Below are 56954 nucleotides of genomic sequence, written 5' to 3'. Positions count from 1 at the left end.
GACGCCGCTGATCATGCGCGGTCCGGGCGCGGTCGACAGCTGGTCGCCGCCGTTGCCGAGCGCGGTCAATCCGATCCTGCTGCAGCGGTTGCAACCGCTGTACGCGGCCGATGCGCAGCTGGCAGAGGGTTTCGCGCGCGCGCTGCGCGGGCAGGGCATGCAGGTGGACAGCGTCAAGGGCGGGCAGTTGCCGCAGGCGATGAGCGCCGCCGCCGGTTTCATGGCCAAGGCCGACGGCCCGCGCATCGGCTTCGTCGAGGATTCGGGCTGGGACACGCACGGCAACCAGGCCGCGGTGTTGCAGCGCAAGCTCGGCGAACTCGATGCCGGATTGCGCGCGTTCCATGACGGTGCCGGCGCGAGCTGGGAGCGCAGCGTGGTCGCGGTGGTGACCGAGTTCGGCCGCACCGCGGCGGTCAACGGCACCGGCGGCACCGACCATGGCACCGGCGGCGTCGCCTTCCTGGCCGGCGGCGCGGTCCGCGGCGGGCGCATCGCCGGCGACTGGCCGGGGCTGTCGCCGCGCGCGTTGAACGAAGGCCGCGACCTGCGCGCCACGGCCGACCTGCGCGGCCTGTTCAAGCATGTGCTGGGCGCGCACCTTGGGGTGTCCGAAGCGGCGCTGGAAACGCAGGTATTCCCCGGCAGCGCGGCGGTACGGACGATGGATGGACTGGTGGCGTCGCGCTGAGGCACTGCTTGCCGATGGCGGACGCTGGTGCGTCCGCTCCGCTGCCGCATGTGCGGTGAACATGGCCGATCGGCGCGGCCGCCATTGCACGGCGCCATGCTGAAAAACAACGGTGCCGGCATCGCCTGCCGGCACCGTTCGTACGAGCCTGACCCGAGCTGCCTCGCTCAGTTCTGCGCCGGGGTGTTCTCGGCGAAGTACTCGTGGCTGTCGGCGTTCTTCACCGCACGCGCCGGGTTGCTGGTGGCCAGGTTCTTGGCCGCGCTCTGGCCGTAGGCATAGTCGGAGGTGCCGGCGACCACGGTGAAGTGGCTCATCTCGTGGATCAGCGTGCCGGCCTTGGAATCGGTGCCGGTCAGCGGCGCGCTCCAGAACGCGTTGCACACGTAGATCTGGTACGGCTGGTTGGCGTAGACGTAGGCGTAGGAACTGTCGCTGCAGCCGCAGTTGATGGTGACCTGGCCGTTGTTCTGGTCGATCGCCGCGTCGATGTTGACGAAGTTGGAGGTGGCGGTGCTGTAGCGGCTGGCGTTGTAGGCGCCGAACCAGGTGGTGTAGCGCGCGCCGGTGCTGCCGCCGTTGAGATAGGTCTTGGCGTTCTGCGAGTAGGTGCGCGCCGAGTTCACCGCGCTGCCGATGGTGCTGATCTGGCTGGTGCTGCACGAGGCATAGTTGATGCCGTTGACCACCGCCTGCGGCCCCGCCATCAGCTCGTTGCGCACTGCACGGCCGCGGCCGTCCAGCCACAGCGTCAGCGGCGCGCTGGTCACCGTCTGCGGCTGGCCGTCGGCGCGCTGGATCCTCTCGCCGTCGGCGAAGGCGGCGTACTGCAGCGAGGCGTTGAGGTTGATCGTGTAGTTGCCGCTGCGCGACAGGTCGTAGGCATCGGCCAGGTCGATCTGCGCCTGCCGCGTCTCGCCCGGCTGCAGGGTCACGTAATCCTCCGCGCGCGGCGCGGCGCGCTTGACCAGGCGTCCGACGTAGTCGACCGCGCGGCCGTCGCGCTGGACCTCGAACAGGCTGGCGTCGAGGTCGCCCAGCGGCAGTTCCCACTTGGGCACGCGCGCGACGCGCTCGCCGGTGTTGCGCACGGTGACCGCGAACTGGCCGCGCTGCTGTCCGTCGGCGTCGGCGACCGGCGCCAGTTCGACCTGCAGCGGCGCGGACGAGGGAGCGCGCACCAGCTGCGATTGCGCAGTGGCCGCCGAGATGATGCCGACCAGGCTGAAGCCGATTGCCGCCGAGATCAGGGATGCGTGTTTCATGCAGGCTCTACTCCGTCGAAAGAGGGGCGCCCATGCGTGGGCGTATGCAAACTAGCCCGGCGTGTCGCGGGCAACCGGCGTTTGCGTGTTTGTCTGCGATTTCGTCCATCGAAACGCGCAGCCAATCCCACAAACGCCGTTCGCACGAACGCAGTGCCGGCGTCGTTCCGCTGCGGCGGACGCGTGCACGCGCGTTGTCGCATCGCGCGTTCGCCGCTGCGCTTTCGGTTTGCCGGTGCGCATGCCGATGCTAGAGTCGAGCGTTCACGCCTTGGGAGAGGGGAAGTCATGGGAGTGCTACGCCTGTTGCTGGCGGCCGCATTGGGGTCGCTGGCGGCGGTCGCCGCGGCGCAGCCTGCGCCGCGCGCGATCGCGCTGGACGTGCAGGGGCCGACCGCGCCGCGCGACCGCTTCTACGACCTGTCGGTGGGCTCGGACTATCCGGGCACGCTGCTGCGCGAGGACAGCCTGGCGCAGCTGCGCACCGCCCGGGACGAACTGGGCTTCCGCTACCTGCGCTTCCACGCGATCTTCCACGACGTGCTCGGCACCTACCGCGAGGTCGACGGGCGCCCGGTCTACGACTGGAGCAGGATCGACCAGCTCTACGACCGCATGCTCGGCATGGGCATCCGTCCCTTCGTCGAACTCGGCTTCACCCCGGAGGCGATGAAACGTTCCGACCAGCGGATCTTCTACTGGAAGGGCAACACCTCGCATCCGCAGCTGGACAAATGGACCGCGCTGATCGATGCGTTCGTGCGCCATGCGCGCCAGCGCTACGGCGAAGAGGAGGTGCGGCGCTGGTACTTCGAGGTCTGGAACGAACCGAACCTGGCCGGTTTCTGGGAAGGCGCCGACCAGCCGGCGTACTTCGCGCTGTACGACGCGACGGCGAAGGCGATCAAGCGCATCGACCCGCAGCTCAAGGTCGGCGGGCCGTCGACCGCGGGCGCGGCCTGGGTGCCGGAGTTCATCACCCATGCGCATGCCGCCGGCACGCCGCTGGATTTCATCAGCACCCACACCTATGGCGTGGACGGCGGTTTCCTGGACGAGAAGGGCGAGAGCGACACCAAGCTGTCGCCGTCGCCCGATGCCATCACCGGCGACGTGCGCCGCGTGCGCGAGCAGATCCAGGCCTCGGCGATGCCGGGCTTGCCGCTGTACTTCACCGAGTGGAGCACCAGCTACACGCCGCGCGATCCGGTGCACGACGCCTACCTCAGCGCGGCCTACATCCTGAGCAAGCTCAAGGCGACCGAGGGGCTGGTGCAGGGCATGAGCTACTGGACCTACAGCGACCTGTTCGAGGAGCCGGGCCCGCCGACCGCGCCGTTCCAGGGCGGTTTCGGCCTGCTCAATCCGCAGGGCATCCGCAAGCCGGCGTACTTCGCCTACAAGTACCTCAACGCGCTGGGCGAGCGGCAACTGCGCAACGCCGATGCGCAGAGCTATGCGACCTACGACGGTGGCGTGCTGAAGCTGCTGGCCTGGGACTTCGTCACCCCGCAGCAGGACAAGAGCAACCGCCCGTACTTCACCCAGGTGCTGCCGGCGGCCGCGGTCGCGCCGCTGCGGTTGCAACTGCGCGGGCTGGCGCCGGGCAGCTATGCGCTGGCGATCCGCCGCACCGGCTTCGACGCCAACGACGCGTACAGCGCGTATCTGCGCATGGGCTCGCCGAAGGCGTTGAGCGCGCAGCAGCTGCGGCAGTTGCAGCAGCGGACGACCGACAAGCCGGAACTGCGCCGCGTGCGCGTGGACAAGGACGGCAGCGCGCAGCTGGATGTTCCGATGCGCGCCAACGATGTGGTGCTGCTGGAGTTGAGCCCGCGTTAGCGGGTTTCCCGTCGCGAACGCCTGCAGTCGGCGAAATGTTGTGGGAGCGACTTCAGTCGCGACGGGCCTTACCGGTAAGGCCCGTCGCGGCTGAAGCTGCTCCTACAGGGGTGTACAGGGGCGTCGCCTGGATCGGGTCAGTGCGAGCGGTCCACTGCCAGCCGCGCCAGCGCCGCCAGTGCGTCGGCGCGCGCGCCGTGGCCGTGCAGGCTGTCGCGCATCGCCGCCGCCAGTTCGGCCAGCTTGGCCTTGGCGCCGTCCATGCCGAGCAGCGCCGGGTAGGTGGACTTGGCCTGCGCCACGTCCTTGCCGGCGGTCTTGCCGAGCTGTTCGGAACTGGCCTCGACGTCGAGGATGTCGTCGCGTACCTGGAACGCCAGGCCCAGCGCGGTGGCGAAGGCGTCCAGTTGCGCGAGCGCGGCGGCGTCGGCACCGCCGGCCAGCGCGCCCAGGCGCACGCTGGCGCGGATCAGCGCGCCGGTCTTCAAGGCATGCATGCGCTGCAGGTCGGCCAGCGGCTGCACCGTGCCGGTGGCGTCGATGTCCAGCGCCTGGCCGCCGCACATGCCCGCCGCACCCGCGGCCTCGGCCAGGGTCTGCAGCCAGCGCACGCGCAATGCCGCATCGGTCGCGTCGGCGCCGGCCAACAGCGAGAACGCCAGGCTCTGCAGCGCGTCGCCGGCCAGGATCGCGGTGGCCTCGTCGAAGGCGACGTGCACGGTGGGACGGCCGCGGCGCAGGGCGTCGTCGTCCATCGCCGGCAGGTCGTCGTGGACCAGCGAATAGGCATGGATCAGTTCCACCGCCAGCGCCGGCGCGTCCAGCTGCGCTTCGTCGGCGCCGAACAGCGCGCCGCTGGCGTAGACCAGCAGCGGGCGCATGCGCTTGCCGCCGCCGAGGGTGGCGTGGCGCATCGCCGCGTGCAGGCGCTGCGGCGCGGCCGCGGCGGCGGGCAGCTGCGCGTCCAGGCCGGCTTCCACGCGCTGGCGCCAGCGCGCGAACGCGGCGTCAGCCGCCATGGAGCGGGGCGGGATCGAACGGCTCGGCGGCGTCGGGCTGCTCCGGGTCGCTGAGCAGGCGCACGCGCAGTTCGGCCTGTTCCAGCGCCTGCTGGCACTGCCGGTACAGGCCGACGCCGCGCTCGTAGGCGCTCAGCGACTGTTCCAGGCTCAGGTCGCCGGTTTCCATCTTCTCCACCAGCACTTCCAGCTCCTCGAGCGATTGCTCGAAGCGGGCGACCGGGGAGGCATCGTCTAGGGACTTCTTGGGCATCGCGGAAGTGTGCGCGGCGTCGGCGGCAGGGTCAATGCGAGGCGGGTGACGACGGCGTGGCGGCGGCGTCCAGCGCCAGCCGCGCGTGGTGCGCCTGCAGCCAGGCGTGCAGCGGCGCGGCGAGGATGCGCTCGCCGGCGGCCAGCAACTGCGCGGCGTCGTGCAGCAGCGGCAGGCGTGCGCGTTGCCACGGTGGGATCGCCGCCGCCTGCAGCACCTGCTTGAGCGCCTGCGAGTGCACGCGTCCGGGCAGCAGGATGCGTTCGCCGCCCTGGCGCCATCGCACCAGCAGCGGGGCGTCGAACCCCAGCGACGCGTCGGCGAGCAGCCGCAGGCAGCGGCCGTCGGGCAGCGCCAGCGGCGTGCGGCCGTCCCACTGCGCCTGCCAGTCGGCCGGCAGCGGCGGCGGATCGCGCTCGGCATACAGCGCATCGCGCCAGCAGCGCAGCGTCGCGCCGTGCCAGGCGAACTGCGCGAACGCGTCGGCGCGCGCATGCAACAGGCTGCGTTCGATCGCCGCCAGGCCCGCGGCCGGCAGCGGCGGCAACCCCGCCTGCGCGACCCAGCGCCGCAGCACGCGCGCGCGGCGCGGCGCCGGCAGCGCGCGCAGGCGCGGCAGCGGCAGCGGCGTGTCGCCATCGCCATCGTCGCCGTCGCCGTCGCCGTCGCCGTCGCCGTCGCGCAGCGCCCGCAGCGCGGCCTGGTCGCCGTCGTCCAGCATTGCGCCGGCCTCGCCGCACAGCTGCGCGCTGCGCGCCAGCGCGGCATCGGCCTGCGGCCAGCGCTGGCGCAGCAGCGGCAGCAGTTGCAGGCGCAGGAAGTTGCGGTCGAAGCCGGGATCGGCATTGCTCGGGTCTTCGATCCAGCGCAGCGCGCGCCGTTGTGCATACGCCTGCAGCGCGCTGCGCGGCAGGGCCAGCAGCGGACGCCACAGCCTGCCCCGGGCGAAGTCGCGCAATGGTTGCATCGCCGCCAGCCCGTCCGGGCCGGAGGCGCGCAGCGCGCGCAGCAGGAAGGTCTCGGCCTGGTCGTCGCGGTGCTGCGCCAGCGCCAGCCACTCGCCGGCGGCCAGCACCTGGGCGAAGGCCGCGCGCCGCGCCTGCCGCGCCGCCGCCTCCAGGCCGTGGCCGCTGTCCCTCGGCACCTGCACGCGCCGCACCTGCAACGGGATCGACAGCGCTGCGCAGGCCGCGGCGCAGTGGTCGGCCCAGGCATCGGCGTCGGCATGCAGGCCGTGGTGCACGTGCACGGCGCGCAGCCCGGCGCGGCGGTAGTGCGGCTGTTGCGCCAGCGCATGCAGCAGCACGCTGGAATCCAGCCCGCCGCTGAGGCCGACCAGCACCGCGGCCGGCGCCGCAGCGGGCAGGGCGGCGCTCACGGCGCAAGGCGGGACGGGATCGGAACGGCGGCTCATCGCGTCACTTTAGAGGCTGGCGCCGCGGCAGCGAAGCGTGGCCAGTGGGGCGCGGTCGTGCCGGGTACGCGCCGGCAGCGCAAGCCATGCCCTGTCGCCGCGAGGAAGGGAGGGGTTCTGCCGTGGTGTCGGCAGGTCCGCGCTGTCGCCCGGATCGTGCTGGCGCGCAGCGCTGCGGTTCGGGCACGTCGCCGATGCAGCGGTCGATGGAGTACCAGCGCCCGCCTCGCATCGGTGTGCGCGCGTCGCCAGCCGGCGTGCGCGCGCGGTAGCCGTCGCAGACCTGGGCGGCCGGTTCTCGCCGCCGCAGGGAAAAGAGAGGGCGTTATCGTGTCGTAAGCGGGTAGCCGCTGTGGCCCGCGGCGTGCCCGCGCTCAGCGCTGCGGTTCGGGCACTTCGCGGTTGTGGCGGTCGATGGCGTACCAGCGTCCGCCTTGCATCGGCGTGTGTCCGTCGCCATCGGGGGTGCCGCGGCGGCAGCCGTCGCAGACCCGGGCCACGCCGTGCTCGAACGGCCAGGCGAAATCGTGGACCGGCGCGATCACTTCGCGCAGCTGCTGGTCGTAGAAGCCGATGCGGCCATGGAAGATGCCGCGGGTGAGGCCTTCGGCGAAATAGTCCGGGCCGCTGTCCCATGTGATCACCGGCAGGCTGCTGCCGTCGGCGCGCACGTAGTAGAACTGGTCGTTGACGGTCAGCACGGACAGGCCGTCGGCATCGAACTGCAGCTGCCGCGCAGCCTGCGCCGACAGCCGCAGGCGCCCGTCGGCGCCGACGCCGCAGCCGGGCACGATGTCGCGGTCGGCGTTCGGATCGGCGATCCGGCACGCACCGTGCGCCTGCGCCAAGGCCGCTGGCGCCACCGCGAGCGCGGCCAGCGCGACCAGCGCCGCGGCGTGTCCTGCCACCGTCGCGCGCCGCTGCCGCGCCGGGTTCACTTGGCGGTGGCGGTAGCGGCGTCGGCCACGAACGCGTCCGGCTTCGGCAACTGCACCGGCACGCCGTCGCCATTGCAGGTGCCGGCCTGGCACAGGCGGCCGCGCAGCTTCGGCGTGGCCTGCACGATCACGTGGTAGATCACGTTCTCTTCCAGGCTGCCGCGGAACGCGTCGCTGCCGGGGCCGCGCGCCCAGATGCCGACGTCGTCGCCGCCATGGGTCTCGGCCTTGGTCGGCACCAGCGCTTCCTGCATGAAGTCCGGCTGCTCGGTATCGACATGGGTCAGGTCGGGGCGGCCCTTGACCGGCTCGAAGCTGCTCGGCGCATGCGGGAACGTCTTGATCCCCGCCGGCTGCTGGTTGCTGGCGCCGGTGTAGCCGGGGCCGTTGGCGTAGCTGAGCGTGGCGTAGGGCTGGCCGTTGCCGTCCAGCGCCAGCTCGCCGGTGTTGGCGTCTTCGCCGCTGGTGCCGCGCACCTTGCCCAGGATCGGGTTGCCGCGCTGCGGGTAGCCGACGAAGTTCAGCGTGTGCGAATGGTCGGCGGTGACGATGATCAGCGTGTCCTCGGCCGAGGTCGCCTCCGCCGCGGCCTGCACCGCCTGCGACAGGGCGATGGTCTCGTCCAGCGCGCGATAGGCGTTGCCGGCGTGGTGGGCATGGTCGATGCGGCCGCCCTCGACCATCAGCACGTAGCCGTCCTTGCCGCGCGACAGGGTGCGGATCGCGGCGCGGGTCATCTCGGCCAGGCTCGGGTCGCCGGCCGCGCTCTGCTCGCGGTCGTGGTCGAACTGCATGTGGTCCGGCTCGAACAGGCCGAGCAGCGCCGGCGCGTCCTGCGCCGCTTCCAGCTGCCCACGGTTCCACACGTAGGCGCCTTGCGGATGGCGCTGGCGCCATTCGCCGACCAGGTCGCGGCCGTCCAGGCGCAGGCCGACCTTGTCGTCGTATTCCGGGTCGCGCTGCTCGACGGTGGTGAACTGGCTGCGGCCGCCGGCCAGCATCACCTGCGGGCCGCGGCCGTAGCGCGCGCTCACCATCTGCTGGGCGATGTCGCGGCAGCCTTCGGCCACCGCCTTCTCGGGCAGGTCGGTGTCGCTTTCCCAGTTGCGTTCGGGGGTGTGCGCATAGGTCGCCGCCGGGGTGGCGTGGGTCAGCCGGGTGGTGGTGACGATGCCGGTGTTCAGGCCGGCGCTGTCGGCCAGTTCCAGCCAGGTCAGCAGCCGCTTGCCGAGGCTGTCGGCGCAGGCCTCGCGCTTGCCGGCGGAGACGCCGATCGCGCCCATGTGGGTCTTCACCCCGGTGGTGATCGAGGTCATGGTGCCGGCCGAGTCCGGGGTCTGCGAGTCGGTGTTGTAGGTCTTGCTCAGCGCGGTGGCCGGGAACGCCTCCCACGACAGCTGGTTCTCCTCGCCGGAGGCGCCCTTGCGCTGGCCGTCGAGGATGCGCGCGGCGGCGACCGTGGTCAGGCTCATGCCGTCGCCGAGGAACAGGATCACGTTCTTGGCCTTGCCGCGCATCGCGCCGTTGTTGGCCGCCTTGGCCGCGCCGCTGCGGTACCACCAGTCCGGCGTCTCGCCGCCGGGGTGGGCCACGGCGGGCACCGCGATCGGGGCGATGGCGGCGGTGGAGGGAGCGCGCGGGGCGCTGGCGCAGGCCGCCAGCAGCAGGGTGGAGGCGGCGGCGAAGGCGGGAACGAGGTAGCGCATACGAGGAACGGGCCCTGGGCACGAAATCCTCCGCATTATGCCGGCTGCGACAAGGCACGCCGATGACATCGCGCCTTTCCAGCCATGGCGTCGTCGCCCGCGCCGGCTTGCGCTATGGTGCAGGACCCCGAAAGTTTCTGGACAGCATCGATGACATTGGTGACCGCCTGGTTGCGCATTCCGTTCTGGCAGCGCGTGGTGGCCGGCTTCGTGCTCGGTGCGCTGGCCGGCTGGGCGCTTGGGCCGGCGGCGGACACCTGGTTCGGGCCGCTGGGCGATCTGTACGTGACCCTGATCAAGATGATCGCGGTGCCGCTGGTGTTCTTCGCGGTGATCAACGCGATCTCTTCGCTGCACGGCCAGCAATCGGTGGCCAGGCTGGGCGGGCGCACCTTCCTGTGGTTCGTGCTCACCGCCGCGCTGGCGGTCGGTGTCGGCCTGGGCGTGGGCACGCTGCTGCAGCCGGGTGCCGGCCACTTCGGGCTGAGCGTGGACAGCGCCTGGAAGCCGCGCGACGTGCCCAGCCCGATCCAGGTGCTGCTGGACGTGGTGCCGTCCAACCCGTTCTACGCGCTGACCGGCATCGGCACCCGCACCAACGCCGCCGGCGAGACGGTGCTGGCGGCCGGGCGCGGTTCGATCCTGCCGGTGATCTTCTTCGCCGGCCTGCTCGGCTTTGCGATGGTCAAGCTCGGCGAGCGCGTGGCGCAGGCGCGCCAGCTCACCGCGCAGATGAGCGACATCATGATCCAGGTCACCCGCTTCGCGCTGGAGATGACCCCGCTCGGCACCTTCGGCCTGATCGCCTCGCTGGTCGGCACCTACGGCTTCCAGAAGCTGCTGCCGTTCGGCAACTTCGTGCTGGCGCTGTACCTGGCCTGCGCGATCCACATCCTGGTGGTCTACAGCGGCCTGTTGCTGGCGCACGGGCTGAACCCGTGGAAGTTCTTCCGCGGCGCCGCGCCGGGCATGCAGGTGGCCTTCGTCAGCTCCTCCAGCTTCGCCGCGATGCCGGTGGCGATGCGCTCGATCACCCACAACCTCGGCGTCAACAAGGACTACGCCGCGTTCGCGGTGCCGCTGGGCGCGAGCATCAAGATGGACGGCTGCGGCGCGATCTTCCCGGCGCTGTGCGCGGTGTTCATCGCCCAGTACACCGGGGTGCCGCTGACCGCGAACCAGTACTTCGTGGTGCTGATCGCCTCGGTGCTGGGCAGCTTCGGCACCGCCGGCGTGCCCGGCACCGCGGTGGTGATGGCCACGGTGGTGCTGAGCGCGGCCAACCTGCCGCTGGAGGTGATCGGCTACCTGTACGCGATCGACCGCATCCTGGACATGATGCGCACGATGACCAACGTCACCGGGCAGATGCTGGTGCCGGTGCTGGTGGCCAAGGAGACGGGCTTGCTGGACCGCGCCGTGTACGAGGCCGCGTCGAGCAACGTCGGCCTGGAAGATCCGCCGGCCGACGGATCCGGCCAGCTGCGTTGAGTTCGCGGTGAGCGCGCCCGCGACCCGTCTGCGCGAACAGCTGCAGCGGCTGCCGGGGCTGGCGCCGATCGACGGGGTGCTGGTGCAGCAGGCGCTCGCCGCCGACCCGTTCGAGCGCCAGTACCTGGCGGTCAGGCAGCAGGAAGGCCGCGTCTACAGCGATGCGCAGGTGCGCACGCTGCCGCATCCCGGCGGGACGCTGGGCGCCAGCCACGAGTGGCGCGTGCGCGCCGAGTCGTGCCGGCGCCTGCTGCGCCACCTGCAGGCGCGCGGCGGCAGCGGGCCGCTGCTCGAGCTGGGCTGCGGCAACGGCTGGCTGTCGCAGCGGCTGGCCGAGGGCCTGCAGCGCGAGGTCTGCGGCGTGGACGTCAACCGCACCGAACTGGCGCAGGCCGCGCGCGTGTTCGCGGCCAACCCGCGGCTGAGCTTCGTCGCCGGCGACATCCACACCCTGCCGCTGCCGCCGCAGCGCTTCGACGCGATCGTGCTGCCGGCCTGCATCCAGTATTTCGCCGACCCGCGCGCGCTGATCGCACGCCTGCTCGGCCTGCTGCAGGACGACGGCGAACTGCACGTGATCGACAGTCCGTTCTACGCCGACGCCGCGCAGGCGCAGGCCAGCGCCGCGCGCAGCCTGCGCTACTTCACCGAGCTGGGCTGCGCGGAGCTGGCCGGCCAGTACCACCAGCACACCTGGGCCGCGCTCGACGGCATCGCGCTGCGCAGGGTGTTCGATCCGCGCAGTCTGCGCGCCCGCTGCCTGCGCGCGCTGCGCCGGCCGCAGCCGTTCTTCCCGTGGCTGTGCATCCGCAAGCGCGACAACCCGGGGCTGGCTGCGCGTTAGCGGCGATGCAGGCTGCGCCCGGTCTGCGCGCAAGCCCCGGCCTGCACGCTACAGCGCTTCCAGCTTGCGCCGCTCGCGTTGCAGGTCGTCCTCGCTCAGCGGGACGTATCCTTCTTCGCTGTCGCGCTGTGCCTTCAGGATCGCCTGGCCTTCGCGCGACAGCGCCAGCCGCACGTACTCCTTTGCCAACGGATCCAGCGGCCGCTGCGGCGCGCGGTCGACATACAGCTGCACCGCAGCCGACAGCGGATAGCGGCCCTGGCGCACCGATTCGTGGTCGGGACCATGCAAGGGTTGGCCCGCGGCGGCGGCCAACGGCAGCACGCGCACCTGCGACGACACCGCCGCCGCGTCGATCCAGCCGAGCAAGCCGATGCCGTAGGGATCGGCGGCGACCGCACGGATCACCGCCTCGCGCGAGGGCAGCGCCTCGTACTTGAGCGCGAACGGACGTCCACCCAGGCGCGCGATGCGCAGCCCGGTGGCGAAGCCGCCGTCGTCGCGCAGACCGTAGGCGTGGATGCGGCGGTCCGCCCAGGCGCCGTCCAGCCCCAGCTGCGACCAGCTGTTGAGATCGCCGCCCTCCTGTCCGTCGGTGAAGATCCTGCCGAGCTGCGCCAGGGTCAGTCCCGCCAGCGGATTGTCCGCGTGCACGTAGACCGCCGGCGGGGTCTTGTACGGCGGGCGCGGCCCGTAGCCGTTGTAGCCGATGCGCACCGGGGTGGCGTCGTAGCCGTGCAGCTGGCGGAACGCGGCGCGGTCGCCCGGCCACATGTCGCGCGTCAGCGGCGCGAACAGCGTGGCCCCGGCGGCAAGCGCCGGCATGCCGGTGGACGAACCGCGCATCACGGTGGCGAACCGCACCTGGGGGTGGTGGCGGACGAACAGCGCATTGAGCTGGTCGATCACCTCCTGCATGCCGTCGTTGCCGACGATGGTCACCGCGCCGTCGCGGTTCAGGTAAGACGCGCCGGCCGGCACGGCGACCGGTTGCGGCACGTAGGCGGACGGGTCGTCGGCGGCCGCGGCGGCACCGGCGGCGCACAGCAGGACCGCCAGCAGCGTTCTTGGGATCATGGGAAGCGGGCCGTTCAATCGAGTTTTTCGCGTTCGCGGCGGGCCTGCGCGGCGCTGAGCGGCAGGTAGCCGCCCGGCTGCGCGGCGATGATCGCCTGGCCCTCGTGCGACAGCACCAGCCGCAGGTATTCCTTCACCAGCGGGTCCAGCGGCTTGCCGGGCATGCGTCGCACATAGAAGTGCAGCCACCGGCCCAGCGGATAGTCGCCGCTCGCCACCTCCTGCGGCGTGCCGGTCAGCGCGCGTCCGCTGTGCAGGCCGAGCAGCGGCAACTGGCGCACCTGCGCGTCTTCCAGTCCGATCGCCGCCACGGCGATGCCGTCCGGATCGGCGGCCACGCGCTGCAGCAGGCGCGCGCTGTCGGACGCGTACTGGGTGCGCGGCGCCAGCGCACGCCCGTGCAGGACCTGCTGCTGCAGCGCGTCGCCGAACCCGCTGTACTCGGGCGTGGCATAGGGCTGGATCGCGCGCGCGCTCCAGTCTCCTTGCAGGCCGAGTTGGCCCCAGCGCGAGAGGTCGCCGCCGGGGTTGCCGATGGCCAGCACCTGCGCCAGTTGCGACACGCTCAGCTGCGCCAGCGGGTTGCGCCGGTTCACGTACACCGCCAGGGTCGTGGCCAGGCCGTCGGCGCCGCTGTCGGCCGTATGCGCCACCCGGATGTCGAGCGGATCGGCGCCGACGATCTTGCGGTAGGGCACTTGCTCGATCGGATTGATCGCACGCCCCATCGGCCCGAACAGCGTGCGCCCGAACATCAGCAGCGGGACCGCGCTGCTGGTGCCCTTGCCTTCGCTGGCGAAGCGCACGCCGGGATGGTGGCGCGCGAACAGCGCGTTGAAGCGCTCGACGATGGCATGCACGTGCTCGGCCCCGGCGATGCGCACCGCACCGTCGGCGGTCAGGTAGTCCGCCGACGGGTCGATCCGCACGGCGCGCGGGTCATAGCGCGGCAACGCGGCATCCACCGCGCGCGCCGGCAACGCCGCCGCCGCGCCCGGCGATGCGGCGGCGGCGTTGCTGCCCGCGGCGGCGAGCAGCGCGAGCGCCAGCGCGAGGCCGCCATGCCTCACAGGTCGACCTTCAGGGTGAACTTGATCGTGCGCGGCGCGCCGGCGGCCAGCCGGGTGCCGGCGCCGGCCCAGTAGCGTTTGTCGGCGAGGTTGTCGACATTGAGCTGCCAACTGGTGCGCCGCTCGAACAGCGCCGTGACGTAGCGGCCGCCCAGGCTCAACAGCGTGGTGTCGCCGAGCCAGGCCTGGTTGAGGTCGTTCACCGGGCGGCGGCCGGTGTAGTAGGCGCCGCCATTGACCGACAGCCCGGGCACCGCGTCGAAGGCGTAGGTCAGGAACGCGCTGCCGGTGCGGCGGGCCGCGTTCTCCGGCAGCTTGCCGTCGTACTGCGCGCCGATCCGGGCGAAGCGCGGGTCCAGCCACTGCGCCGAGGTCTGCCAGCCGAGCTGGCGGGTGAGCTGGCCCTGGGTGGACAGCTCGAGGCCGGTATAGCGCTGCTCGCCGTCGGCGGTGAACACGTTGTCGGCGTTGGTGTAGTAGCCCGGGCGGCGGATGTCGAACAGTGCCGCCGAGACCAGGGTGCCGCGCGGGGCCTGCCAGCGTACGCCCAGTTCCTTTTGCTTGCTGATGCCCGGCGCCAGCCGCGTGTTCTCGTTGTCGGTGCCGGTGGGGGCGGCCTCGCCTTCTTCCAGGCCCTCGGCATAGGACGCGTACAGCGACAGGCGCTCGCCCAGCTTGTAGATGCCGGCCAGCATCGGCGTGGTCTCGTTGGCCTCGTAGTGCGAACTGCCCTGGTCGCTGCGGTAGCGCGAGTGGCGCAGGCCGGCGATCAGCTGCCAGGACGGGCCGAACTTCAGGCGGTCCACCAGGTACAGGCCGGTGTCCTCGGTGTCCAGCGCCGCGGTGGTGGGGGTCGTCGGGCGCGCGCCGTAGCTGACCGTGGTGATGACCCGCGGGGCATACAGGTTCTGCGAGGCGATGGTGTAGTTGCTCTGGTAGATCGGGTCCTGGCCCTTGTCGGTGCGGCTCGCGCCGACCGTCAGCTCGTGCTCGACCGGCCCGGTGGCGAAGCTGCCGAACAGCTCGGCGCGCAGCAGGTCCGAATCCACCACGTGGTGCTGCTGGTTGCCGCGGATCGAACCCTCGCCGCTGGCGACGCCGGCGTTGTTGGCGAAGCGGAAGATCGCCAGCCGGCGGTCGCGCGCCATCTCCGAGTGGCCGGCCTCCACGGTCAGCGCCCAGCCGTCGGCCAGCGCATAGTCGGCGCGCAGCAGCGCGTTGCGCGTGGTCGCCTCGAACTGCGACCAGTCCGGGCCGACCAGGCGGGTGGGGTCGACCGGATGCGGCAGCGTGATCGTACCGCCTACCGCGGTGGGCAGGTTCACGCCGACCTGTTCGGTGACGCGGCGGTGGTCGTATTCGACGTCGCCCTTGAGCAGCAGCCGCTCGCTGACGCGCCAGTCCAGCGCGGCCGAGAGGAAGCGCCGGCTGCCGTCGTCGACCCCGTCCAGGTACGAGCCGAGCGCGCCGCCGGCGGCGTTGACGCGCACGCCGATCTGCTGCTCGGCGCCGAGGCGGCGCGCCACGTCGATGTTGCCCACCGCGGTGCCGTACTGGTCCAGGGTCAGGCCGAAGCTGGTGACCGGCGTGGCGCCGGCGCGCTTGGTGACGAAGTTGACCACGCCGGCCGGCGAGGTGAAGCCGTAGTACAGCGCCGAGGCGCCCTTCAGCACTTCCACCCGCTCCTTGTCCTCGAGCGGCACCTGCGAGAAGTTCATGACCGGCATTGAGCCGTTGAGCCGGTAATTGGTGCGGTTCTCCACCGCGATGCCGCGGATCACCAACTGGTCCCAGGTGTCGCCGCCGTTCTGCTGGCGGGTCACGCCGGCGGTGTTGCGCACCGCGTCGTAGAGGCCGGCGGCGGCCTGCAGGTCCAGCGCCTCGCGGGTGACCACGTTGACCGTGGACGGCACGTCGAGGATGTTCGCGCCGCGGAAGCTGCCGGCCTCCACGGTCTGCGGATTGAGGCCGCTGGCGCGGGTGCCGGTGACCGACACGGTGTCGAGGCGCTGCAGTTGTTCCTCATCGGCGGACGCGGCTTGCTGGGCGACCGCGGGAGCGGCCAGCAGGCACAGCGACCACAGAGGAAGGCTGCGCAGCGAGGAAGGCGGAAATGTCATGGCGGCAGGAGAACTCGGAAGAGCGGCGTGCGCGCCCGCAGCATCTTGCCGGCGACGGCGGGATGCAGGACGCGCATGGCGTGGGGATGGAGGACAGCTGGCCGTGGCCTGGGCGATGGCGGGCCGCGACGGGATGTCATTGTATTGTTAATGATATTCGTTATCAATTGCGATGTGGGATGCGGTGCGCATCGGGAGCGCCGCATGGCTCGGTATCGCCGCCATGCAGGCAGCGGGTTCGACGATCCCGGCGCTGGCCGCGCGGCAAGCGCGAGGCCGTGGCAGACTCGTCAACCCATTCCTTTCCTGGAGCCCCAATGAGCGGCACGCAACGCGAACTGACCTTCCGCTTCCTGGCCGAACCGATCGACGTCAACTATGGCGGCAAGGTCCACGGCGGGGTGGTGATGAAGTGGATCGACCAGGTCGGCTACGCCGCGGCGGTGGGCTGGAGCGGGCGCTACAGCGTGACCGTGGCGGTCGGCGGGATCCGCTTCGTCTCGCCGATCCGGATCAGCGACATGGTCACGGTCACCGCCAAGCTGGTCTACACCGGCAGCACCAGCATGCATTTCGCGATCGACGTGCGCGCGCGCGACCCGATGGGCGGCGACTCGCGGCTGTGCACCCACTGCATCATCGTGTTCGTGGCCCTGGACGGGGTCGAAGGCAAGCCGACCCCGGTGCCGTCGTGGCAGCCGGACACGCCGGAGGACCACCGCCTGGCCGAGTACGCGCTGAAGGTGATGGAGCTGAGCAAGGGGATCGAGGACACCATCTCCCACTACCAGGCCTGAGGTCGGCAGGCCGTGGCCGCGCCGGCGGCGCGGTCGCCGGCCTGCGCGGCTGTCCTGCATGCCCCGCAGCAACGAAAAAGGCCGCTGTTCCCAGCGGCCTTCTTCGTTGCCGGCGTGTCGCCTGGCTTACATCGCCACGCGCCGCGCCTGCAGGAACTTGGCGCTCCAGTAGCCGCTGGTCAGCGTGTCCACGCGCACGTCCTTGCCGCGGCTCGGCGCGTGCAGGAAGCGGCCTTCGCCGACGTACAGGCCGACGTGGTCGACGCGGCCCTTGCGGCCGAAGAACACCAGGTCGCCGGGGGCCAGCGCGTCGCGGTCCTTGATCAGTTCGGCATTGGCCTCGCGCGCCATCTCGCGCGACACGCGCGGCAGCTCGATGCCCAGCGCGGTGCGGAACACGTAGCCGACCAGGCCGCTGCAATCGAAGCCTTCGGTGTCCTCGCCGCCCCAGCGGTACGGCGTGCCGAGCAGCGCCATGGCGCGCTTGAGCACCGACTGGACCTTGTCGCCGCCCGGCACCACGCCTTCGCGCAGGGGGGCCTGGGACACGTCGTAGTTGGCCAGCAGGCGGCTGATGTCGCCGGCGAACATCGCCGAGCGGTCCATCAGCGGAATGGTGTCGTTGGCGGCCAGGTGCGGGAGCAGGGCGGCCAGGGTGGCGGTGGCGGCGGCATCGGCCTTGCTGCGGGCCGGGGCCTGCGCCTGCGCGGCGGCGGCCGGCTTGGCGGTCGCGGGCTGCAGCATGGCGGGGTTGGGGGTGCCGGTAGCGGCCGGCTGGGCCGGTGCGACGGTCGCGATCGCTTCTGGAACCACGGTGTCGGCGGGAGCCGACTGGGCCAGGGCCGGAACGGCCGAGAGGCAGAGCGAGGCGGTGCAAATGAGGCGGAAAGCGGTCCGGCGGGGGACGGAGGTCTTGCCTGGAGAGGTCTTGGCTTCAGTCGTCACGCTTCGATCACAAATTCAAACGATGGGGGATCATGCCTTGTAGACAGCAAGAGGAAGTTCAAATAACGTTAATATTTCGTAATTATGAATGTGAGCCGAACCACACTTCAGTGCAAAACCCGCTTGGCGCCGGTGTAGTGGTCGCGCCAGTACGACCCGTCCAGATAGTCCAGGCGGACCGTTCCGCCGGTGCTGGGGGCGTGCACGAAGCGGCCCTCGCCGACATAGATGCCGACGTGGCTGACGCTGCCGCCGCTGCCGAAGAACACCAGGTCGCCGGTGCTCAGGCGCTGCGGATCGATCCGCGGACCCTGCACCGCGGCCAGCTCGCGCGAGGTGCGCGGCAGCTGCAGGTCGAGCATGTCGCGGTAGACGTAGGCGACCAGGCCGCTGCAGTCGAAGCCCGATTCGGGGGTGTTGCCGCCGTAGCGGTAGGGGGTGCCGACCAGGCCCAGGGCGCGCATCAGCACCGCGTTGGCCGCGGCCGGGTCGGCCGGCGTTACCTGCGGCCAGCTGCGCACCGCCACCGGCGGCGGCCGCGACGGGCGCACTTCCTGGCGCCCGCAGGCGGCCAGCACGGTCATGCAGAGCAGGGCCGCCCAGCAGGCGAGGCGGCGCCGCGTGGACGCTGAAACTGGCTTGTTGTGCATGGAGCCGGGATAATGCGCGACCTCAGATGGCCGCCATCATGGCGGCGCTCCCGTCGGCCGACAAGCCGTCCACACCGTCTGCCCCCGGCAGCCACAGCGCAGAGTTGCACATGAAGATCGAAAAAGACCGCGTCGTCCGTTTCCACTACACCGTCTCCGAAGCCGGCCAAGCGCCGATCGAGACGTCCAAGGACCGCGATCCGCTGGTGATCCTGATCGGCCACGGCAACATCATCCCGGGCCTGGAGAACGCGATGCTGGACAAGGAAGCCGGCGAGAGCTTCGGCGTCGACGTGGCCGCCAAGGACGCCTACGGCGAGTACCGCGAGGGCCTGACCCAGCGCGTGCCGAAGAAGCATTTCGGCGCGACCAAGCTGCAGCCGGGCAGCCAGGTGGTGTTGCAGACCAACTTCGGCCCGCGCGCGGTGACCGTGCAGAAGGTCGGCATGAGCGTGGTCGACGTCGACCTCAACCATCCGATGGCGGGCAAGGACCTGCATTTCGACGTGGAGATCATCGAGGTGCGCGAGGCCAAGCCGGAAGAGATCGAGCACGGCCACGTGCACGGCGAGGGCGGTCACCACCACTGACCGGGCGCCGCGCGGAGCCGGCTCGCCGGATCCGCACGCGCCACCGCGCCGGCGTGCGTTGCGCCGCGGCCGCTGCCCGATCGGGCAGCGCCGAGTTGCGCCCCGCCGCCGCGCACTTCGCGCATGCGCCTTGGCGCACGCGCGCCGCGGCGATGGATAATCGCCGCTCTTTCGCCCGGTGCCACGCCTTGGCTTCTTCCGCTCCCGTGCTGCAGCCCGTCGCGCCGGCCGAACGCATCGTCGCCCTGGACGTGCTGCGCGGTTTCGCCCTGCTCGGCATCCTGCTGATGAACATCGAGGGCTTCGTCGGCCCGCTCGACGCAGCGATGACCGGGCTGGATCCGCTGCTGCACGGCGCCGACCGCATCGCCGACGCGGCGGTCTACCTGCTGGTGCAGGGCAAGTTCTACACCTTGTTCTCGTTGCTGTTCGGCATGGGCTTCGCGGTGATGGCGCAGCGCGCCGACGCGGTGCGGCGCGAGTTCGGCGGCTTCTTCGTGCGCCGCAGCGCGGCGCTGCTGCTGATCGGCGTGCTGCATGCGCTGCTGCTGTGGTCCGGCGATATCCTGGTCAGCTACGCGCTGTTGGCGTTCATGCTGCTCGCCTTCCGCGAAGCGCCGACCCGGTGGCTGCCGTGGATGGCGCTGGCGGTCTACCTGTGCTCGCCGCTGCTGTCGCTGCTGACCGGCGCGATCGGCTCGGCGGCGCAGGCCGACCCGCATGGCGCGATGCAGTGGCGGCAGGACATGGCCGTGCAGGCGCAGCGCGCCGCGGCCGAACTGGCCCAGCAGCGCCAGGTGTTCGGCCACGGCAGCTACGCGCAGGCCACCGCGCAGCGCCTGCGCGACCTGGTCGATGCGCTGGGCCTGCTGGTGTTCAACGCGCCGACCATCTTCGGCATGTTCCTGCTCGGCGCATGGTGCGTGCGCAGCGGCCTGGCGCAGCAGCCACAGCAGCGCCCGCGCCTGCTGGCGGCGCTGCGCTGGGTCGTGCTGCCGGCGGGCATGGCGCTGATGCTGCTGAGTTTCCGGCTGGAGCCGTGGATGGATCCGGCGCGCCTGGACCTGCGCCTGGCCAGCGCGTTCGCCCTGGCCACCGTGGCCAGCGGCATGATGGCGCTGGGCTATGCGGCCTGGGTGCTGCGCTTCGCGCACGCGCTGCGCTGGCTGGCGCCGGCCGGGCGCATGGCGCTGAGCAATTACCTGCTGCAGTCGCTGCTGTGCACCACGCTGTTCTACGGCTACGGGCTGGGCTATTTCGAACGCTTGCCGCGCGCCTGGCAGATTCCGTTCGCGTTCGCGCTGTTCGCGCTGCAGGTGGCGCTGTCGCAGCTGTGGCTGCGCCATTTCCGCTTCGGCCCGGCGGAATGGCTGTGGCGCTGCGCGAGCTACCTGCGCTGGCAGCCGCTGCGCCGGCGCGACGCGTCCTAGGCGGGCCGCGGTGACTACGCCCCAGGACGATGTACTGATCGTCGGCGCCGGCGCGATCGGGCTGGCCACCGGCCTGGCATTGCTGGAGGCCGGCCGCCAGGTGCGGATCGTGGACGCAGGCGCGGTCGGCGGCGCCACCTCGCACGGCAACTGCGGCACCATCACCCCCAGCCACGCGCCGCCGCTGGCGGCGCCCGGGGTGCCGCGGCGTGCGCTGCGCTGGATGCTGCGCCCGGATGCGCCGCTGTACATCCGTCCGCGCCTGGATCCGGGGCTATGGCAGTGGCTGCTGCGCTTCCGCGCGCGCTGCAATGCGCACGACTGGCTGGCCAGCGCGCAGGCGCGCGCGGCGCTGCTCGGCGACGCGCGCACGCGCCTGGTCGCCTGGATCGAGCGCTATGCGCTGGACTGCGAATTCGGCGCGGACGGGCTGGACTACGTGTTCGGCGACCGGCGCAATTTCGAGCACTACGCCGAAGAATGCGTGGCGCTGGAGCGGCTCGGCATCCGCACCCGGGTGATCGATGGCGCCGATTACCTGCGCCAGCAGCCGGCGTTCCGCGACGTAGTAGTGGGCGCGGTGCATTTTCCCGGCGATGCGCACCTGCGGCCGGACCGCTACACCGCCGAGCTGGCGCGCGTGCTGCGCGCGCGCGGCGCGACGATCGAGGAGCACTGCCGCGTGCAGGCGCTACAGCCGGGCAGCGACGGCGTGCGCGTGGACACCGCGCACGGCCCGCGGCGCGCGCGCGAACTGGTGCTGGCGGCCGGGCCGTGGTCGCCTGCACTGGCCGCGATGCTCGGACTGCGCCTGCCGATCCAGGCGGGCAAGGGCTATTCGATCACCTATACGCGGCCGACGCTGGCGCCGACGCGGCCGGTGGTGCTGAAGGATCCGCAGGTCTGTGTCACCACCTGGGGCAGCGGTTTCCGTCTCGGCAGCACCATGGAATTCTCCGGCCACGACACGCGCTTGAACGAGGTGCGCCTGGCCGCCCTGCAACGCGCCGCGCGGCACTACCTGCACGAGCCGGAAGGCCCGCAGCTGCGCGAGCGCTGGTACGGCTGGCGGCCGATGACCTGGGACGACCTGCCCGCGCTGGGGCGTTCGCCGCGGCATCCTCACGTCTGGCTGGCGGCCGGCCATGGCATGCTCGGGATCAGCATGAGCAGCGCGACAGGACAACTGATGGCCGACCTGATGTGCGGGCAAGCGCCCGCGATCGACCCCACGCCGTACCGCGTGGAGCGTTTCCAGTGAGCGAGGCGGCGTACGACTACGACCTGCTGGTGCTCGGCGGCGGTTCCGGCGGTTTGGCCACCGCGTTCCGCGCCGCCGGCCTCGGTGCGCGCGCGGCGATCCTGGAGCCGAACGAACTCGGCGGTACCTGCGTCAACATCGGCTGCGTGCCGAAGAAGGCGATGTGGCTGGCGGCCGACCTGGTCGGGCGCATCGACCTGGCGCGCGCCATCGGCTTCGACATTCCCGATTCGACGCTGTCGTGGCCGCAACTGGTGGCGCATCGCCAGGGCTATATCGGCAACATCCACGGCAGCTACCGGCGGCGCCTGGACGCCGACGGCGTGGTGCTGATTCCGCAGCGCGGCCGCTTGCTGGATGCGCACACCGTGGAGTGCGGCGATGGCGTGCGGGTCAGCGCCCGCCATGTGGTGATCGCCACCGGCGCGCATGCGTTGCGGCCGCCGATCGAGGGCGCCGAACTGGGCCTGGTGTCGGACGATTTCTTCAACCTGTGCGAGGCGCCGGCGCGGGTGGCGATCGTCGGCGGCGGCTACATCGCGGTGGAGCTGGCGGGCCTGCTGCAGGCGCTGGGCAGCCGCGTCGAGCTGTACGTGCAGGGCGAGCGCCTGCTGGAGCGCTTCGACGCGGAACTGGCGCGGCAGCTCGCCGAGAACCTGCGCCACCAGGGCGTGCGCCTGCATTTCGGCTATCGCGCCACGGCCTTGCGCCGCGGCGAGCAGGGCCTGCAGTTGCACGACGGCGACGGGCAACCGGGCGAGGCGGTCGACCAGGTGTTCTTCGCGATCGGGCGGCGTCCGAACAGCCGCGACATCGGCCTGGAAGCGCTGGGCGTGCGCATCGGCGACAAGAACGAGATCGTGGTCGACGACTACCAGAACACCGACGTGCCGGGGCTGTACGCGATCGGCGACGTGGCCGGCAAGGTCGGCTTGACCCCGGTGGCGATCGCGGCCGGGCGCAAGCTGATGGATCGCCTGTTCGGCGACCGGCCGCAGGCGCGGCTTGACTACGACAACGTGCCCAGCGTGGTGTTCTCGCATCCGCCGCTGGGCCAGGTCGGGTTGGGCGAGGAACAGGCGCGCGCATGCTACGGCGAGGCGGTGACGGTCTATCGCAGCAATTTCCGGCCGATGCTGCATGCCCTGGCCGCTTCGCCGCAGCGCAGCCTGTTCAAGCTGGTCTGCGTCGGCGAGGAGGAGCGGGTGGTCGGTTTCCATCTGCTCGGCGACGGCGCCGACGAGATCCTGCAGGGCTTCGCGGTGGCGCTGAAGCTGGGCGTGACCAAGCGCCAGCTCGAGGACACGGTGGCGATCCATCCGACCTCGGCCGAGGAAGTGGTGCTGATGCGCTGAGGCGCGCGACGACGCGCTGCGGTTGGCTGCGGCGCGGCGCGGCGTGAGGCGCGGCAACAGCATTCCGGCGTCGGGCTGTTCGACGTCTGTGCGGTATCCATGCACCGTGTCGCGTCGCCCGCCTGTGCTCGCGGTGGTCGCGTCTGTTCGGTGCGCCAGCGCCGCCGGCGCTGGGCATCGCGCGCGGCGGCCGTAGAATGGGCACATGCACGATCTCTGTTTCCGCCCCGGCGCCGGTCCGCGATGAACGCGTCCGGGCGCCCGACTGCCGCTGCGCTGCCGGCCGCGCCTGCCGACCTGGGCGGCGTGCTGCTCGCCGCCGCCGGCGCGATCGCGTTTTCCGGCAAGGCGATCATCGTCAAGCTCGGCTATCGCTACGGCGTGGACGCGGTGACCCTGCTGGCGCTGCGCATGCTGGTGGCGCTGCCGTGCTTCGCGGCGATGGCGCTGTGGGCCGCGCGCCGGGCGCCGCCGCTGCAGCGCGGCGACCGCTGGCGCATCGGTGCGCTCGGCGTGCTCGGCTACTACCTGGCCAGCTACCTGGATTTCCTCGGCCTGGCCTACATCACCGCCACGCTGGAGCGGCTGATCCTGTACCTGACCCCGACCCTGGTGCTGTTGATCGGCGTGCTGGCGTTCCGGCGCCGGCCGCAGCGCCGCCAGCTGTGGGCGCTGGCGCTGAGCTATCTCGGCGTGCTGCTCGCCTTCGGCCACGACCTGCAGGTCGGCGGCGCGCGCACCGCCTGGGGCAGCCTGCTGGTGTTCGGCAGCGCGCTGGCCTATGCGCTGTACCTGGTCGGCAGCGGGCAGATGGTGGCGCGGATCGGCGCGGTGCGGCTGACCGCCTATGCCAGCCTGGTCGCCTGCGTGCTGTGCATCGCCCAGTTCCTGCTGCTGCGGCCGCTGCACGCGCTGCTGCTGCCCACGCCGGTGTACGCGCTGTCGCTGCTCAACGGCACCTTGTGCACGGCGGTGCCGGTGCTCGCGACGATGCTGGCGGTGCGGCGGATCGGTTCGGGCCTGGCGTCGCAGATCGGCATGCTCGGTCCGGTCTCGACCATCGTGCTCAGCGTGCTGTTGCTGGGCGAGGCGATGGGGCCGTGGCAGATCGCCGGCACGCTGCTGGTGCTGGGCGGGGTGCTGGCGGTGTCGCGGCCGGCACGGACGCTGCCGGCATGAGCGGGCGGCGCCCGGCGCCGGCGGCCGAGACCGCGGCGGCGGCCCAGGCGCGGATCCTGGCGACGATCCGCGCGATCCCGGCCGGCCAGGTGCGCGGCTACGGCGAAGTGGCGATGCTGGCCGGGCTGCCCGGCCGCGCGCGCCTGGTCGCACGCGTGCTCGGCGGCAACAGCGATGCGGCGCTGCCCTGGCACCGGGTGTTGCGCAGCGACGGACGCATCGCCTTCCCCGAAGGCTCCCACGGCTTTCGCGAGCAATGCCAGCGGCTGCGCGCCGAAGGCGTGGCGGTGCAGGGCGGGCGGGTGAAGCGCGCCCCAACGCCGGCGCGCGACCTCGACGCGGCGTTATGGGGGCCGCAATAGCGAGCGGCTATGATGGTCGGCAGTTGCCACGGACACGACCATGTTTCCCAGACTTCCGCCTGTTACCCAAGCCCTGCTGATCGGCAATGTGGCGGTGTTCCTGCTGCAGCTGCTGCTGGGCGACGACACCTTCGCGCCGTTCGTGCTGTGGCCGCTCAGCGACTTCGACGCGTTCTCGCCGGGGCAGAACTTCCAGATCTGGCAGCTGCTGACCTACGGCTTCCTGCACGGCAGCTTTTCGCACCTGCTGTTCAACATGCTGGCGCTGTACATGTTCGGCGGGCCGCTGGAGCAGACCTGGGGCAACAAGCGCTTTTTGACCTATTACCTGGTGTGCGTGGCCGGCGCCGGCCTGTGCCAGCTGCTGGTGGGCTGGTGGACGGTGAGCAACGGCGGCGATCCGTACCCGACCCTGGGCGCCTCCGGCGGCATCTTCGGCCTGTTGCTGGCATTCGGCATGCTGTTCCCGAACCAGCGGGTGATGCTGCTGTTCCCGCCGATCCCGATGAAGGCGCGCACCTTCGTGATCGTGTTCGGCGCGCTGGAACTGGTGATGGGCTTCACCGGCTGGCAGCCGGGCGTGGCGCATTTCGCGCACCTGGGCGGCATGCTGTTCGGCTGGCTGCTGATCCGCTACTGGCGCGGGCAGCCGCCGTTCGGCAAGCGCAAGCCGCCGCGGCCGCGGATCGTGCGCTGAGGGTGGCCGCGACGGGCACCGCGCCGACGGCGCTGGCCGGCCGATCGCGGATCGGTGCCTGGGTCGGCTAGCCGAGCAGTTCGGCCTGCTCGTGCACGATCTGCGCCAGCAGTTCGGCGATGCGCTGCACGCGCGGCGAGCGGCGCAGGTCCGGGTGCACGGTCAGCCACAGATCGCGTTGCATGGGATCCAGGCCGCTGTCGAACTCGTGCAGCGCGGCGTCGTTGCGGGCCATGAAGTGCGGCAGGATGGTGAGCCCCAGGCCCGACCGGCAGGCTTGCTGCAGGATGGAGAAATCGCTGGCGACCAGCGCATGGGGCGCATCGCCGGCGCATTGCGCCAGCCAAGTGCGATGCGGGCCGCTGTGCAGCGCATCGCCATAGCCGATGTAGCGCCGCTGCGCGCGCGCGACGCGTTTCCACGCCTTGCTGCCGTACAGACCGTAGCCCAAGCGGCCTAGACGGCGCGCGACCAGGCCGGGTTCTTCCGAGCGCGACAGGCGCAGCGCCAGGTCGGCGTCGCGCCGCTGCAGGTTGGCGGTGCGGATCTCGCCGACCAGGTCCAGCTGGATGCCTTCCCACTGCGCGTACTTCTGCGCCATCAGCGGCATCAGCAACTGGCTGGACAAGGCCGGCGGCGCCGACAGGCGTACCTTGCCGCGCATCGAGGTCATGCCCTGGATGGCGCGGCCGAAGGCGTGCGCTTCCAGTTCGATGCGTTCGGCCGCCTCCAGCAGGGCCCTGCCTTCATCGGTCAGCTGCCAGCCGCGCGGCAGGCGGTCGAACAGCCGCAAGCGGACGGCGGCTTCCAGCGCGCCGATGCGCCGTGCCACGGTCGAATGTTCCACCGCCAGCGCGCGCGCCGCGGCCGACAGGCTGCCGCTGCGCGCCAGGGACAGGAAATAGCGCACGTCGTCCCAGGCCAGGTGCTCGAGGCCAGGCACGGCATCCGACGATTTTTGCACAGTGGTTGGGCGCGAATGGGGAATTACGTTCGATTCTGCACGGATTTACCCTGGGCTTCCACAGACGGAGCACGCCATGATCCTGCCGGCACCCGCCGCCACCTCGCGCCTCATCCAGCTTTCCCGCTACGGCGATGCCACGCAGCTGCAACCGGCGGTGCGGGTGCTGGCACCGCTGGCGGACACCGCGGTGCGCGTGCGCCAGCAGGTCGCCGGCGTCAACTACGTGGATGTCTACCACCGCCAGGGGCGCTATCCCTTGCCGTTGCCGGGCATCCCCGGCGTCGAAGGCAGCGGGGTGATCGAAGCGGCCGGCGCGCGCGTGGCGACGCTGCAGGTCGGGCAGCGCGTGGCGTGGGTGGCCCGCAGCGGCGGCGGCTATGCCGAGCACGTCGATCTGGACGCGGCGCGCGCGATCGTCCTGCCGGACGAGGTCTCGCTGGAGCAGGCCGGCGCCGGCATGTTGCGCAGCATGACCAGTTATCTGTTGCTGGAGCACTATGCGCGCCTGCGCCGCGGCCAGACCGTGCTGGTGCATGCGGCGGCCGGAGGACTCGGCCTGCTGCTGACGCAATGGGCCAAAGGCCTCGGCGCGCGCGTGATCGGTACGGTCAGCAGCGACGCCAAGGCGGCGCTGGCGCAAGCGCACGGACTGGACCATGCGCTCGACTACCGCAACGAGGATGTTGTCGCCGCGGTGCGCGCGCTCACCGATGGCGAAGGCGCCGACGTGGTGATCGACGGGATCGGCGGCCAGCACGTGCTGCGCAGCATCGAGGCGACCCGCAGCGGCGGCATGGCGATCAGTATCGGTGCCGTGTCCGGCGACGGCGCGCCGGGCGAGGCATTGGCCGCGGCGCAGGCGCGCGGCGTGCTGCTGGAACGTCCGAGCATCCTGGGCTTCACCGGCGACGTGCGCCACTACCGCATCGCCGCCGACGCCGCGCTGGCACGGTTGCGGGCGGGCCTGCGGGTCGCCATCGCCGACCGGCTGCCGCTGGAGGACGCCGCGAAGGCGCATCGCCTGCTGGAAGCCGGCGCGGTGCAGGGCGCGCTGCTGTTGACGCCATGAATGCCGGGACGCAGCGGCGGCGTCTGCGCAACGGCCGCGAGTAGTGATGCAATGGCGGGGCCGGGGCCGGCGCGGCCGGGGATTTTCCGGCGCACGCCCGGGCATGTTGCATCGACGGCGCGGATCGCCGCGGCCGTCTCCGCCCGATGGCGCCGGGCAGATGCGACGACGGCGCGGTTGCCCGCGCCGTCGTGCATGCACTGCCTAGCGAATCGCGATCACGGCCAGAGGCGGATCTGCTCGGCGTCGCTGCGCACCATCGGCTGGCCGGCCTTGCAGGTGAAGGCGGCGGCGAAGGACGGCAGGTTGGCCAGCGGGCCGTTGGCGCGCCAGCGACCCGGCGCGTGCACGTCGGCGGTGACGCGCTGCACCGCTTCGTTCGGCGACAGCTGCTGCGCCCACAGGCCGGCCCAGGCCTTGTAGAACGCCTGCTTGCCGGCATCGCCGGCGGCGGGCTGGGCCGCGGCGTAGGCCTGCCAGGCCAGCTCGACGCTGCCGATGTCGGTCAGGTCCTCTTCCTGGGTCAGCTGGCCGTTGACCTTGGCGCCTTTCACGCCGGGGAAATCGTAGGCGCCGTACTGCGCCGCGGCGCGCGCGGCCAGCGCGTTCCATGCGCTCTTGTCTTCCGGGGTCCACCAGCCGCGCAGCTCGCCCTTGGCGTCGACCAGGCTGCCCTTGCTGTCGATCGCGCCGATCAGCTCGTGCGCGACCAGTGCGCCGTAGCCGCCGTACAGCGCGGCGGCGTCGCCGCCGGCGACGAACACCGGCGGCTGCAGCACCGCGGCGGTGACGATCAGGCGGTTCTGCGCCAGGTCGTAGGTCAGCGCCGGCTGCTGCGGCAGCACGTCCCAGCGGCGGTCGGCGTTGCCCTTGCCGATGCGCTTCATTTCCTCGCGGTGGCGCCAGGTGGACGCGATCAGCATGTTGCCGCCGAAGCTGCCGCGGCCCATCGGCTGCACGCTGTAGTCCAGGTCGCGGCGCGGCGCGCCGACTTCGATCTTCAGCGCGGCGAGCTTGGCCTGCGCTTCGGCGCGCGCCGGCTCGCTCAGCCAGGTGGTGCGCTTGAGCGCGGCGATCTGGGTGTCGCGCACCTGGTCGGCGATGCTCTCGGCCTGGCGGCGGGTGTCGGCGTTGAGATAGCGGCCGACGTACTCGCGGCCCAGCATCGGGCCGGCGGCGACGTTGATCGCATCCAGCACCTGCGCCCAGCGCTGCGGCGGCAGCGCCTGGCCTTCCAGCACGCGGCCGCGGAACTCGAAGCTGGCGTCGCGGAAGCTCTTGGACAGGTACGGCGCCATCGCATCGCCGACGCGCCAGCGCAGGTAGGCCTTCCACTGCTCGGGCTTGATGCTGACGATCATGCCGTCGAGCTGCTTGAACATTTCCGGATCGGCCAGCGACACCAGGTCGTCGTTGACGCCCTGCGCCTTCAGGAACGCGTCCAGCTGCAGGTTGCGGTACTGCTTGTTCAACTCCTTGGTGGAGATCGGCGCGTAGTTGTTGAACGGGTTGTTGATGCCGGCCAGCGACTTGGCGCTGCGCGCCAGCGCGGTCTCGATCTGCAGCACCGACTGGGCATCGGCCTCGAGCTTGGCCGCCGGGGTGCCGGTCAGGGTCAGGATCTGCTTGACGTAGGCGCGGTAGCGGCCCATCAGCGCCACCGTGTCGGCGTCGCTGCGGGTGTAGAAGGCCGGGTCGGGCAGGCCCATGCCGCCCTGCATGAAGTAGCCGATGTGGCGGTCCAGCGCCTTCAGGTCGACGTCGGCGCCGAAGTTGAACGCCACCGGGATGCCGATCTGGTGCAGCGCGGCGATCGAGGCCGGCACGTCCTTGGCCTTCTTGATCGCGTCGATGCGGCTCAGCAGCGGCGCGATCGGGGTGGACCCGTCCTTCTCCACCGCCGCTTCGTCCAGGCCGCTGGCCCAGAAATCGCCCAGCGCCTTCTGCACGTCGTTCTGCGGCGACTGCATCGACGCATCGAGCAGGTCGCGCTGCTGTTGCTGCGCGCGCGCCGACAGCTGGCCCAGCGCGGTGACCGCGCCGGTCTGCGGCAGCGGGTTGCTCTTCAGCCAATCGGCGTTGGCGTAGTCGTAGAAATCGGTGCAGGCGGCGCTGACGACGGGCGCCTTGGCGGCGGCGCGCTTCTTCTTGGGCGCGGCATCGGCGGTGGACGCCAGGGCGATCAGGCCGAGGGCGACAGCGAGGGCAAGCGGACGGGCATTGAGCATCGGGAGCGAATCCGGTCAGGATTAAAGTCGGCGGAGTTTAACAAGCTGCGGCCCGCAGCTGTGTCCATGCTGCGGCGCGGCTTTCCCCAACCTGTTCAGATGGATGCGCGGGCGTGCGCCGGGCGGGCGCGCGGCCGGCGCCGCTGCGCCGCCGCCGACCGATCCGCGTGCCGCGCGCAAAGAAAAGGCCCGGACATGCCGGGCCTTTTCGCATTGCAGCGGATGCCGCGCTTACCAGATCACGACCTGCTTGTCGCCGGCGCGCACCATCGGCGACCCGGCCTTGCACTGGAACGCGGCGGCGAAGGCCGGCAGGTTCGACGGCGCGCCCATCGCGCGGAACTGCGCCGGGGCGTGCGGGTCGGTGGTCAGGCGCACCGCCGCGTTCTGCGGGGTGTACTTGGTGCGCCACACGGTGGCCCAGTTGAGGAAGAAGTTCTGGTCGCGGGTCATGCCGCCGACCTTCGGATCGTCCTTGCCCTCGGTGGCCTTCTTCAGCGCGTCGTAGGCGGTGGACAGGCCGCCCAGGTCGGCGATGTTCTCGCCCAGGGTCAGCTTGCCGTTGACCGGCTTGCCGTCGACCTTGTACTCGTCGAACTGCTTGACCAGCTTGCCGGTGAGCGCGGCGAAGTTCTTGGCGTCGGCCGGCGTCCACCAGTTCTCGAAGTTGCCGGTCGGCCCGAAGCGCGCGCCCTGGTCGTCGTAGCCGTGGGTCATCTCGTGGCCGATCACCGCGCCGATGCCGCCGTAGTTGAACGCGTCGTCGGCGTTGGGATCGAAGAACGGCGGCTGCAGGATCGCGGCCGGGAACACGATCTCGTTCTGCAGCGGGTTGTAGTAGGCGTTGACCGTCTGCGGGGTCATGCCCCATTCGGTCTTGTCCACCGGCTTGCCGATCTTGCCCAGGTTGTACTTGTAGTTGAACGCGGTGGCCGCGCGCACGTTGTCCAGGTAGCTGTCGCGCTGGGTGCTCAGGCCGCTGTAGTCGCGCCACTTGTCCGGGTAGCCGATCTTCGGGGTGAAGGTCTCCCACTTGGCGATGGCCTTGGCCTTGGTCTCCGGGCTCATCCAGGTGACGTTCTCGATGCGCGCCTTCAGCGCCTGGCGCAGGTTGTCCACCAACTGCTGCATCTTGGTCTTGGCGTCGGCCGAGAAGGCCACCTTGACGTACATCTGGCCCATCGCCTCGCCGGCGCCGTCCTCGATGCTGCCCAGCACGCGCTTCCAGCGCGGCTTCATCTCGGCCTGGCCGTTGAGTTCCTTGCCGTAGAACGCGAAGTTCTCCTGCGCGAACGCATCGCTTAGGTACGGCGAGGCGCTGTCCACGGTGTGGAAGCGCAGGTAGGCGCGCCACACCGACGGATCGGTGTCGCCCAGCGCCTTGCTCACTTCCTGGTGGAACGCGGGGATCGCCAGCGAGAACTTCTCCGGCACCGCCACGCCCTGCGATTCGAAGAACTTGGTCCACGGGAAGTTCGGCGCCAGCTTGTCGGCGTCGGCCGGGGTCACCGGGTTGTAGGACAGCTCGGCGTCGCGCGACAGCTGCTCGCTGGACTTGGAGACCTTGGCCAGGCGCGTTTCCAGCGCCACCACGTCCTTGGCCTGCTTGGCCGCATCGGCGGCCGGCACCCCGGACAGCTCCAGCACCTTGGCCACGTGCGCCTGATAGGCGTCGAGCTTGTCCTTCTTGTCGGCATCGAAGTAGTAGCCGCGGTCGGGCAGGCCCAGGCCGCCCTGCATCGCGTAGGCCATGTTCATCGAGGAGTTCTTGAAGTCGGCCTCGGCGCCGAAGCCGAACAGGCCGTTCTCGCCCTTGGCCGCGCTCTGGCGCAGGTACTCGGCCACTGCCGGGCCGTCCTTGAGGCCGTCGATCGCGGCCAGGTCGGCCTTCAGCGGCTCGATGCCCTGCGCGTTGACCTTGGCTTCGTCCATGCCCGAGGACCAGAAATCGCCGACGATCTTGTCCACGCCTTGCGCGTTGGCCGCAGCGGCGGCCTGCTCGGCCAGCTGGTGCTGCACGGCGACCGAGCGCTCGTCCAGGATCGAGAACGCGCCCCAGCTGCTGCGGTCCTTGGGGATCTCGTTGGCGGCCAGCCACTTGCCGTTGACGTAGCCGGCGAAATCGCTGCAGGCGTCCTTGGCCGGGTCCAGGTCGTTGGCGCTGAACGCGTTGTAGGCCGGCAGCTTGCTGGCGTCGAGCTTCAGTTCGGCCGGCGCCGCGGCCGGTGCCGGTGCGGCGGCCTCGGTCTTGGCGGTGTCGGCGGTGGGCGCTGCCGCGTCGGGCTTGTTGCAGCCGCTCAGCGCGGCGCTCACGGCCAGGGTCAACAGCAGCATCTGGGGATTGCGAAAGGTCACAAGGAGACTCCAAGCCAGCGTGGATACGGAATGGCCCGACGGGCCGTGGCGAGACTTTACGCCGCTGCCCGGGGTTTCAGGGGTGTCGAAGGTCATGGGCCGGGCGCCGCGGCCGGCCGGCGCGGGGCCGGCGGCCCGGTATGATCGCCACGATGAAGCGCGAACCGTCCTGCGATGCCCTGATCGTCGGCGCCGGCCACAACGGCCTGGTCTGCGCCGCCTACCTGGCGCGCGCCGGCTGGAAGGTCACCGTGCTGGAGCGGCGCGGCGTGGTCGGCGGCGCCGCGGTCACCGAGGAATTCCATCCGGGCTTCCGCAATTCGGTGGCTTCCTACACGGTGTCGCTGCTGCAGCCGAAGGTGATCGCCGATCTGGACCTGGCCGCGCACGGCCTGCGCATCGTGCCGCGCCGCTGCAACAACTTCGTGCCGCTGCCCGACGACCGTTACCTGCTGGCCGGCGCCGGCATCACCCAGGCGCAGGTGGCCAAGTTCTCGCCGCGCGACGCCGAACGCCTGCCGGCCTACGAGGCGCGGCTGGAGCGCATCGCCGACGTGCTGCGCGCGCTGGCGCTGCAGCCGCCGCCGAACGTCACCGATGGCGGCTGGGTGCAGGCGCTGCCGGAGCTGCTGCGCGCCGGCCGCCTGGGCCGCCGCCTGCATGCGCTGGACCCCGGCCTGCGCCAGGAACTGCTGGACCTGTTCACCATCTCCGCCGCCGAGTACCTGGAGCGCTGGTTCGAGAGCGACCCGGTCAAGGCCTTGTTCGGCTTCGACGGCATCGTCGGCAACTACGCCAGCCCGTATACGCCGGGTTCGGCCTACGTGCTGCTGCATCACGTGTTCGGCGAGAGCAACGGGGTCAAGGGCGCGTGGGGCCATGCGCTCGGCGGCATGGGCGCGATCACCCAGGCGATGGCCAAGGCCGCGCTCGCCGCAGGCGCGCAGATCCGCATCGACGCCGGCGTGCGCGAGATCCTGGTCGAGGACGGGCGCGCGGTCGGCGTGGTCACCGAACACGGCGAACGCCTGCATGCGCGCCGCGTCGTCGCCAACGTCAATCCCAAGCTGCTGTACGAGCGCCTGCTCGACCCGGCGCAGGTGCCCGCCGCCACCCGCGAGCGCATGGCGCAGTGGCGCTGCGGCTCGGGCACGTTCCGGATGAACGTGGCGCTGGCGCGGCTGCCCGACTTCCGCGCGCTGCCGGGGCCGGGCGACCACCTCACCGCCGGCATCATCCTGGCGCCGAGCCTGGACTACATGGACCGCGCCTACCGCGATGCGCGCACACACGGCTGGTCGCGCGAACCGATCGTGGAGCTGCTGATCCCGAGCACCCTGGACGATTCGCTGGCGCCGCCCGGCCAGCACGTGGCCAGCCTGTTCTGCCAGCACGTGGCGCCGCAGCTGGCGGACGGGCGCAGCTGGGACGCGCACCGCGACGAGGTCGCCGCGCTGATGATCGCCACGGTCGAGCGCTATGCGCCGGGCTTCGCTGACTCGGTGCTGGGCCGGCAGGCGCTGACCCCGCTGGACCTGGAGCGCACCTTCGGCCTGATCGGCGGCGACATCTTCCACGGCGCGCTGAGTCTCAACCAACTGTTCAGCGCGCGCCCGATGCTCGGCCAGGCCGACTACCGCGGCGCGATCCCCGGCCTCTACCTGTGCGGCTCCGGCACCCATCCGGGCGGCGGCGTGACCGGCGCGCCCGGGCACAATGCGGCAATGGCGCTGCTGGGCCGCTGAGGCATTGCCGGCGATGCCTGCCGGCGCCACGCGCAAAAAAAGCCCCGGCGGAGCCGGGGCAGGAGAGAGAGGCGCTGCGTTGCGGCGGAACGTCCTGGGCGGACGTCCCGCCGCGGATGGTCAGAAGTCGTAGGACGCCGACAGGCGCACGTAACGCGGCTGGGTGTAGTAGGTGCCGATCCCATAGGTGTTGGACACGGTGTAGGGGTCGGTTTCGTAGGTCGCGTCGATCTGCACCGGCTTGCGCTCGTTGAACACGTTGAACGCCTGCAGCCCGAACGCCAGCTTGTGGTCGGCAAAGGCCGGCCGATAGGTCACGCCCAGGTCCACCAGCTTGGTCCAGGGCAGGCGACCGGATTGGCCCGGGCTGGACGGGCTGCCGCCGCAGTAGTGGTACGCCGAGCCGTAGCTGATCGGATCCGATTCGTCGCTGCCGAAGTAGCCCAGGCAGGACTTCGGCATGCCCGAAGCGACCTTCAGCGTGGCCGACACCATCCACTCCGGCGTGAATTGATAGGCGCCGAAGGCCTTCAGCTGGTGCCGGCGATCGTTGGCCAGATCGCCGCCCGCGTAGTACATCAGCGGCGCCGAATCCCAGTCCTGGGTCTTGGACACGTCGGTCTGGCCGATGTCCGACTTCACCTGGCCTTCGGTGTTGCCGTAGCTGTGCGACCAGGTGTAGTCGACGCGGCCGTACCACTTCTGATCGAACGGATGCTCCAGGAACAGGTCGACGGCGGCGTAGTTGCGCTTGGCCGAATCGGTGAAGCCCCAGTCCGAGCGCGACATCTTCAAGGTGGTGTAGCCGGAGCCGTCCACGTTGGCGAGCTTGTAGGTGTTGCTCTCGCCAGGGTTGAACAGCACGCAGCCGGGGATCGTGACCGAATCCGGATCGATGCCGAGCGCGGTGAGCTTGCTCGACATCTTGTCGCTGTCGCAGACATCGTCGATCGCCGACTGCAGCTTGCGATAGGTGACCTTGGCGCCGGAGTTCCACTTGTCGCCGATGGTCTTCTCGAAGCCGACGATGAGCTCGTCCTGATACTGCGACTTCAGGTCGCTGGGCGTGAACGAATTCGGGTCCGGCGCTTCGCCGTATTCGCCGTTGCTGGACACCGGGCCCGGTCCCAGCGCGGTCAGGCCGGTGGGCTCGCCGTTCGCATCGATGCCGGTGTAGGTGAAGTACTCGCGGGTGTAGGTCGAGGCCGAGGCGCCGCGGATGGCGACGCTGTTGGGCAGCGCAAGATAGTAGCGGCCGAGGTTGGCGAACAGCTTGAACGAGGCGTCGCCGAACACGTCCCAGCTCACGCCCGCGCGCGGGGCCCACTGGTCGCCGCTGTCCACGTAGGCCACGTGGCTGCTGTTGAAGTTGGTGAACTTGTCGTTGCGCACGCCCAGGGTCAGCAGCCAGTTGTCGCTCACCTGCCAGCGATCTTCCAGGTAATAGGCCTTCTGCTCCACCGCCATGCTGGTGGCGGTGGTGAAGATGTACTTCTGCACGTAATAGCCGTCGCCGCCGGCAGCGCCGACCCCGAGGTTGGGATCGATGGCCACGTTCGGGTTGGACGCCTTGCTGTAGATCCAGCGATAGCCCGGACCGCTGGTGTCGACGCCTTCGTTGTAGGCGTTGAAGTACATGTTGTCCACGCCGGCGGTCAGGTCGTGGTTGCCGATGCGGTATTCCAGTTCCACGCGCAGGCCGCGGGTCTTGTTCTGCGCGTTGGCGTTCTTGACCGTGGTCGAGGCCTGGTTGTTGGTGATCGCGGTGCCGCCGGTGATCGACGGATCCTGGTTGGTGACGCCGCTGATGTAGGGCAGGTCCGAGGACACCGGATTGGCCTGGTAATCCCGTTCCAGGCTGCGGCCCCAGGTCGCGTTCAAGGTCAGGTTGTCGGTCAGGTAGCCGGTGTACTTGAAGATGTCGTAGGTGTCGGTGAGCTTGTAGGTGTCCGGATAGGTGCCGGTGCGGTCGCCTTCGCTGAGGGTGTCGTAGTCGTAGGACGTGTAGTAGCCGGCGCGGCGGTCGGTGTTCTGGATGCGGGTGTATTCCAGGATGTTGCTGTCGTTGATGTTCCAGTCGATCTTGCCGTAGAACTTCGGCGCGCTGTAGTTGTAGTGGTTGCGCGCCTGGATGCTGTCGGCGCTGTTGTTGGTGTCGATGCCATCGGTCTTGTTGGATTCGCCGGCGACGAAGACGAACAGGCGATCCTCGATCAACGGGCCGCCGGCGTAGGCGCTGTAGGTGGTGTTGCTGCTGGTGTCGCCCTTGCGCCGGCGATAGAGGGTGCCGGCGAGGTCGGGGTTTTCGTAGGCGTAGTCGCTGGCCAGGCTGGCGCTCGGGTACCAGACATCGCGCGGCGAGCTGGCCAGCGAATCCGGCGCCCAGGTGGTCTGGAAACCGAAGTGCCACTCGTTGGTGCCGCGCTTGCCGACCTGGTTGATCACGCCGCCGGTGGAGCGCCCGTACTTGGAACTGTAGCCGCCGGTGTAGGTTTCCTGCTGGTCGATCGCGCCGTAAGGCAGGCTCAGGCCGCCGAGGTTGTTCAGCGGATTGCTGACGTTGAATCCGTTGATGTAATACGCATTCTCGGTCACCCCGGAACCGCCGAAGGACACCACCGAGCGGCTGCCGTTGGTGAATGCGCCGCTGCCGGAGACGGTGCCCGGCGCGAGCAGCGCGATCGCTTCGGCGCTGCGACCCAGCGGCAGCGTGTCCAGTTGCTCGGAGGTGATCACCGATCGCGATGCGGTGCTGCTGACGTCGATCTTCGGCACGCTGGCGGCGGTGACGGTCAGTGCTTCGAGCGTGGTGGCGTCGGCCGCTGCGAACGAGACTTCCGTACCCGATCCGACGCGCAGCAGGACGTTCTTGCGCGTGTCGATGGTTTCCTCGCCACGCCGCAGGATCACGGTGTAGCTGCCGATCGGCAGCGAGCCGAGGGTGTAGCGGCCATTGCCGTCGACCGGCACGGTACGGCTCAACCCGGTGTCGCTCTGGATGGTGATGCTGGTCCCGGTGGCCGGCGCGGAACCGTAGATGCTGCCGGTGGTGCTTTGCGCATGCACCGCGCCCTGGGCCAGCGAAGTGCTGAGGATGATGGCCAGGGCGGTGCGCTTGAATGCCTTTCGATCGGGGCGATTGCTCATTGCTTACCTTCGATGAAGTGGGGTGGCAGGCCGTCCCTGAACGGCCTTAACCCAAACGTAATAACGGCGTGCTAGCGCGTGCAACGGGTTGGGGCCGGATCTGCCGTCATCCGCATCAAAAATGCGGCAATGTGTATAAATCGGGGGTGCTCGATGATTCTTGAATCACAAAAATGCGCAAATCGCCAGTGCCTATGGCACCGTGTATAAGAATCCGTACATTGTGTCTTTTCTTGCCACTCATTAAAATAATGTGATAACAACCACGAAAAATCAGTTGGTTCCTGCCTGGCCAGGGCGGGATTCATGCATCCCTGATGCAGTCGAGGTGAGTCATTTGAAATGACGAATTCGGCATATTTTTATGCATTGCTCCGCAACCTGTAAGGCTGTGGCCGACGCGGGAGCAGCGCCGAATATCCGATCGTCGCCCCTGTGCTTCTCCTCCCATCCCGGGACGATGGCGTTGTCGCTCACGGGGTATCGGCAACCCTGCATGTCGCAGCGTGGGCCTGGCGATCGGGTGATGGATGTGTGGCGCAGGCATGGTCTCGCTGCGTCGCCGTAGCGGTTGCATGGTCCAGGCACCTCAGAAGCGCATCGCGGGTGATCAGATGCTGGACAGCGCGGATCGCCGCGCAGGACGCGGCCGGGCGCCTGTACGATGTGGCCGGTCGCGCCGGCAGGCGCAGACATTCGCGTGGCCCGGTTGCGTGCGAAGGCTGGGCGGATGCACGCATCGGCCACGGTTTGTGGTGCCGGGCATAATGTCGGTCCGGTGCACCGCGGCTCGTGCCGTGGCGTTGCCGGCTTCCCGGGGGACTATCAGGCGCATCCATGACCGAACAGGTTCAGCTCTACAACCAGGCCGTCGCCGCGCTCAACCAGCGCGACTGGGGCCAGGCGCAACGGCTCGCGCAGCAGCTGCTGCGGTCGTTGCCGCAGCACCCGGGCGTGCATTTCGTGGCCGGCGTGGCGGCGTTGGAGTTGAAACAGATGCAGCCTGCCGCGGCGCACCTGTATCAGGCGACGACCTTGAATCCGCAGCGTGCGGACTACGCGACGCAGCTGGCCAAGGTGCTGGCGATGGGGCGCTTCATGCAGGAGGCGCATCGCTTCGCCGACCAGGCGATGGCGCTGCGGCCGACCGATGCGCATACGCTGGACACGCTGGGCGTGGTGTATACCCAGGTCAACGAGCACGTCGCCGCGCTGGAGGCGTTCACCCAGGCGGTGCAACTGGCGCCGCAGCACGCCAGCTTCCGCTACAACCTCGGCACCTCGCTGCTGTTCTCCGGGCGCCTGCAGGAAGCCGAGCAGGAATACCGGGCCTGCCTGGCGCTGGAGCCGCGCTACTGGAAGGTCTATCTGTCGCTGTCGCAGCTGCGCAAGTGGAGCGCGGAGGAGAACAACCTGGCCATGCTGGAGCAGGCGCTGGCTTCGGCCGGCGAGGCGCCGGAAGCGGTGCTGTACCTCAACCTGGCGCTGGCCAAGGAGCACGAGGACCTCGGCGACTACCATGCCGCGTTCCGTGGCTACGTGCAGGGCAAGGCGGTGCAGAAGCGCGCGCGCGGCTACACGTCCGAGCGCGATGCGGTGCTGTTCGAGGCATTGCAGCAGGCCTTCCGTGCCGATGCTGCGCACACGTCCGGTTTCGACAGCCAGGAACCGATCTTCGTGGTCGGCATGCCGCGCAGCGGCACCACCCTGGTGGACCGGATCCTGTCCAGCCATCCGCAGGTGCATTCGGCCGGCGAGCTGCAGAATTTCTCGGTGGTGCTCAAGCGCATGGTGCGCACGCCATCGCCGGCGATCCTGGACGTCGCCACGCTGACCCGGCTGCAGGGAGTGGACTGGCGCGAACTCGGCCGCGCCTACGTCGAATCCACCCGTCCCGGCACGGCCGCCAAGCCGCGCTTCGTGGACAAGCTGCCGCACAACTTCCTGTACGTGGGGCATATCGCGCGTGCCTTGCCCAACGCGCGCATCGTCTGCCTGCGGCGCGACCCGATGGACACCTGCCTGAGCAACTTCCGCCAGCTGTTCGCCCTGTCCTCGCCGTACTACGACTATTCCTTCGACCTGATGGACGTGGGCCGCTACTACCTGCTGTTCGAACGCCTGATGGCGCACTGGCGCGCGCTGTTCCCGCAGCGCTTCATGGAAGTCGACTACGAAGACCTGGTGCTGGAGCAGGAGCCGACCACGCGCCGCCTGCTGGAATTCTGCGGCTTGCCGTGGGACGAGGCCTGCCTGCGTTTCGAGCAGAACCAGGCGCCGGTGGCCACCGCCAGCGTGGTGCAGGTGCGCACCTCGATGACCCGTGCCTACATGGGGCGCTGGCAGCGTTACGGCGAAGACCTCGCCGAGCTGAAGCAGTTGCTCGAGACGCAGTCCTTGCACGCGCAAGGCCGCGACAGCCGCTGAAGCGGCGTTCCTGGAAGCTGACGGGTCGAAGGCGCAGGCCGCGCTTTCGCGCGCGGCCGTGGCCAGTTTTCTGTGGAGAATGCGTTCTCGCCGACGAAGGCGCGCATGTTCCTGCGTAGGCTGCCGCGCAAAAAAAAGCCCACCCTTGCGGGTGGGCTTCGGTGTCGCTTGAGGCTTGCTTACTTGCCGAACGAGTAACGCATTTCCAGGTAGTACGCGCGGCCGTACACGTCGAAGTTGTACGAGTTGTACGGCGAGCTCGCGCTGCCCGGGTAGGACGCGTCGAAGGGCGGCATCTTGTTGAACACGTTGTTCACCATCAGCGACAGCTCCATGCCCTCGAACGCCGTGTAGGTGACGCTGGCGTTGTGGGTGATGTGCGAGGGCAGCTTGCCGGCGCGCGGCGCGTCGTAGCCGGCCGCGCTGAGCGTTGCCGCGTAGTTCGGGGTCTTGTCGAACCAGCTGGCGTACCAGGTGGTCGAGAAGTCGCCGATCTCCCAGGTCAGCGAGGCGTCGGCCTTGCGCTTCGGGTCCGTGCTCCAGTACGGATCGTTGAGCAGGTCGACCGGTTCGTCGCCGGCGTACTGCACGTACTTGTGGCGCAGGTTCTCGCTGTAGCTGGCAATCGTGCTCAGATCGCCCCAGCGGCCGAGGTCGTAACCGTAGCGGAACGAAGCGGTCACCGCTTCCAGCTTCTGGTTGGAGACGTTGATCTTCGGCGTGTAGATCGCCGTGATCTGGCCGGCCGCGTTGCGGGTGACCTGCGCCATGGTGGTGGTGCACAGCGTCGAGTTGATGTCGTCGATACCGGCGCGGCAGCGGTAGTCCTGCAAGCTCAGGCCATCGGCGCTCTGCTGGTTGACCTCATCGCTGATGTCCCAGTTGAGGTAGTCGACGGTCAGCGCCATGCGGTCGATCGGCGACCACACGAAGCCGGCACTCCACACGTCGGCGTTGATCGGCTTCAGGGCGAGGTTGCCGGACTGGGTGCCGAAGAACTGGCGGCTGGAGTAGGCGGCCGGGCAGTTGTCGGTGTTGCCCGGCAGGTAGCCGCGCTGCGCGCACTGGTAGTAGTCGACCACGCTGTTGTAGTAGCCGCTCTGGCCCTGGTACTGGTCGGACAGGGTCGGCGCGCGGAACGCGGTGCCGTACTTGCCGCGCAGCAGCAGCGACTGGAACGGGCGGTATTCCAGCGAGATGCTGTAGGTCGGCTTGTCGACGGTGGTGCCGCTGGCCTTGAACGCATCGTAGCGGCCGGCCAGGGTGATGGTCAGCGGATCGAACACCGGCATGCGCAGTTCCGAGGTCAGCGCGTAGCGGTCGCGGTCGCCGCCGCCGGCCACCGAGGTCAGGCCCCACACGTCGCCGTTGAGGATCTCCGGCGCCGGATCGTAGTTCCACTTCTGCTTGCCGTATTCGCCGACCACGGCCAGGCCCGCGTCGCCGCCGGGCAGGGCGAACAGCTTGGCGTTGGTCATCTGCAGGCGCAGCATGCCGTCGGAGGTCTTGCTCTTGTTGGTGGCATGGCCGGTGAAGCTGGCGAATTCCTCCGGCGTGATCGGCGAGTAGAACGCCGCGTAGTTCGGGGTGTAGACCGGATAGGCGTTGTAGTACGGATCCAGGCCCTGCTGCGGTCCCAGCACCTTGTTGATGAAGAACTGGTCGATCGGGTCCTTGAAGCGGACGAAGTTGCGTTCTTCCAGCTTGTACTGGGTATAGGTGACGCCGGCGTCGTAGTCCCAGCTCGACTGGCCCAGCGTGCCCTGCGCGCCGAAGGTGACGCGGACCGATTCGCTGGTGTCGCGGCTCATCGTGTCGTTGAAGCCGTTCGGGCCGACTTCCTCAGGCGCGAACGAGCGCTGCAGGTTGACCAGGTCGTCCAGGTTCGGGTCGTAGTAGTAGCCGAAGTCGGCGCTGGTACCCCACCACAGGTAGTTGCCGCCCGAGTTGTACTTGACCTGGTCCTTGCTGTAGAGCACGTCGCCGTACAGCTGCACGTTGTCGTTGAGGTCGAAGGTGCCGTGCACGTAGGCCTGCAGCGACTTCTGGCCGCTGTCCAGGGTGCGGTAGCCGGGGGTGTACTTGGAGCCGCAGTAATACTCGTCGCCGAAGCCGGGACGCTGCTGCAGCGCCATGGTGCCGCCGAACAGGCCGGACAGGTTGCCGCAGTTGGCCGGGTCGAGGAACTTGTAGCTGGTGAACGGGCTGTACACCAGGAAGTCGCGGCTGACCAGCGTGCGCGAATAGCCCTGCGTGTTGTACTGCTTGGTCAGGTCGCGGTCGTAGGCCCAGATCGCATCCTTCTCTTCGTACTGCACGCCGCCGATGACGGTGGTGCGGCCGTCGGCGGAGGTCCAGCCGTCGGCGAAGGTGGCGCGGAAGTTGCTGCCGCCGCCTTCGGAATAGCCGCCGCCGCGGATGCTGAACACCGCGCCGTCCATCTTCTTCTTGAGGATGACGTTGATCACGCCGGCGATCGCGTCGGAGCCGTACAGCGACGACTGGCCGCCCGGCAGGATCTCGATGCGGTCGACCAGGTCGATCGGAATGCCGCTGATGTTGTTGAAGGTGTCGCTGCCGTTGTACAGCGCCGGATAGTTCGACATCGGCCGGCCGTCGATCAGGTACTTCACGTAGCCCGGCGGCAGGCCGAACAGGCTGACGGTCTTCGCGCCCTGGGTGAAGGAGCCCGAGGTCTGGCCGCCCTGTACGCCGCCGGTCGCGAACGAGCTCTTCTGCAGCACGTCGGCCACCGAGTTGAAGCCGCGGGCCTTGATGTCTTCGGCGGTGATGGTGGTGACCGGCGTGGCGGTCTCGATCTCGCTCTGCGGGATCAGCGAGCCGGTGACGGTGACCTTCTCCAGGTCGGTCGCCTTGGTCTCACTGCTGTCCTGCGCGAAGGCGCTGAACGCGGCCGGCACCACCATGGCGGTCACCAGCGCCGCGCTCAGGCGGCTGCGATTGAAACTACGAGTATGACGTGCGGTCATCTTTCTCTATCCCCGAAAAACCAAAAGATAAGGCGGAGGGGCGTCGTGCCACGACATATGCCTTGAAATTGGGATCGCATCCATGCGAGTGACCCAAACGTAACACGAACTTAACGCGGTTTGTACAGGTCCGTCACGTTCAGCTGCTAGCAATCGCATCTGCGGCGATCTGGCGGCAAACGCCCGGCAAATGTGGCTGCAGATGGCGGCCGCGACATCCTTCGCGCTGCTTTGCACCAAATCGGGGCTTGAAGAAGACAGGTAGCTGAACGGCTTTTGGGGCGGTTCCGAGCCGTTTTTTGCAAACCCGCAGGGCCGGTATTTACGCGAACGGTGACCGGCATCGATGCCCGATCATTCCGTGCCGCCGCATGCACCAATCCGGTGAAGCGTTTCGCCATAATGGGGAGTGGGTGTCGGCGTGCATCCCGCGCGCGCCACGGATGCGGCCTGGGCCACTGCCGCGCGGCGAGCGCAGCGCTGTTGTCGCCGCTGTCGCGGATCCGGCGTGCGGCGGCGTTCGCGCCTTCGAATGCGCAACTGCGCGCGGCGTGCGGCCAATCGCGGCGGCGCTCGCGCGCGGCGCCGGCCCGATACGCAAGACGCCCGCCCTGTGTCACCCTTCCTTTCTTTTCGCCAGCTGCAGCGCCCGGCGCGCAGGCCGGCATGACTTCCGCGAGTTCCCCGATGACCGACCGCCCCCGCATCTCCGTCCACGCCGTCCAGCCCAACCTCGCGCCGCTGCCGCGGATCCGCAACGTCATCGCCATCGGTTCCGGCAAGGGCGGGGTAGGCAAGTCCACCACCGCGGTGAACCTGGCGCTGGCGCTGCAGCGCCAGGGCGCGCGGGTCGGGGTGCTGGATGCCGATGTCTATGGTCCCAGCGTGCCGGCCATGCTCGGCCTGAGCGGGCGCCCGGACAGCCCCGACAACAAGTCGATCGAGCCGATGCGCGCGTTCGGCATCGAGGCGATGTCGATCGGGCTGCTGGTGGACCAGGACACGCCGATGATCTGGCGCGGGCCGATGGCGACCTCGGCGCTGACCCAGTTGTTCACCGATACGCTGTGGGACGACCTGGACTACCTGCTGATCGACCTGCCGCCGGGCACCGGCGACATCCAGTTGACCCTGGCGCAGAAGATCCCGGTCGCCGGCGCGGTGATCGTGACCACCCCGCAGGACATCGCCACGCTGGATGCGAAGAAGGCGCTGAAGATGTTCGAGAAGGTCGAGGTGCCGGTGCTGGGCATCGTCGAGAACATGGCGGTGCACACCTGCAGCCAGTGCGGGCATGTCGAGCACCTGTTCGGCGAGGGCGGCGGCCAGCGCATGGCGCAGCAGTACGGCGTGCCGCTGCTGGGGTCGCTGCCGCTGGCGATCGCGATCCGCGAGCAGGGCGACGCCGGCACCCCGATCGTGGCCGCGGCCCCGGAGTCGGCCGCCGCGCAGGCCTATCTGGCGACCGCGCAGCGCCTGACCGAGGAGCTGCGCAAGCGGCCGCGGGCGTCGATCCCGATCGCCGCCTCGCTGCGCTGAGCGCCGCCGCGGCTGCCGCGAACGCGCCGCGACCGGCTAGAATCGCCGGTCACTGCGGCCCGCTCCGGCGTCGGCCGCGCTCCCGGCGGGCAGGTTGCGGCCTGCCGCCACAGGCATCAGGAATACGCATGAGCATCAAGAGCGACCGCTGGATCCGCCGCATGGCCGAGCAGCACGGCATGATCGAGCCCTACGAGCCGGGCCAGGTGAAGCAGGCCAACGGCGAGCGCATCGTCAGCTACGGCACCTCCAGCTACGGCTACGACGTGCGCTGCTCGCGCGAGTTCAAGGTGTTCACCAACATCAACTCGACCATCGTCGATCCCAAGCGCTTCGATCCCAAGAGCTTCGTCGACATCGAGTCCGACGAGTGCATCATCCCGCCCAACAGCTTCGCGTTGGCGCGCACGGTGGAGTTCTTCCGCATCCCCCGCGACACCCTGGTGGTGTGCCTGGGCAAGAGCACCTACGCGCGCTGCGGCATCATCGTCAACGTGACCCCGCTGGAGCCGGAGTGGGAAGGCCACGTCACCCTGGAATTCAGCAACACCACGCCGCTGCCGGCGCGCATCTACGCCAACGAGGGCGTGGCGCAGATGCTGTTCTTCCAGTCCGACGCCGACGACGTCTGCGAGACCAGCTACAAGGACCGCGGCGGCAAGTACCAGGGCCAGACCGGCGTCACCCTGCCCAGAACCTAAGGTTTTCCCCAGAGCACAAGGAGCGCGCAATGAACGATCCCAATCCCTACCAGGCGCCCGAAGCGCCGCTGCCGTCGGCGCCGCCCGCGCTGGACGGTGCGCCGGTGCTGGCCGGCCGCGGCGAGCGCCTCGGCGCGGCGCTGATCGACGGCGTGATCTCGCTGGTGACCTTCCTGCCGCTGGCCGCGGTCACCGGCTATTTCGGCCGGGTCATGGACGCCGCGCGCGGCGGCGAGCAGATACCGTTCCTGGTGATGGCCGGCTATGTGGCGCTGGCGTTCGTCGTGTTCGTGGTGGTGCAGGCCTACCCGCTGGCCAAGACCGGGCAGACCTGGGGCAAGAAGCTGCTGTGGATCCGTATCGTCGACCTGCACGGCGCGCAGCCGCCGCTGTGGCGGCTGCTGCTGTTGCGCTACCTGCCGAGCCAGGTGCTGTCGCTGGTGCCGGTGGTGGGCAACTTCTACGCGCTGATCGATGCGCTGTTCATCTTCCGCCAGGACAAGCGCTGCCTGCACGACCTGATCGCCGGTACCCAGGTGGTCAACGTCCGCCGTTGATGCGGTGCCGGCCGCCGCGCATCGGCGGCCGGCTGCCAGGAGGGTGGAGATCGCCGGATCGAATCCCCAATCCCGGCAGCGACTACTTGCCGCGGCCGAACAGCATGCCCACGCCGACCGCGACCAGGATCGCCGGCCACCAGGTGGCGATCAGCCGGCCCAGGCTGAGATTGGTCCAGCCCAGGTTGTTGGCCAGGAACACCAGGCCGATCACGATCAGCACGATGGCGGCGATCACGTTGGATTTCATGGAGGCGCGGCTTCCGCTAAAAGGGCGCCTATCGTAGCCGTTGCCGCCACGCCGCAACACGGGTCTGCAGCGCCTCGGCAGGCAGCCGCTGCGCCGCGCCGCTGCCCCACACCGGTCCCGGCCAGGCCGCGTCGCCAGCGTGGCGCCCGACCACATGCACGTGCAGCTGGCGCACGATATTGCCCAGCGCGCCGAGATTGAGTTTCTGCACCCCGGGTTCGCCGCGCAGCAGCTGCGAGAGCTGGTTGATCTCGGCCAGCAGCAGGCGCTGCTGGCCGCCGTCCAGATCGATCCATTCGCTGGCGCCGGCCACGCGCGGCACCAGCAGGAGCCACGGGAAGCGCGCGTCGTCCATCAGCCGCACCTGCGACAGCGGGCCGTCGGCGACGAACGCGCTGTCGGCTTCCAGCCGCGGATCGAGCACGAAATCGCTCATCGTTGCGGCTCAGCGCAGGTGTTCGGCGAGGAAGGCGAGGCTGCGTTGGCGCGCGCTGTCGGAGCTGTCGGCGTCGTAGTGGTTGGGGTCGACATGGCGGTCGAAACCGTGCCCGGCCGGATACACGAAGGTCTGCATCTGCGGCAGCTTCTCGCGGTGCTGCTGCACCGAATCCGGCGGAATGCTGCTGTCCTGCGCGCCGAAGTGGAACAGCACCGGCGCCTTCGGCGTCTCGTCGAGGAACTGGGTGTTGCGCCCGCCGTAGTAGCTCACCGAGGGCAGGCCCAGCCGCAGCGCGGCCAGCAGCGCGACGCTGCCGCCCCAGCAGTAGCCGACGGTACCGACCTTGCCAGCCGGCGCCAGCGCCTGCGCCGCGGCCTGCACGATGTCCAGCGCCTTGTCGAAGCCGAGCGCGCCGACCAGCTCCAGGCCCTTCTGCACGCCCTCCTGGTCGTAGTTCAGCTGCGCGTCCTTCTCCACCGGATCGAACAGGCCCGGGGCGAGCACTTCGTAGCCCTGCGCGGCGTAGTAGTCGGCGACCTCGCGGATGTAGGCGGTGACGCCGAAGATCTCCTGGATGAGCACCAGCCCGCCGCGCGGGGTGCCTTGCGGCAGCGCATGCCAGGCCGAGACCTGGCCGTGCGCGGTATCGAGGGTAGTCCAGTGGCCCATGGTGCGTTTCCTGTGGCGGGGGAGGGGTGCGGCGATTATCCACGCCGGCGGCGACGGCGCCGTTAACGCGATCGGAAGCGGCGGTGCGGCGCCGCCCGAACGCCGGGCGGCAAGGCGATCTTTGTGCCGACAGGCCCTGCGTGCGATGCGCGCAGGCAGGGCGCCGCGCCCGGCCGCGCGCCGCTTTCGGCCGGCTATAATCCGCCCGTTTTTTCTCCCAGGCCCCTTGGACCCAGGCCCTCCATGTCCCTCGCCAACCCCAAAGTCGGCTTCGTCAGCCTTGGCTGTCCCAAGGCCTTGGTCGATTCCGAACGCATCCTCACCCAGCTGCGCGTGGAGGGCTATGCGATCGTGCCCAGCTACGACGCGGCCGACGTGGTGGTGGTCAATACCTGCGGCTTCATCGACTCGGCGGTGGCCGAATCGATGGAGGCGATCGGCGAGGCCATGGCCGAGAACGGCAAGGTCATCGTCACCGGTTGCCTGGGCAAGCGCTCCGAGCAGATCCGCGCGGCCTATCCGGACGTGCTGGCGGTGTCCGGGCCGCAGGACTACCAGAGCGTGATGGAGGCGGTGCATGCGGCGTTGCCGCCGCGCCACGACCCGTTCGTGGATCTGCTGCCGCGCGGGCGCCACGGCGTGCGCGACGAGGACGGCATCGGGGTCAAGCTGACCCCGCGCCACTACGCCTACCTGAAGATCTCCGAGGGCTGCAACCACCGCTGCAGCTTCTGCATCATTCCCTCGATGCGCGGCGACCTGGATTCGCGCCCGGTCGACGAGGTGCTGCGCGAGGCCGAACGCCTGGTCAAGGGCGGCGTGCGCGAGCTGCTGGTGGTGTCGCAGGACACCTCGGCCTACGGCGTGGACCTGAAGTACGCGGAGCGCGAATGGCGCGGCCGCGCCTACCAGACGCGGATGAAGGCGCTGTGCGAGGGCCTGTCGGAACTGGGCGTGTGGACGCGGCTGCACTACGTGTATCCGTACCCGCACGTGGACGAGGTGATCCCGCTGATGGCCGAGGGCCGGCTGCTGCCGTACCTGGACATTCCGTTCCAGCACGCCAGCCCGCGCATCCTGCGGCTGATGAAGCGGCCGGGCGCGGTCGAGCGGACCCTGGAGCGGGTGCAGCGCTGGCGCGCGCTGTGTCCGGACATCACCTTGCGTTCGACCTTCATCGTCGGTTTCCCCGGCGAGACCGAGGCCGAGTTCGAGCAGTTGCTGGACTTCCTCGACGCCGCCCAGCTCGACCGCGTCGGCGCCTTCGCCTATTCGCCGGTGGAGGGCGCCAGCGCCAACGCGCTGCCCGACCCGGTGCCGGAGCCGGTCAAGCAGGAGCGGCTGGCGCGCTTCATGGCCAGGCAGGCCGGCATCTCCGCGGCGCGCCTGGAAGCCAAGATCGGCAGCGTGCAGCAATGCCTGGTCGACCTGCTCGAGGACGGCATCGCGGTGGCGCGCTCGAGGGCCGATGCGCCGGAGATCGACGGCCTGGTGCACATCCAGAACGGCGCCGAGCGCGGCCTGCAGCCGGGCGACCTGGTGGATGTGGAGATCACCGACAGCGACGAGCACGACCTGTTCGGCGACGCGCTGCCGGCCGGTGCGGCGCCGCCGCGCGCGCTGGACCTGCGGGTGCTGTGAGCGACGCCGCCGGCCGTGCCGGCGCACTCCGGCGCGGCGCTCAGCGCGCCGCGTAGTCCACCGACACCACCACGAAGCTGTGGCGGCCGCCGGGCAGCTGCGCCTCGATCTCGTCGTCGATGCGTTTCTTCAGCAGCGCCCGCGCCAGCGGCGAATCGATGCTGATCCAGCCGCGGCCGGCGTCGGTCTCGTCCGGGCCGACGATGCGGTAGCGCAGCAGCTCGCCGCTGTCGGCGTCCTCCAGTTCGACCACGGCGCCGAAGAACACCGCCTGCGGATCGGACGGCGCGGTGTCCACCACCCGCAGCGCTTCCAGGCGCTTGCTCAGGTAGCGCACGCGGCGGTCGATCTCGCCCAGCTGCTTCTTGCGGTAGGTGTACTCGGCGTTCTCCGAGCGGTCGCCTTCGGCCGCGGCCGCGGCCAAGGCCTTGACCACCTCCGGTCGGCGCACGCGCCACAGCTCGTCCAGCTCCGCCTTGAGCCGGGCATGGCCTTCGGCGGTGATCAGGGCGGTGCTCTTCTCGGCGGGAGGACGCCAGCGGCTCATCGGGGGTCGGCACTGCGGTGGAGCGGGGTGGCGATGCTAGCGCGTGCGTCGGCCTTGCGCACGCGCAGGCGATGGCCGAAGCTGGCGCGGCCATCCACACGGACGTCGTTCGATGCTGATCCTGCCGTTGCACAAGCCGCTGTCGCGGGAGAATTTTCCGCTGGTCACGCTGCTGCTGGTGCTGCTCAACGCGGCGGTCTATTTCGGCTGGCAGCGCCAGGACGCCGTGCCGCTGCAACAGGCGCAGCGCTACTACCTCGATTCCGGGCTCGGCGCGCACGAAGCGCCGGCGTACGCGCGCTACCTGCAGCGCAGCGGACGCGGCGATGCGCTGGCCGAGTTCGAGCGCATGCCGCCGGCGGAGCAGGCGCGGTTCGTCGGTCCCGCCACGGTCAGCGACGTTCGCTTCGCGCAGGCGCTGCGCAGCGGCGACGCGTTCGCCGATGCGGACGCGCAGCAGGCCTGGGCGCCGCTGCGCGCCCGCTACGACGCGCTGCTGGAGCGGGTGTTCACCCTGCGTCACCTGCAGCGCAGTTCCGAGTGGTCGCCGGCGCGGATGCTGTCCGCGGCGTTCCTGCATGGCGACGCGCTGCACCTGTTCGGCAACATGCTGTTCCTGGTGGTGCTCGGCACCTTGCTGGAAGGCGCGATCGGGCGCTGGCGGTTCCTGCTGGTGTACCTGCTCGGCGCGTTCGGTTCCAGCGCGGTCAGCCTGTGGTGGCGCTGGGGCGAGGCCGGCGGCGGGCTCGGCGCGTCCGGCGCCATCGCCGCGCTGATGGGCGCGTTCTGCGTGGTCTGGGGGCGGCGGCCGGTGCGCTTCTTCTATTGGTTCGCGGTGGTGTTCGACTACGTGCGCGGCCCGGCGATCGCGCTGTTGCCGCTGTGGCTGGGCTGGGAGCTGTACAACCTGCTGGCCAACGGCGATGCCGGGATCGGCTTCGACGCGCACGCCGGCGGCCTAGTCGTCGGCGCGCTGCTCGGCGCGGCGCTGGTGGCGACGCGGCAGACCCGCGAGGCGTTCATGCGCGACGAGGCCGTGGCCGCCGCGGACGACCGCTGGGAGCGCGCGCAGCGGCACCTGGGACGGCTGGAGAACCGCGAGGCCGCATTGCTGCTCGACGACCTGGCCGCCGAGCAGCCGCGCCGCTTCGACGTGGCGCAGGCGCGCTACCGGGTCGCGCGCAATGCCGGCGATGCGCGTGCCGCGCAGGCCCGCGCGATCGAAGTGCTGCGCCTGCCGGCGGCCACGGCGCAGGAGGCGCAGGCGCAGGTGGCCTTGCTCGGCGACTGCGCCGCCGGCGCCATCGCCGTGGACGCGGCGACGCGCGCGCTGTTGTTCGACCGCTGGCTGGCGCTGGGCCGGCTGCGCGATGCCGAAGCGCTGCTGGCGCAGGAGGCCGCGGCGGTGCCGCGCGCCGAACAGGCGCAGCATTGGTTCCGGCTCGCGCTGGGCCACGGCGAGCAACAGGCCGCCGCCGAATGGCGGCGCCTGCTGCTGGCGGTGATCGAGCGCTACCCGGACCTGCCGCAGGCGGACAAGGCGCGGTTCCTGCTCGCCAACGCCTGAGGCGTTCTACGCAGGCGTGTTCGCCAGCGCCTTCAGTGCGGCCTGCAGCTTGCCGCGCTGCACCTCGTCCTCGCAGCGCGCGAGCGCGTCCTGCAGCAGCGTGCGTGCCTGCGCGTCGTCGCCGAAACGTTCGGCCAGCAACAGCGCCGCGCTCAGCGACCAGGCGCCGAATTCCGCCGCCCTGGGCCAGGCGCGCAGCGCGGCGAGCAGGCCGTCGAGCGCGAGCTTGAACTGCCCGGCCAGCTGCGCGCGCTCGGCCAGCAGGCTGGCCTGTTCCGGCAGCAGCGGGACGAAGCCGGGATCGGCGTCCAGGGCCTCGCGCAGCAGCGCCAGCGCGCGCCGCTCCTGCTTTTCCTGCAGCAGCCGGTTGATGTACTGGCGGGTGTGGTCGCGCAGTTCGTCGGCGCGCCCGCCGTTGCGCAGCAGGCGCTGGTACAGCTCGTGCACCGCCAGGCTCACCGCGCGCGTGCGCACTTCGCCGCGCAGCAGTTGCAGCGCCTCGGCCGCGTGGCCGTCGCGCACGAACTGCTCGGCTTCGTCGAGCACGCGCTGGTCCGGATCGTGGCGGCGATACGCATCGTCGTTGCCGGCGGCCGGTTCGTAGCCCAGCACCTCGTGGTACTGGTAGACCAGATAGCCCATCAGGTGGAAGGCGGCGAACAGGCCCCAGATCGTGGCCACGGTCACCGCCAGGTCGCCGACCAGCGGCGGCAGGTAGCGCTGTAGCCAGCCGGCGGCTGTCAGCGCGCTGGCCTGGATCACGAACAGCAGGCCGAACGCGGCCAGGTAAGGCCAGCCGATGCGCAGCGCCAGGCCGATCGACACCGCCGGGTTCAGCGCGCGGCGCAGGCTGCCGTCGATGGCCAGCGAGATCACGAAGCCGGGCTGCAGCAGCACCACCGCCAGCAGCACCAGCAGGGCCGCAATCGGGCCGGCCAGCAGCAGCGCCGCGATCACCGCCGCGCCGAGCACGATCATCAGCGCCAGCAGCCGCAGCACCACCCCGTCGCCGATGTCGAAGCCGCGCTCGGGCGCATCCATGTAGCCGTCGGCGGTATGCCGCAGGATCTCGAAGGCGTACTTGTAGATCGCCAGGGTGGTGACGATGCCGAGGATCCAGCCGATGCCCGGCAGCATGCCCAGCAGGCTGCACAGGGTCAGCGCGATCAGCGCGAACAGGGCGCCGCCGCGCAGCGGATACAGCGCGATGGCGCGGGTGCGCGCCCAGAAAGGTACGGGTGTGTTGCGGTGCGCGCGGCTTGCGCCGGCACGACGACGGTCTTCCATGACGCCCCCTGCGTTCAATGTGCGCCGATTGTGCGGCGGGCCGGGCGCGCGTGCAATCGGGGTGCGGCGCTGCGGCCGGAGAGGCATTGCAAGGGGCGTTGCGCGGCCTGCTGGGCCGATGCGGCATGCCGTGCCACGGCTAGAATGGACGCTCCACGGCGAATGCCGACATTCCGCGGCGGCGATCCGCTGCGGGTGCCGGCAGCGCCGCCCGCTCATCGCATGGAGTGTCGCTTGAACCCCTCCGCCACAGGCAATCCGCGGGTCCGTCTCGGCAAGGTCGAGGTGCTGTCCGACAACTGGTACGTGCTGCGCAAGGTCACCTTCGATTTCCAGCGCGGCGACGGCAGCTGGCAGACGCTGTCGCGCGAGGCCTACGACCGCGGCAACGGCGCCACCATCCTGCTCTACAGCCGCGCCAGGCAGACGGTGCTGCTGACCCGCCAGTTCCGCTTGCCGACGCTGCTCAACGGCAACCCCGACGGCATGCTCATCGAGGCCTGCGCCGGGCTGCTGGACCAGCACGATGCGCAGACCTGCATCCGCAGGGAGACCGAAGAGGAGACCGGCTACCGGATCGAGCACGTGCGCAAGGTGTTCGAGGCGTTCATGAGCCCGGGGTCGGTCACCGAGCGGCTGTATTTCTTCGTCGGCGAGTATTTCGATCGCGACAAGGTCGGCGCGGGCGGCGGCATCGCCGCCGAGGGCGAGGAGATCGAGGTGCTGGAGCTGGCGCTCGACACTGCGTTGGCGATGATCGAGACGGGCGAGATCGCCGACGGCAAGACGATCATGCTGTTGCAGCACGCAAAGCTGAAGGGGTTGCTGGCCTAGCGCAGTGCTATCGGTTTGTCTCCGCGCGTGGCATCGCCTGGATCGAACATGGCCTGCCGTGCCTGTCGGCGCGCGCTGTACACGCACCTGCGCCGCAGCGTGACCCGCGCCGCGTGGCCCTGGTTTTGGGCGCGCTGCACCGATCGGGTCAGCGCACGCGCCGCAGGCGCTTGTCGGCATGCTCCGGCGGCATGCCGCTATGGCAGTTGAAGCCGTCCTGGGCCAGATCGTAGTCGGCGGCCGCGGCGCGGCGGCCGCGCGTCTGGGCCTCTTCGACACGGAACCCGTAGATGTTGGGGCCCACCTGCGGATCGTCGGGGTCCTCGAAGCCGAGCGTCAGGCAACTGCTGGCCATCTGGTCGATTCCCCACACGCCGGTGATGGTCCTGGGCGCGGCGTGCCGCGCGGCGCCGGCGATGCAGGTGGTCGTCAGCGTATAGCGATGGGCCGTCTCGCTCGCCGCTCCCACCTCGAGCCTGAGATCGGCGCGAACGGTCTCGCAATCCCGCGTATATCCCTGGAGTTTGCCGACGTAGCGGCCGGCCAGCAGTTGCTGCCGTTGCGGCGGCCAGTCATCGCCCGCCGCCGGTTGCGCGGCATCGGCGGCCATTGCGGCGGTGGCCGCCGCCAAGCCGAGCAGCAGGGCGCTCATCGCTTCCTTGTCCATGGTGGAGCTCCTTGTGGTTGTCGGTTGCGCTCAGCGCTTGCCGCCGAAGATGCTGCCGAAGATGCCGCGCACGATCTGCTGGCCGATGCGGTTGCCGACGGTGCGCGAGGTCTGCTTGGCCATCGCCTCCAGCATGCCCTGGCGGCGCTTGGTGCCGAACACCGCGTCCTTGACCGCCTGGCCGAAGCCGCTGTCCTGCGCGTCGTCCTGCTCGCGCGTGCGCGCCGCCGGTGCCGCGGTCTGCTCGGCCACCTGCTCGACCCGCCGCGCCAGCAGTTCCGCCGCCGACTCGCGGTTGACCGCGGTGTCGTAGCGGTTGCCGACCACGCTGCCGGCGCGCACCTGCGCGCGCTCGGCGTCGGAGATCGCGCCCATCCGGCAGCGCGGCGGCGCGATCAGGGTCTGCTGCACCGGCGACGGCACGCCCTTGTCCTGCAGCGTCGACACCAGCGCCTCGCCGGTGCCGAGCTGGGAAATGGCCTTGGCCACGTCCAGCTTGGGATTGGCCACGAAGGTCTCGGCGGCGGTGCGCACCGCCTTCTGGTCGCGCGGGGTGTAGGCGCGCAGCGCGTGCTGCACGCGGTTGCCGAGCTGGCCGAGGATGTTGTCCGGCACGTCGTCGGGGAACTGCGAGCAGAAGTACACGCCCACGCCCTTGGAGCGGATCAGCCGCACCACCTGCTCGATGCGCTGCACCAGCGCCGGCGGCGCGTCGTCGAACAGCAGGTGCGCCTCGTCGAACACGAACACCAGCTTGGGCTTGTCGAGGTCGCCCACTTCCGGCAGCCGTTCGAACAGTTCCGACAGCAGCCACAGCAGGAAGGTCGAGTACAGGCGCGGCTTGAGCACCAGCTGCGCGGCGGCGAGGATGCCGATCACGCCGCGGCCGTCGCTGCCGACCCGCATCAGCTCGGCCAGGTCCAGCGCCGGCTCGCCGAAGAAGCCTTCGCCGCCGTCCTGCGCCAGGCGCAGCAGCGCGCGCTGGATCGCCGCCACCGACGGCGCGCTGACCAGCCCGTATTCGGTGGAGATGTCCTTGCGCTGCTCCACCACCAGCGCCAGCAGCGCGCGCAGGTCGTCCAGGTCGAGCAGCAGCAGGCCGCGGTCGTCGGCCAGCTTGAACACGATGTCGAGCACGCCGGCCTGGGTGTCGTTGAGCTCCAGGATCCGCGCCAGCAGGGTCGGCCCCATCTCGCTGACGGTGGTGCGCACCGGGTGCCCGAGCTGGCCGTACAGGTCCCAGAACACCACCGGGTTGGCGGCCGGGGCGTAGTCGGCCACGCCGATGTCCTTGGCGCGCTGCAGCACTTTCTCGCTGCCGTCGCCGGCCACCGCCAGCCCGGCCACGTCGCCCTTCACGTCGGCCATGAACACCGGCACGCCGATCCGCGAGAAGCCTTCGGCCAGGGTCATCAGGGTCACGGTCTTGCCGGTGCCGGTGGCGCCGGCGACCAGCCCATGGCGATTGCCCAGGCGCGGCTGCAGCAGCACCGCGATGTCGTCGGTCACGCCTTTGCCCAGCAGGATCGGGTCCATGAACAGCTCCGCGGTGAGGTGGGCGGATTCTAGGCGTTCGCGCCGGCGCCCGCTCGCCGGCGGGCGGTGGCGGGGCGGGGCCGGACCGCGCGAGGCGATGAACGGATGCCCTGCCGGCGCGGTGTCGGGGATTGCCCGACCTTGCCGCGATGTGACAGCGGCGGCTACCCTGCGGCCTTTCCGTCGTCGCGTCCCATCATGCCTCTTTCGTTCCGTATCACCCATGGATGGCCCGCCGTGGCTGCCCTGGCGCTGGCCTGCGCCGCGCCCGTCGCCCACGCCGAACGCGTCTCCGCGCGCGACAAGGCCGCCATCGAAGTGCTCGACCAGCGCCTGGCGGCGGCCGAGAAACGCTACAACGACGCGATGGTGCTGGTCGGCAACAGCGACCCCAAGGGCACCCAGGAAAGCGACGCGGCGCTGGAGGACATCGAGGACGTGGTCGACGCCTGCATCAAGCAGCGCGGCTGCCAGGTCGGCACCTACCTGGGCGCGTACAAGCGCCTGCTCAAGGCCAAGGCCGACACGCAGGATGCGGCCACCGACGCCGATGCGGTCGACGACGGCGCCGCGCCGCTGCAGGCCGACCCCGACCACATCAGCCCGCTGGCCGCCAACGTGCCGGAAGCCGCGCGCGCGGCCAGCCTGCTCAACGACCAGCGCCATGCCTTCGACGCGATGGTCGAATACAACCCGGCGGTGCAGGCCGGCATCCGCCGCTGGCTCACCGACATGCGCCCGTCGCTGATGAACAGCTACGAGAACTACCAGAACCTGCGCGCGATCATGTGGCCGGAATGGGAGAAGCGCGGGCTGCCCGAAGCGCTGCTGTTCGGCATCATCGCCAAGGAATCCAACGGCCGCGTGCACGCCAATTCGCGGGTCGGCGCCGCCGGGCTGATGCAGTTCATGCCGGCCACCGGGCGCCGTTTCGGGCTGGGCCCGGACGGCACCGGCTTCGACACCCGCTACGACGCGCGCAGCGCCGCCGAGGCCAGCGCGGTGTACATCAACGAGCGCATGGCCGAGCTCAACCGCAGCATCGAGCTGTCGCTGGCCGGCTACAACGGCGGCGAGGGCCGCGCCGCGCGCGTGTACAACCAGATGCAGGGACGCAGTTTCTGGGACGCCTCGGTGTACAACCAGTTCCCGGCCGAGACCAAGGACTACGTGCCGATGGTGATCGCCGCGGCCTGGATCTTCCTGCACCCGCAGCAGTACGGCGTCGCCTTCCCGAAGATCAATGCGCAGCCGGCCACGCTGCGCCTGGCCAAGTCGACCACGATCTACGAACTGACCATCTGCCTGGGCAGCGACGGCACCCGCGACGGCTACATGCGCGCGCTGCGCAACCTCAACCCGCGCTACGAGCCGGACGGCTGGATCCCGGCCGGGGTCACCATCAACGCCACCACCAAGATCGTCGGCCTGTACAACCGCTATTGCGTCAGCGGCCCGCGCGCCGACCTGGCGCGCGCGCTGATCACCGCCGACGTCAACGCGGCGATCCGCAGCCCCACGCCGGTAGCGGTCGATCCCACCGGCAACGTGGCGGTGGGCGACGTGACCCCGGTGGCCGGGGTGCCGACCACGGTCGCCACCGGGCGCCCGGCGCCGGTCAAGCCCAAGCCCAAGCAGGCGCGCAGCTACCGCGTGGCCAAGGGCGACACGCTGGGCCGCATCGCCGACCGCTACAGCTGCGATCTCAAGCAATTGGCCAAGGCCAACGGCCTGCGCGCGCCGGGCTATGCGTTGAAGCCGGGCCAGTCGCTGAAGATGACCGGCTGCGACAAGTAGGCGTTCCCTCCTCCCGCCGGGACCATGGCCCCGGCGGGAGAAGGTGGCGCGCAGCGCCGGATGAGGGGGGCGCAAGCAGTTGCTTGGGAGATGCTTTTTACCCCTGCTATCAGGAGCGTCGCCCGCCTGGCTGCCGCGCCGTACCCTCATCCGCCCTTCGGGCACCTTCTCCCGATGGGAGAAGGGGGCGCAAGCAACGCGCAGCGATGGTCCAGCCGCGCCGTACATCGGAAGCGAAGCCATGATTTCCCTCTCCCGTCGGGAGAGGGGTAGGGGTGAGTGTGCGGTAGCACCGGGAATGCAAGGCCGTCAGGGCGCACTGTTGCCCCCCAATACCCGCGACGTTGGAGGAGCGCCTGTGTGGCCGGCGTTTAACCGAGCCGGACCGGCGCTTCCGCTGCCAGCGCCGGATCGAGCGTCGCCATGGCTGGCCGCAACAGCACGATCACGGTGCAGCCGTAGTTGAAGCGCGCCGCACCGCAGGACAAGGGCGGCACCCCTGCGTCCGTCGCGCCGCCGTGCGTCAGCTTTGCGCCCGCCTGGCGAGCGTCTGGCCGAGCCGGACCGCGGTTTCCGCCGCCAGCGTCGGATCGAGCTGCGCCACACCCGGCGGCAACAGCACGATCACAGTCGAACCGTAGTTGAAGCGGGCCATCTCCGCGAACCGCTCCAGCACGATGCCCTTGCCGCGCCAGTCCTTGCGGGTGATGCGGTCGCCGTAGCGCGGGATCTCCACGCCGCTCCACACCGTCTCCACCCCGGAGACCAGCAGCGCGCCGACCATCACCGAGGCCATCGGGCCGAACTCGGTATCGAAATGGCAGACCAGGCGCTCGTTGCGCGCGAACAGCCGCGGCACGTCGCGCACCGCGTCCGGGCCGACGCTGAACAGTCGCCCCGGCACATGCACGGTCTCGCGCAGGGTGCCGGTCCAGGGCATGTGCACGCGGTGGTAGTCGCGCGGGGACAGGTACACGGTGGCGTACAGGCCGTTGGCGA

At 70.2% G+C, this 56954-nt stretch carries 46 protein-coding genes and 1 pseudogene (2 of these 47 only partly in view); 22 read left to right on the top strand and 25 right to left on the bottom strand.

Features of this window, described 5'->3' with window-relative positions:
* Window positions 1–691, top strand: the 3' portion of a protein-coding gene (locus AB3X10_RS15115; protein ID WP_369976009.1) for a DUF1501 domain-containing protein. The gene continues 446 nt to the left of window position 1, outside the view; only the last 691 of its 1137 coding nucleotides appear in the window; the start codon falls outside the window, past its left edge; it ends in the stop codon at window positions 689–691.
* 167 nt (window positions 692–858) lie between these two features.
* Here AB3X10_RS15115 and AB3X10_RS15110 read toward each other — a convergent pair whose 3' ends face one another.
* Window positions 859–1956, bottom strand: coding sequence for a M35 family metallo-endopeptidase (locus AB3X10_RS15110; RefSeq protein WP_369976007.1), 1098 nt, complete (start codon window positions 1954–1956; stop codon window positions 859–861).
* A gap of 288 nt (window positions 1957–2244) precedes the next feature.
* Here AB3X10_RS15110 and AB3X10_RS15105 point away from each other — a divergent pair, with 288 nt between their 5' ends.
* Window positions 2245–3798, top strand: coding sequence for a GH39 family glycosyl hydrolase (locus AB3X10_RS15105; protein ID WP_369976005.1), 1554 nt, complete (start codon window positions 2245–2247; stop codon window positions 3796–3798).
* A 137-nt stretch (window positions 3799–3935) separates the two neighbouring features.
* On the opposite strand, the gene AB3X10_RS15100 is transcribed toward AB3X10_RS15105, so the two are convergent.
* The 5 genes from AB3X10_RS15100 to AB3X10_RS15080 all read right to left on the bottom strand — a co-directional run bounded on the left by AB3X10_RS15100 (window position 3936) and on the right by AB3X10_RS15080 (window position 9128).
* On the bottom strand, window positions 3936–4817 hold the full coding sequence (locus AB3X10_RS15100) for a polyprenyl synthetase family protein (RefSeq protein WP_369976003.1): 882 nt from the start codon (window positions 4815–4817) through the stop codon (window positions 3936–3938).
* Complete coding sequence (locus AB3X10_RS15095) at window positions 4807–5070, bottom strand: exodeoxyribonuclease VII small subunit (RefSeq protein WP_263397821.1); 264 nt, start codon at window positions 5068–5070, stop codon at window positions 4807–4809. The genes AB3X10_RS15100 and AB3X10_RS15095 overlap by 11 nt, the downstream gene beginning before the upstream one ends.
* 31 nt (window positions 5071–5101) lie before the next feature.
* Window positions 5102–6448: a tRNA lysidine(34) synthetase TilS gene (tilS, locus tag AB3X10_RS15090; protein ID WP_369976001.1), complete on the bottom strand. Its 1347-nt coding sequence runs from the start codon at window positions 6446–6448 to the stop codon at window positions 5102–5104.
* Window positions 6449–6858: 410 nt separating this feature from the next.
* Complete coding sequence (locus AB3X10_RS15085) at window positions 6859–7392, bottom strand: WG repeat-containing protein (RefSeq protein WP_369976000.1); 534 nt, start codon at window positions 7390–7392, stop codon at window positions 6859–6861.
* 26 nt (window positions 7393–7418) lie between these two features.
* Window positions 7419–9128: an alkaline phosphatase gene (locus tag AB3X10_RS15080; RefSeq protein ID WP_369975999.1), complete on the bottom strand. Its 1710-nt coding sequence runs from the start codon at window positions 9126–9128 to the stop codon at window positions 7419–7421.
* A gap of 150 nt (window positions 9129–9278) precedes the next feature.
* Here AB3X10_RS15080 and AB3X10_RS15075 point away from each other — a divergent pair, with 150 nt between their 5' ends.
* Complete coding sequence (locus AB3X10_RS15075; protein WP_369975997.1) at window positions 9279–10619, top strand: dicarboxylate/amino acid:cation symporter; 1341 nt, start codon at window positions 9279–9281, stop codon at window positions 10617–10619.
* Between the two features lie 7 nt (window positions 10620–10626).
* Window positions 10627–11463, top strand: coding sequence for a class I SAM-dependent methyltransferase (locus tag AB3X10_RS15070; RefSeq protein WP_369975996.1), 837 nt, complete (start codon window positions 10627–10629; stop codon window positions 11461–11463).
* 48 nt (window positions 11464–11511) lie between these two features.
* Here AB3X10_RS15070 and AB3X10_RS15065 read toward each other — a convergent pair whose 3' ends face one another.
* From AB3X10_RS15065 to AB3X10_RS15055, 3 genes are read right to left on the bottom strand one after another with little or no spacing between them, the layout of a single operon-like run.
* A complete protein-coding gene (locus AB3X10_RS15065) occupies window positions 11512–12540 on the bottom strand; it encodes a PstS family phosphate ABC transporter substrate-binding protein (RefSeq protein WP_369975995.1) in 1029 nt (342 codons plus the stop codon).
* Between the two features lie 14 nt (window positions 12541–12554).
* Window positions 12555–13610, bottom strand: a complete 1056-nt coding sequence (locus AB3X10_RS15060; protein WP_369975993.1) for a PstS family phosphate ABC transporter substrate-binding protein — start codon at window positions 13608–13610, stop codon at window positions 12555–12557.
* On the bottom strand, window positions 13607–15730 hold the full coding sequence (locus tag AB3X10_RS15055; RefSeq protein ID WP_369975992.1) for a TonB-dependent siderophore receptor: 2124 nt from the start codon (window positions 15728–15730) through the stop codon (window positions 13607–13609). Before AB3X10_RS15055 ends, AB3X10_RS15060 begins: the two co-directional genes overlap by 4 nt.
* 317 nt (window positions 15731–16047) lie before the next feature.
* Here AB3X10_RS15055 and AB3X10_RS15050 point away from each other — a divergent pair, with 317 nt between their 5' ends.
* Window positions 16048–16527: an acyl-CoA thioesterase gene (locus AB3X10_RS15050; protein ID WP_184411277.1), complete on the top strand. Its 480-nt coding sequence runs from the start codon at window positions 16048–16050 to the stop codon at window positions 16525–16527.
* A 126-nt stretch (window positions 16528–16653) separates the two neighbouring features.
* Here the strand turns inward: AB3X10_RS15050 and AB3X10_RS15045 are convergent, their stop codons facing one another.
* Together AB3X10_RS15045 and AB3X10_RS15040 are read right to left on the bottom strand one after the other, a co-directional pair.
* Complete coding sequence (locus AB3X10_RS15045) at window positions 16654–17472, bottom strand: C40 family peptidase (RefSeq protein ID WP_369975990.1); 819 nt, start codon at window positions 17470–17472, stop codon at window positions 16654–16656.
* 107 nt (window positions 17473–17579) lie between these two features.
* Complete coding sequence (locus AB3X10_RS15040) at window positions 17580–18056, bottom strand: C40 family peptidase (RefSeq protein WP_369975988.1); 477 nt, start codon at window positions 18054–18056, stop codon at window positions 17580–17582.
* A 176-nt stretch (window positions 18057–18232) separates the two neighbouring features.
* Here AB3X10_RS15040 and AB3X10_RS15035 point away from each other — a divergent pair, with 176 nt between their 5' ends.
* The 7 genes from AB3X10_RS15035 to AB3X10_RS15005 all read left to right on the top strand — a co-directional run bounded on the left by AB3X10_RS15035 (window position 18233) and on the right by AB3X10_RS15005 (window position 24996).
* Complete coding sequence (locus tag AB3X10_RS15035; protein WP_369975986.1) at window positions 18233–18712, top strand: FKBP-type peptidyl-prolyl cis-trans isomerase; 480 nt, start codon at window positions 18233–18235, stop codon at window positions 18710–18712.
* Between the two features lie 152 nt (window positions 18713–18864).
* Window positions 18865–20142: a DUF418 domain-containing protein gene (locus AB3X10_RS15030; RefSeq protein ID WP_369975985.1), complete on the top strand. Its 1278-nt coding sequence runs from the start codon at window positions 18865–18867 to the stop codon at window positions 20140–20142.
* Window positions 20143–20152: 10 nt separating this feature from the next.
* A complete protein-coding gene (locus AB3X10_RS15025; protein ID WP_369975984.1) occupies window positions 20153–21403 on the top strand; it encodes an NAD(P)/FAD-dependent oxidoreductase in 1251 nt (416 codons plus the stop codon).
* Window positions 21400–22758 (top strand): glutathione-disulfide reductase, encoded by a 1359-nt coding sequence (gene gorA / locus AB3X10_RS15020; protein WP_369975983.1) that lies wholly within the window; start codon window positions 21400–21402, stop codon window positions 22756–22758. Before AB3X10_RS15025 ends, gorA begins: the two co-directional genes overlap by 4 nt.
* 243 nt (window positions 22759–23001) lie before the next feature.
* Entirely contained in the window at window positions 23002–23937 is a 936-nt protein-coding gene (locus AB3X10_RS15015) for a DMT family transporter (RefSeq protein ID WP_369975981.1), read from the top strand.
* On the top strand, window positions 23859–24299 hold the full coding sequence (locus AB3X10_RS15010; protein ID WP_369975980.1) for an MGMT family protein: 441 nt from the start codon (window positions 23859–23861) through the stop codon (window positions 24297–24299). Before AB3X10_RS15015 ends, AB3X10_RS15010 begins: the two co-directional genes overlap by 79 nt.
* 40 nt (window positions 24300–24339) lie before the next feature.
* Complete coding sequence (locus tag AB3X10_RS15005) at window positions 24340–24996, top strand: rhomboid family intramembrane serine protease (protein WP_369975979.1); 657 nt, start codon at window positions 24340–24342, stop codon at window positions 24994–24996.
* Window positions 24997–25063: 67 nt separating this feature from the next.
* Here AB3X10_RS15005 and AB3X10_RS15000 read toward each other — a convergent pair whose 3' ends face one another.
* Window positions 25064–25939, bottom strand: coding sequence for a LysR family transcriptional regulator (locus AB3X10_RS15000; RefSeq protein WP_369975978.1), 876 nt, complete (start codon window positions 25937–25939; stop codon window positions 25064–25066).
* A gap of 97 nt (window positions 25940–26036) precedes the next feature.
* On the opposite strand from AB3X10_RS15000, the gene AB3X10_RS14995 reads away from it, so the two are divergent.
* Complete coding sequence (locus tag AB3X10_RS14995; protein ID WP_369975976.1) at window positions 26037–27032, top strand: zinc-binding dehydrogenase; 996 nt, start codon at window positions 26037–26039, stop codon at window positions 27030–27032.
* A 218-nt stretch (window positions 27033–27250) separates the two neighbouring features.
* On the opposite strand, the gene AB3X10_RS14990 is transcribed toward AB3X10_RS14995, so the two are convergent.
* Both AB3X10_RS14990 and AB3X10_RS14985 read right to left on the bottom strand, forming a co-directional pair.
* The gene (locus AB3X10_RS14990) at window positions 27251–29260 is read right to left on the bottom strand and encodes a M13 family metallopeptidase (protein WP_369975975.1); all 2010 of its coding nucleotides are present in this window, start codon (window positions 29258–29260) and stop codon (window positions 27251–27253) included.
* A gap of 231 nt (window positions 29261–29491) precedes the next feature.
* Window positions 29492–31594: a M13 family metallopeptidase gene (locus AB3X10_RS14985; RefSeq protein WP_369975974.1), complete on the bottom strand. Its 2103-nt coding sequence runs from the start codon at window positions 31592–31594 to the stop codon at window positions 29492–29494.
* Window positions 31595–31767: 173 nt separating this feature from the next.
* Between AB3X10_RS14985 and AB3X10_RS14980 the strand changes: the two genes are divergently transcribed.
* Window positions 31768–33360, top strand: coding sequence for a phytoene desaturase family protein (locus AB3X10_RS14980; protein ID WP_369975973.1), 1593 nt, complete (start codon window positions 31768–31770; stop codon window positions 33358–33360).
* A gap of 120 nt (window positions 33361–33480) precedes the next feature.
* Here AB3X10_RS14980 and AB3X10_RS14975 read toward each other — a convergent pair whose 3' ends face one another.
* Entirely contained in the window at window positions 33481–36507 is a 3027-nt protein-coding gene (locus tag AB3X10_RS14975) for a TonB-dependent receptor (RefSeq protein ID WP_206228614.1), read from the bottom strand.
* Window positions 36508–37344: 837 nt separating this feature from the next.
* Between AB3X10_RS14975 and AB3X10_RS14970 the strand changes: the two genes are divergently transcribed.
* A complete protein-coding gene (locus tag AB3X10_RS14970) occupies window positions 37345–38934 on the top strand; it encodes a tetratricopeptide repeat-containing sulfotransferase family protein (RefSeq protein WP_369975971.1) in 1590 nt (529 codons plus the stop codon).
* 179 nt (window positions 38935–39113) lie between these two features.
* Here AB3X10_RS14970 and AB3X10_RS14965 read toward each other — a convergent pair whose 3' ends face one another.
* Window positions 39114–41861 (bottom strand): TonB-dependent receptor plug domain-containing protein, encoded by a 2748-nt coding sequence (locus tag AB3X10_RS14965; RefSeq protein WP_369981846.1) that lies wholly within the window; start codon window positions 41859–41861, stop codon window positions 39114–39116.
* A 750-nt stretch (window positions 41862–42611) separates the two neighbouring features.
* Between AB3X10_RS14965 and apbC the strand changes: the two genes are divergently transcribed.
* The 3 genes from apbC to AB3X10_RS14950 all read left to right on the top strand — a co-directional run bounded on the left by apbC (window position 42612) and on the right by AB3X10_RS14950 (window position 44721).
* Window positions 42612–43463 (top strand): iron-sulfur cluster carrier protein ApbC, encoded by an 852-nt coding sequence (gene apbC / locus AB3X10_RS14960; RefSeq protein WP_369975969.1) that lies wholly within the window; start codon window positions 42612–42614, stop codon window positions 43461–43463.
* Window positions 43464–43591: 128 nt separating this feature from the next.
* Window positions 43592–44164, top strand: coding sequence for a dCTP deaminase (dcd, locus tag AB3X10_RS14955; protein ID WP_369975967.1), 573 nt, complete (start codon window positions 43592–43594; stop codon window positions 44162–44164).
* Window positions 44165–44193: 29 nt separating this feature from the next.
* Window positions 44194–44721 carry an RDD family protein gene (locus AB3X10_RS14950; protein WP_369975965.1) on the top strand — a complete coding sequence of 176 codons (528 nt, stop codon included), beginning with the start codon at window positions 44194–44196 and terminating at the stop codon, window positions 44719–44721.
* 82 nt (window positions 44722–44803) lie between these two features.
* Here AB3X10_RS14950 and AB3X10_RS14945 read toward each other — a convergent pair whose 3' ends face one another.
* The 3 genes from AB3X10_RS14945 to AB3X10_RS14935 are packed head-to-tail and all read right to left on the bottom strand — an operon-like array spanning window position 44804 to window position 46079.
* Complete coding sequence (locus tag AB3X10_RS14945) at window positions 44804–44971, bottom strand: LiaI-LiaF-like domain-containing protein (RefSeq protein ID WP_003467495.1); 168 nt, start codon at window positions 44969–44971, stop codon at window positions 44804–44806.
* Window positions 44972–44999: 28 nt separating this feature from the next.
* The gene (locus AB3X10_RS14940) at window positions 45000–45407 is read right to left on the bottom strand and encodes an HIT domain-containing protein (RefSeq protein ID WP_369975963.1); all 408 of its coding nucleotides are present in this window, start codon (window positions 45405–45407) and stop codon (window positions 45000–45002) included.
* A 9-nt stretch (window positions 45408–45416) separates the two neighbouring features.
* Complete coding sequence (locus tag AB3X10_RS14935) at window positions 45417–46079, bottom strand: dienelactone hydrolase family protein (RefSeq protein WP_369975961.1); 663 nt, start codon at window positions 46077–46079, stop codon at window positions 45417–45419.
* Between the two features lie 243 nt (window positions 46080–46322).
* Here AB3X10_RS14935 and rimO point away from each other — a divergent pair, with 243 nt between their 5' ends.
* Window positions 46323–47720 (top strand): 30S ribosomal protein S12 methylthiotransferase RimO, encoded by a 1398-nt coding sequence (gene rimO, locus AB3X10_RS14930; protein ID WP_369975959.1) that lies wholly within the window; start codon window positions 46323–46325, stop codon window positions 47718–47720.
* Window positions 47721–47760: 40 nt separating this feature from the next.
* Here the strand turns inward: rimO and greB are convergent, their stop codons facing one another.
* Window positions 47761–48267, bottom strand: a complete 507-nt coding sequence (greB, locus tag AB3X10_RS14925) for a transcription elongation factor GreB (protein ID WP_369975957.1) — start codon at window positions 48265–48267, stop codon at window positions 47761–47763.
* 112 nt (window positions 48268–48379) lie between these two features.
* On the opposite strand from greB, the gene AB3X10_RS14920 reads away from it, so the two are divergent.
* The gene (locus AB3X10_RS14920; RefSeq protein ID WP_369975955.1) at window positions 48380–49834 is read left to right on the top strand and encodes a rhomboid family intramembrane serine protease; all 1455 of its coding nucleotides are present in this window, start codon (window positions 48380–48382) and stop codon (window positions 49832–49834) included.
* Window positions 49835–49840: 6 nt separating this feature from the next.
* Here AB3X10_RS14920 and AB3X10_RS14915 read toward each other — a convergent pair whose 3' ends face one another.
* The gene (locus AB3X10_RS14915; RefSeq protein ID WP_369975953.1) at window positions 49841–51121 is read right to left on the bottom strand and encodes a hypothetical protein; all 1281 of its coding nucleotides are present in this window, start codon (window positions 51119–51121) and stop codon (window positions 49841–49843) included.
* A 234-nt stretch (window positions 51122–51355) separates the two neighbouring features.
* Here AB3X10_RS14915 and AB3X10_RS14910 point away from each other — a divergent pair, with 234 nt between their 5' ends.
* A complete protein-coding gene (locus AB3X10_RS14910; RefSeq protein WP_369975952.1) occupies window positions 51356–51955 on the top strand; it encodes an NUDIX domain-containing protein in 600 nt (199 codons plus the stop codon).
* A gap of 148 nt (window positions 51956–52103) precedes the next feature.
* Here AB3X10_RS14910 and AB3X10_RS14905 read toward each other — a convergent pair whose 3' ends face one another.
* Together AB3X10_RS14905 and AB3X10_RS14900 are read right to left on the bottom strand one after the other, a co-directional pair.
* Window positions 52104–52622, bottom strand: coding sequence for a hypothetical protein (locus tag AB3X10_RS14905; RefSeq protein ID WP_369975950.1), 519 nt, complete (start codon window positions 52620–52622; stop codon window positions 52104–52106).
* Between the two features lie 30 nt (window positions 52623–52652).
* On the bottom strand, window positions 52653–54158 hold the full coding sequence (locus tag AB3X10_RS14900) for a helicase HerA-like domain-containing protein (protein WP_369975948.1): 1506 nt from the start codon (window positions 54156–54158) through the stop codon (window positions 52653–52655).
* Window positions 54159–54356: 198 nt separating this feature from the next.
* Here AB3X10_RS14900 and AB3X10_RS14895 point away from each other — a divergent pair, with 198 nt between their 5' ends.
* On the top strand, window positions 54357–55955 hold the full coding sequence (locus AB3X10_RS14895) for a transglycosylase SLT domain-containing protein (protein ID WP_369975946.1): 1599 nt from the start codon (window positions 54357–54359) through the stop codon (window positions 55953–55955).
* Between the two features lie 371 nt (window positions 55956–56326).
* Here the strand turns inward: AB3X10_RS14895 and AB3X10_RS14890 are convergent.
* Both AB3X10_RS14890 and asd read right to left on the bottom strand, forming a co-directional pair.
* Window positions 56327–56428: pseudogene (locus tag AB3X10_RS14890) on the bottom strand (phosphatidylserine decarboxylase); the annotation flags it as partial.
* A gap of 50 nt (window positions 56429–56478) precedes the next feature.
* On the bottom strand, window positions 56479–56954 hold the 3' portion of the coding sequence (asd, locus tag AB3X10_RS14885; protein ID WP_369975944.1) for an archaetidylserine decarboxylase. Its footprint extends 373 nt past the window's final position; the window shows 476 of its 849 coding nt (coding positions 374–849); its start codon lies beyond the right edge, outside the window; its stop codon occupies window positions 56479–56481.

It is taken from the genome of Xanthomonas sp. DAR 80977 (assembly GCF_041240605.1).
Classification (GTDB): Bacteria; Pseudomonadota; Gammaproteobacteria; order Xanthomonadales; family Xanthomonadaceae; genus Xanthomonas_A; species Xanthomonas_A bundabergensis.
The sequence above is the reverse complement of the archived record's forward strand: the minus strand, read 5'-3'. Positions and strand labels throughout refer to the sequence as shown.

Coding starts and splice junctions, on each gene's coding strand:
- AB3X10_RS15110 (WP_369976007.1), bottom strand. CDS start 1,956: ATGAAACACGCATCCCTGATCTCGGCGGCAATCGGCTTCAGCCTGGTC.
- AB3X10_RS15105 (WP_369976005.1), top strand. CDS start 2,245: ATGGGAGTGCTACGCCTGTTGCTGGCGGCCGCATTGGGGTCGCTGGCG.
- AB3X10_RS15100 (WP_369976003.1), bottom strand. CDS start 4,817: ATGGCGGCTGACGCCGCGTTCGCGCGCTGGCGCCAGCGCGTGGAAGCC.
- AB3X10_RS15095 (WP_263397821.1), bottom strand. CDS start 5,070: ATGCCCAAGAAGTCCCTAGACGATGCCTCCCCGGTCGCCCGCTTCGAG.
- AB3X10_RS15080 (WP_369975999.1), bottom strand. CDS start 9,128: ATGCGCTACCTCGTTCCCGCCTTCGCCGCCGCCTCCACCCTGCTGCTG.
- AB3X10_RS15075 (WP_369975997.1), top strand. CDS start 9,279: ATGACATTGGTGACCGCCTGGTTGCGCATTCCGTTCTGGCAGCGCGTG.
- AB3X10_RS15065 (WP_369975995.1), bottom strand. CDS start 12,540: ATGATCCCAAGAACGCTGCTGGCGGTCCTGCTGTGCGCCGCCGGTGCC.
- AB3X10_RS15055 (WP_369975992.1), bottom strand. CDS start 15,730: ATGACATTTCCGCCTTCCTCGCTGCGCAGCCTTCCTCTGTGGTCGCTG.
- AB3X10_RS15050 (WP_184411277.1), top strand. CDS start 16,048: ATGAGCGGCACGCAACGCGAACTGACCTTCCGCTTCCTGGCCGAACCG.
- AB3X10_RS15040 (WP_369975988.1), bottom strand. CDS start 18,056: ATGACCGTGCTGGCCGCCTGCGGGCGCCAGGAAGTGCGCCCGTCGCGG.
- AB3X10_RS15035 (WP_369975986.1), top strand. CDS start 18,233: ATGAAGATCGAAAAAGACCGCGTCGTCCGTTTCCACTACACCGTCTCC.
- AB3X10_RS15030 (WP_369975985.1), top strand. CDS start 18,865: ATGGATAATCGCCGCTCTTTCGCCCGGTGCCACGCCTTGGCTTCTTCC.
- AB3X10_RS15015 (WP_369975981.1), top strand. CDS start 23,002: ATGAACGCGTCCGGGCGCCCGACTGCCGCTGCGCTGCCGGCCGCGCCT.
- AB3X10_RS15005 (WP_369975979.1), top strand. CDS start 24,340: ATGTTTCCCAGACTTCCGCCTGTTACCCAAGCCCTGCTGATCGGCAAT.
- AB3X10_RS14995 (WP_369975976.1), top strand. CDS start 26,037: ATGATCCTGCCGGCACCCGCCGCCACCTCGCGCCTCATCCAGCTTTCC.
- AB3X10_RS14990 (WP_369975975.1), bottom strand. CDS start 29,260: ATGCTCAATGCCCGTCCGCTTGCCCTCGCTGTCGCCCTCGGCCTGATC.
- AB3X10_RS14985 (WP_369975974.1), bottom strand. CDS start 31,594: ATGCTGCTGTTGACCCTGGCCGTGAGCGCCGCGCTGAGCGGCTGCAAC.
- AB3X10_RS14980 (WP_369975973.1), top strand. CDS start 31,768: ATGAAGCGCGAACCGTCCTGCGATGCCCTGATCGTCGGCGCCGGCCAC.
- AB3X10_RS14975 (WP_206228614.1), bottom strand. CDS start 36,507: ATGAGCAATCGCCCCGATCGAAAGGCATTCAAGCGCACCGCCCTGGCC.
- AB3X10_RS14970 (WP_369975971.1), top strand. CDS start 37,345: ATGACCGAACAGGTTCAGCTCTACAACCAGGCCGTCGCCGCGCTCAAC.
- AB3X10_RS14965 (WP_369981846.1), bottom strand. CDS start 41,861: ATGGTGGTGCCGGCCGCGTTCAGCGCCTTCGCGCAGGACAGCAGTGAG.
- apbC (WP_369975969.1), top strand. CDS start 42,612: ATGACCGACCGCCCCCGCATCTCCGTCCACGCCGTCCAGCCCAACCTC.
- dcd (WP_369975967.1), top strand. CDS start 43,592: ATGAGCATCAAGAGCGACCGCTGGATCCGCCGCATGGCCGAGCAGCAC.
- AB3X10_RS14950 (WP_369975965.1), top strand. CDS start 44,194: ATGAACGATCCCAATCCCTACCAGGCGCCCGAAGCGCCGCTGCCGTCG.
- AB3X10_RS14945 (WP_003467495.1), bottom strand. CDS start 44,971: ATGAAATCCAACGTGATCGCCGCCATCGTGCTGATCGTGATCGGCCTG.
- AB3X10_RS14940 (WP_369975963.1), bottom strand. CDS start 45,407: ATGAGCGATTTCGTGCTCGATCCGCGGCTGGAAGCCGACAGCGCGTTC.
- AB3X10_RS14935 (WP_369975961.1), bottom strand. CDS start 46,079: ATGGGCCACTGGACTACCCTCGATACCGCGCACGGCCAGGTCTCGGCC.
- rimO (WP_369975959.1), top strand. CDS start 46,323: ATGTCCCTCGCCAACCCCAAAGTCGGCTTCGTCAGCCTTGGCTGTCCC.
- greB (WP_369975957.1), bottom strand. CDS start 48,267: ATGAGCCGCTGGCGTCCTCCCGCCGAGAAGAGCACCGCCCTGATCACC.
- AB3X10_RS14920 (WP_369975955.1), top strand. CDS start 48,380: ATGCTGATCCTGCCGTTGCACAAGCCGCTGTCGCGGGAGAATTTTCCG.
- AB3X10_RS14915 (WP_369975953.1), bottom strand. CDS start 51,121: ATGGAAGACCGTCGTCGTGCCGGCGCAAGCCGCGCGCACCGCAACACA.
- AB3X10_RS14905 (WP_369975950.1), bottom strand. CDS start 52,622: ATGGACAAGGAAGCGATGAGCGCCCTGCTGCTCGGCTTGGCGGCGGCC.
- AB3X10_RS14900 (WP_369975948.1), bottom strand. CDS start 54,158: ATGGACCCGATCCTGCTGGGCAAAGGCGTGACCGACGACATCGCGGTG.
- AB3X10_RS14895 (WP_369975946.1), top strand. CDS start 54,357: ATGCCTCTTTCGTTCCGTATCACCCATGGATGGCCCGCCGTGGCTGCC.